At 40.2% G+C, this 57,386-nt stretch carries 59 protein-coding genes and 3 pseudogenes (1 of these 62 running past the window's edge); 21 read left to right on the top strand and 41 right to left on the bottom strand.

What is annotated here, in order from left to right:
- The 11 genes from FNK51_RS21305 to modA form a co-directional block, all read right to left on the bottom strand.
- Positions 1–68, bottom strand: partial view of a hypothetical protein gene (locus FNK51_RS21305; RefSeq protein ID WP_141994599.1) — the 5' end (the start) only. It extends 1,141 nt beyond the left edge of the window; the window shows 68 of its 1,209 coding nt (coding positions 1–68); its start codon is at positions 66–68; its stop codon lies off the left edge, out of view.
- 28 nt (positions 69–96) lie between these two features.
- Positions 97–930, bottom strand: coding sequence for a hypothetical protein (locus FNK51_RS21300; protein ID WP_181762312.1), 834 nt, complete (start codon positions 928–930; stop codon positions 97–99).
- The gene (locus FNK51_RS21295; protein ID WP_098373004.1) at positions 927–1,613 is read right to left on the bottom strand and encodes an ABC transporter ATP-binding protein; all 687 of its coding nucleotides are present in this window, start codon (positions 1,611–1,613) and stop codon (positions 927–929) included. Before FNK51_RS21295 ends, FNK51_RS21300 begins: the two co-directional genes overlap by 4 nt.
- A complete protein-coding gene (locus FNK51_RS21290) occupies positions 1,610–1,990 on the bottom strand; it encodes a GntR family transcriptional regulator (RefSeq protein WP_076370154.1) in 381 nt (126 codons plus the stop codon). The genes FNK51_RS21295 and FNK51_RS21290 overlap by 4 nt, the downstream gene beginning before the upstream one ends.
- A gap of 189 nt (positions 1,991–2,179) precedes the next feature.
- Positions 2,180–2,935, bottom strand: a complete 756-nt coding sequence (locus FNK51_RS21285) for an AAA family ATPase (protein WP_141994598.1) — start codon at positions 2,933–2,935, stop codon at positions 2,180–2,182.
- A gap of 109 nt (positions 2,936–3,044) precedes the next feature.
- Complete coding sequence (locus FNK51_RS21280) at positions 3,045–3,644, bottom strand: YdbC family protein (RefSeq protein ID WP_141994597.1); 600 nt, start codon at positions 3,642–3,644, stop codon at positions 3,045–3,047.
- Complete coding sequence (locus FNK51_RS21275; protein WP_141994596.1) at positions 3,625–4,164, bottom strand: GrpB family protein; 540 nt, start codon at positions 4,162–4,164, stop codon at positions 3,625–3,627. Before FNK51_RS21275 ends, FNK51_RS21280 begins: the two co-directional genes overlap by 20 nt.
- Positions 4,136–4,717, bottom strand: a complete 582-nt coding sequence (locus tag FNK51_RS21270) for a GrpB family protein (RefSeq protein WP_141994595.1) — start codon at positions 4,715–4,717, stop codon at positions 4,136–4,138. The genes FNK51_RS21275 and FNK51_RS21270 overlap by 29 nt, the downstream gene beginning before the upstream one ends.
- A 40-nt stretch (positions 4,718–4,757) precedes the next feature.
- Entirely contained in the window at positions 4,758–5,258 is a 501-nt protein-coding gene (locus tag FNK51_RS21265; protein ID WP_141994594.1) for a hypothetical protein, read from the bottom strand.
- On the bottom strand, positions 5,255–5,626 hold the full coding sequence (locus tag FNK51_RS21260; protein ID WP_141994593.1) for a hypothetical protein: 372 nt from the start codon (positions 5,624–5,626) through the stop codon (positions 5,255–5,257). The genes FNK51_RS21265 and FNK51_RS21260 overlap by 4 nt, the downstream gene beginning before the upstream one ends.
- 542 nt (positions 5,627–6,168) lie before the next feature.
- On the bottom strand, positions 6,169–6,972 hold the full coding sequence (modA, locus tag FNK51_RS21255) for a molybdate ABC transporter substrate-binding protein (protein ID WP_141994592.1): 804 nt from the start codon (positions 6,970–6,972) through the stop codon (positions 6,169–6,171).
- 148 nt (positions 6,973–7,120) lie between these two features.
- Here modA and FNK51_RS21250 point away from each other — a divergent pair, with 148 nt between their 5' ends.
- Positions 7,121–8,047 carry a helix-turn-helix transcriptional regulator gene (locus FNK51_RS21250; protein WP_141994591.1) on the top strand — a complete coding sequence of 309 codons (927 nt, stop codon included), beginning with the start codon at positions 7,121–7,123 and terminating at the stop codon, positions 8,045–8,047.
- 191 nt (positions 8,048–8,238) lie between these two features.
- Here the strand turns inward: FNK51_RS21250 and FNK51_RS21245 are convergent, their stop codons facing one another.
- The 4 genes from FNK51_RS21245 to bioB form a co-directional block, all read right to left on the bottom strand.
- The gene (locus FNK51_RS21245; RefSeq protein ID WP_141994590.1) at positions 8,239–9,405 is read right to left on the bottom strand and encodes an MGDG synthase family glycosyltransferase; all 1,167 of its coding nucleotides are present in this window, start codon (positions 9,403–9,405) and stop codon (positions 8,239–8,241) included.
- A 123-nt stretch (positions 9,406–9,528) separates the two neighbouring features.
- Complete coding sequence (locus tag FNK51_RS21240) at positions 9,529–10,128, bottom strand: DedA family protein (protein ID WP_098372989.1); 600 nt, start codon at positions 10,126–10,128, stop codon at positions 9,529–9,531.
- A gap of 17 nt (positions 10,129–10,145) precedes the next feature.
- A complete protein-coding gene (locus FNK51_RS21235; RefSeq protein WP_141994614.1) occupies positions 10,146–10,844 on the bottom strand; it encodes a polysaccharide deacetylase family protein in 699 nt (232 codons plus the stop codon).
- 670 nt (positions 10,845–11,514) lie between these two features.
- The gene (bioB, locus tag FNK51_RS21230; protein WP_220126999.1) at positions 11,515–12,480 is read right to left on the bottom strand and encodes a biotin synthase BioB; all 966 of its coding nucleotides are present in this window, start codon (positions 12,478–12,480) and stop codon (positions 11,515–11,517) included.
- A 381-nt stretch (positions 12,481–12,861) separates the two neighbouring features.
- On the opposite strand from bioB, the gene FNK51_RS21225 reads away from it, so the two are divergent.
- From FNK51_RS21225 to FNK51_RS21210, 4 genes are all read left to right on the top strand, one after another.
- Positions 12,862–13,446 carry a biotin transporter BioY gene (locus FNK51_RS21225; protein WP_141994588.1) on the top strand — a complete coding sequence of 195 codons (585 nt, stop codon included), beginning with the start codon at positions 12,862–12,864 and terminating at the stop codon, positions 13,444–13,446.
- Positions 13,425–14,132, top strand: a complete 708-nt coding sequence (bioD, locus tag FNK51_RS21220; RefSeq protein ID WP_098372984.1) for a dethiobiotin synthase — start codon at positions 13,425–13,427, stop codon at positions 14,130–14,132. Before FNK51_RS21225 ends, bioD begins: the two co-directional genes overlap by 22 nt.
- Positions 14,129–15,511: an adenosylmethionine--8-amino-7-oxononanoate transaminase gene (gene bioA / locus FNK51_RS21215; protein WP_141994587.1), complete on the top strand. Its 1,383-nt coding sequence runs from the start codon at positions 14,129–14,131 to the stop codon at positions 15,509–15,511. The genes bioD and bioA overlap by 4 nt, the downstream gene beginning before the upstream one ends.
- A 509-nt stretch (positions 15,512–16,020) precedes the next feature.
- The gene (locus FNK51_RS21210) at positions 16,021–16,293 is read left to right on the top strand and encodes a YesK family protein (protein WP_141994586.1); all 273 of its coding nucleotides are present in this window, start codon (positions 16,021–16,023) and stop codon (positions 16,291–16,293) included.
- A 266-nt stretch (positions 16,294–16,559) separates the two neighbouring features.
- Here the strand turns inward: FNK51_RS21210 and FNK51_RS21205 are convergent, their stop codons facing one another.
- Positions 16,560–18,053, bottom strand: coding sequence for a peptide MFS transporter (locus tag FNK51_RS21205; RefSeq protein ID WP_141994585.1), 1,494 nt, complete (start codon positions 18,051–18,053; stop codon positions 16,560–16,562).
- Positions 18,054–18,389: 336 nt separating this feature from the next.
- Between FNK51_RS21205 and FNK51_RS21200 the strand changes: the two genes are divergently transcribed.
- On the top strand, positions 18,390–18,614 hold the full coding sequence (locus FNK51_RS21200; protein WP_063234929.1) for a hypothetical protein: 225 nt from the start codon (positions 18,390–18,392) through the stop codon (positions 18,612–18,614).
- Between the two features lie 93 nt (positions 18,615–18,707).
- On the opposite strand, the gene rsiV is transcribed toward FNK51_RS21200, so the two are convergent.
- Together rsiV and FNK51_RS21190 are read right to left on the bottom strand one after the other, a co-directional pair.
- The gene (rsiV, locus tag FNK51_RS21195; RefSeq protein ID WP_141994584.1) at positions 18,708–19,577 is read right to left on the bottom strand and encodes an anti-sigma-V factor RsiV; all 870 of its coding nucleotides are present in this window, start codon (positions 19,575–19,577) and stop codon (positions 18,708–18,710) included.
- The gene (locus tag FNK51_RS21190; RefSeq protein ID WP_141994583.1) at positions 19,562–20,077 is read right to left on the bottom strand and encodes an RNA polymerase sigma factor SigV; all 516 of its coding nucleotides are present in this window, start codon (positions 20,075–20,077) and stop codon (positions 19,562–19,564) included. The genes rsiV and FNK51_RS21190 overlap by 16 nt, the downstream gene beginning before the upstream one ends.
- Positions 20,078–20,262: 185 nt before the next feature.
- Between FNK51_RS21190 and FNK51_RS21185 the strand changes: the two genes are divergently transcribed.
- Positions 20,263–21,669: a polysaccharide deacetylase family protein gene (locus tag FNK51_RS21185; RefSeq protein ID WP_181762311.1), complete on the top strand. Its 1,407-nt coding sequence runs from the start codon at positions 20,263–20,265 to the stop codon at positions 21,667–21,669.
- Between the two features lie 100 nt (positions 21,670–21,769).
- On the opposite strand, the gene FNK51_RS21180 is transcribed toward FNK51_RS21185, so the two are convergent.
- Complete coding sequence (locus FNK51_RS21180; RefSeq protein WP_053536610.1) at positions 21,770–22,489, bottom strand: YebC/PmpR family DNA-binding transcriptional regulator; 720 nt, start codon at positions 22,487–22,489, stop codon at positions 21,770–21,772.
- A 260-nt stretch (positions 22,490–22,749) separates the two neighbouring features.
- On the opposite strand from FNK51_RS21180, the gene FNK51_RS21175 reads away from it, so the two are divergent.
- Positions 22,750–23,475, top strand: coding sequence for a DUF4261 domain-containing protein (locus FNK51_RS21175; protein ID WP_098372977.1), 726 nt, complete (start codon positions 22,750–22,752; stop codon positions 23,473–23,475).
- A 252-nt stretch (positions 23,476–23,727) separates the two neighbouring features.
- A complete protein-coding gene (locus FNK51_RS21170; protein ID WP_141994581.1) occupies positions 23,728–23,994 on the top strand; it encodes a hypothetical protein in 267 nt (88 codons plus the stop codon).
- 33 nt (positions 23,995–24,027) lie between these two features.
- Here FNK51_RS21170 and FNK51_RS26715 read toward each other — a convergent pair whose 3' ends face one another.
- The 4 genes from FNK51_RS26715 to FNK51_RS21150 form a co-directional block, all read right to left on the bottom strand.
- On the bottom strand, positions 24,028–24,177 hold the full coding sequence (locus FNK51_RS26715; RefSeq protein ID WP_048680414.1) for a hypothetical protein: 150 nt from the start codon (positions 24,175–24,177) through the stop codon (positions 24,028–24,030).
- Positions 24,178–24,417: 240 nt separating this feature from the next.
- A complete protein-coding gene (locus FNK51_RS21165) occupies positions 24,418–24,633 on the bottom strand; it encodes a hypothetical protein (RefSeq protein WP_053348812.1) in 216 nt (71 codons plus the stop codon).
- Between the two features lie 784 nt (positions 24,634–25,417).
- Positions 25,418–25,612, bottom strand: coding sequence for a DUF6366 family protein (locus tag FNK51_RS21155; protein WP_098372972.1), 195 nt, complete (start codon positions 25,610–25,612; stop codon positions 25,418–25,420).
- Positions 25,613–26,023: 411 nt separating this feature from the next.
- Positions 26,024–26,770 (bottom strand): YqjF family protein, encoded by a 747-nt coding sequence (locus FNK51_RS21150; RefSeq protein ID WP_141994580.1) that lies wholly within the window; start codon positions 26,768–26,770, stop codon positions 26,024–26,026.
- A gap of 212 nt (positions 26,771–26,982) precedes the next feature.
- Between FNK51_RS21150 and FNK51_RS21145 the strand changes: the two genes are divergently transcribed.
- Entirely contained in the window at positions 26,983–28,395 is a 1,413-nt protein-coding gene (locus tag FNK51_RS21145; RefSeq protein ID WP_141994579.1) for an FMN-binding glutamate synthase family protein, read from the top strand.
- Between the two features lie 362 nt (positions 28,396–28,757).
- On the opposite strand, the gene FNK51_RS21140 is transcribed toward FNK51_RS21145, so the two are convergent.
- From FNK51_RS21140 to FNK51_RS21090, 11 genes and pseudogenes are all read right to left on the bottom strand, one after another.
- Positions 28,758–28,964, bottom strand: a complete 207-nt coding sequence (locus tag FNK51_RS21140; RefSeq protein WP_286178809.1) for a hypothetical protein — start codon at positions 28,962–28,964, stop codon at positions 28,758–28,760.
- Positions 28,965–29,261: 297 nt separating this feature from the next.
- Positions 29,262–29,531, bottom strand: a complete 270-nt coding sequence (locus FNK51_RS21135) for a hypothetical protein (RefSeq protein ID WP_098369293.1) — start codon at positions 29,529–29,531, stop codon at positions 29,262–29,264.
- A gap of 251 nt (positions 29,532–29,782) precedes the next feature.
- Positions 29,783–30,223 (bottom strand): cell wall hydrolase, encoded by a 441-nt coding sequence (locus FNK51_RS21130; RefSeq protein ID WP_098369292.1) that lies wholly within the window; start codon positions 30,221–30,223, stop codon positions 29,783–29,785.
- 802 nt (positions 30,224–31,025) lie between these two features.
- Positions 31,026–31,751 (bottom strand): annotated as a pseudogene (gene eutC / locus FNK51_RS21125) (ethanolamine ammonia-lyase subunit EutC); the annotation flags it as partial.
- Positions 31,752–31,783: 32 nt separating this feature from the next.
- Positions 31,784–33,148 (bottom strand): ethanolamine ammonia-lyase subunit EutB, encoded by a 1,365-nt coding sequence (locus FNK51_RS21120; RefSeq protein WP_141994577.1) that lies wholly within the window; start codon positions 33,146–33,148, stop codon positions 31,784–31,786.
- A gap of 18 nt (positions 33,149–33,166) precedes the next feature.
- Positions 33,167–34,573 carry an ethanolamine ammonia-lyase reactivating factor EutA gene (locus FNK51_RS21115; protein ID WP_141994576.1) on the bottom strand — a complete coding sequence of 469 codons (1,407 nt, stop codon included), beginning with the start codon at positions 34,571–34,573 and terminating at the stop codon, positions 33,167–33,169.
- Positions 34,574–34,591: 18 nt separating this feature from the next.
- Positions 34,592–35,862: pseudogene (eutH, locus tag FNK51_RS21110) on the bottom strand (ethanolamine utilization protein EutH).
- A 144-nt stretch (positions 35,863–36,006) separates the two neighbouring features.
- The gene (locus FNK51_RS21105) at positions 36,007–36,591 is read right to left on the bottom strand and encodes an ANTAR domain-containing response regulator (RefSeq protein ID WP_141994575.1); all 585 of its coding nucleotides are present in this window, start codon (positions 36,589–36,591) and stop codon (positions 36,007–36,009) included.
- Positions 36,592–36,600: 9 nt separating this feature from the next.
- Positions 36,601–37,977: a sensor histidine kinase gene (locus FNK51_RS21100; RefSeq protein ID WP_141994574.1), complete on the bottom strand. Its 1,377-nt coding sequence runs from the start codon at positions 37,975–37,977 to the stop codon at positions 36,601–36,603.
- 258 nt (positions 37,978–38,235) lie between these two features.
- The gene (locus FNK51_RS21095; RefSeq protein ID WP_141994573.1) at positions 38,236–38,706 is read right to left on the bottom strand and encodes a hypothetical protein; all 471 of its coding nucleotides are present in this window, start codon (positions 38,704–38,706) and stop codon (positions 38,236–38,238) included.
- 15 nt (positions 38,707–38,721) lie between these two features.
- Positions 38,722–39,045: a protease inhibitor I9 family protein gene (locus tag FNK51_RS21090; protein WP_141994572.1), complete on the bottom strand. Its 324-nt coding sequence runs from the start codon at positions 39,043–39,045 to the stop codon at positions 38,722–38,724.
- A 575-nt stretch (positions 39,046–39,620) separates the two neighbouring features.
- Between FNK51_RS21090 and FNK51_RS21085 the strand changes: the two genes are divergently transcribed.
- Complete coding sequence (locus tag FNK51_RS21085) at positions 39,621–39,740, top strand: DUF4023 family protein (protein WP_061465287.1); 120 nt, start codon at positions 39,621–39,623, stop codon at positions 39,738–39,740.
- A gap of 52 nt (positions 39,741–39,792) precedes the next feature.
- Here the strand turns inward: FNK51_RS21085 and FNK51_RS21080 are convergent, their stop codons facing one another.
- The 4 genes from FNK51_RS21080 to brnQ form a co-directional block, all read right to left on the bottom strand.
- Positions 39,793–40,488: a hypothetical protein gene (locus FNK51_RS21080; protein WP_141994613.1), complete on the bottom strand. Its 696-nt coding sequence runs from the start codon at positions 40,486–40,488 to the stop codon at positions 39,793–39,795.
- 214 nt (positions 40,489–40,702) lie between these two features.
- Positions 40,703–42,619: a vWA domain-containing protein gene (locus tag FNK51_RS21075; protein ID WP_141994571.1), complete on the bottom strand. Its 1,917-nt coding sequence runs from the start codon at positions 42,617–42,619 to the stop codon at positions 40,703–40,705.
- A gap of 15 nt (positions 42,620–42,634) precedes the next feature.
- On the bottom strand, positions 42,635–43,501 hold the full coding sequence (locus tag FNK51_RS21070) for an ATP-binding protein (protein ID WP_141994570.1): 867 nt from the start codon (positions 43,499–43,501) through the stop codon (positions 42,635–42,637).
- Positions 43,502–44,022: 521 nt separating this feature from the next.
- Positions 44,023–45,354, bottom strand: coding sequence for a branched-chain amino acid transport system II carrier protein (gene brnQ, locus FNK51_RS21065; protein ID WP_141994569.1), 1,332 nt, complete (start codon positions 45,352–45,354; stop codon positions 44,023–44,025).
- Positions 45,355–45,719: 365 nt separating this feature from the next.
- Here brnQ and FNK51_RS21060 point away from each other — a divergent pair, with 365 nt between their 5' ends.
- Positions 45,720–46,286, top strand: a complete 567-nt coding sequence (locus tag FNK51_RS21060; protein WP_098369280.1) for a sugar O-acetyltransferase — start codon at positions 45,720–45,722, stop codon at positions 46,284–46,286.
- Between the two features lie 44 nt (positions 46,287–46,330).
- Here the strand turns inward: FNK51_RS21060 and FNK51_RS21055 are convergent, their stop codons facing one another.
- On the bottom strand, positions 46,331–46,975 hold the full coding sequence (locus FNK51_RS21055) for an SDR family oxidoreductase (RefSeq protein ID WP_141994568.1): 645 nt from the start codon (positions 46,973–46,975) through the stop codon (positions 46,331–46,333).
- A gap of 359 nt (positions 46,976–47,334) precedes the next feature.
- On the opposite strand from FNK51_RS21055, the gene FNK51_RS21050 reads away from it, so the two are divergent.
- The 3 genes from FNK51_RS21050 to FNK51_RS21040 all read left to right on the top strand — a co-directional run bounded on the left by FNK51_RS21050 (position 47,335) and on the right by FNK51_RS21040 (position 49,101).
- Positions 47,335–47,598, top strand: coding sequence for a CD3324 family protein (locus FNK51_RS21050; protein ID WP_076370080.1), 264 nt, complete (start codon positions 47,335–47,337; stop codon positions 47,596–47,598).
- Positions 47,599–47,750: 152 nt separating this feature from the next.
- Positions 47,751–48,386 carry a FusB/FusC family EF-G-binding protein gene (locus FNK51_RS21045; protein ID WP_098369278.1) on the top strand — a complete coding sequence of 212 codons (636 nt, stop codon included), beginning with the start codon at positions 47,751–47,753 and terminating at the stop codon, positions 48,384–48,386.
- A gap of 145 nt (positions 48,387–48,531) precedes the next feature.
- Complete coding sequence (locus FNK51_RS21040) at positions 48,532–49,101, top strand: MEDS domain-containing protein (RefSeq protein ID WP_141994567.1); 570 nt, start codon at positions 48,532–48,534, stop codon at positions 49,099–49,101.
- Positions 49,102–49,153: 52 nt separating this feature from the next.
- Here FNK51_RS21040 and FNK51_RS21035 read toward each other — a convergent pair.
- Positions 49,154–49,581 (bottom strand): annotated as a pseudogene (locus tag FNK51_RS21035) (cytidine deaminase).
- A 25-nt stretch (positions 49,582–49,606) separates the two neighbouring features.
- The gene (locus FNK51_RS21030; protein WP_220126998.1) at positions 49,607–50,749 is read right to left on the bottom strand and encodes an amidohydrolase; all 1,143 of its coding nucleotides are present in this window, start codon (positions 50,747–50,749) and stop codon (positions 49,607–49,609) included.
- Between the two features lie 444 nt (positions 50,750–51,193).
- Here FNK51_RS21030 and FNK51_RS21025 point away from each other — a divergent pair, with 444 nt between their 5' ends.
- From FNK51_RS21025 to FNK51_RS21000, 6 genes are all read left to right on the top strand, one after another.
- Entirely contained in the window at positions 51,194–52,522 is a 1,329-nt protein-coding gene (locus FNK51_RS21025) for an LLM class flavin-dependent oxidoreductase (RefSeq protein ID WP_098369275.1), read from the top strand.
- Positions 52,523–52,603: 81 nt separating this feature from the next.
- Positions 52,604–53,137, top strand: coding sequence for a GNAT family N-acetyltransferase (locus FNK51_RS21020; protein ID WP_141994566.1), 534 nt, complete (start codon positions 52,604–52,606; stop codon positions 53,135–53,137).
- 19 nt (positions 53,138–53,156) lie between these two features.
- On the top strand, positions 53,157–53,957 hold the full coding sequence (locus tag FNK51_RS21015; RefSeq protein WP_098369273.1) for an amino acid ABC transporter substrate-binding protein: 801 nt from the start codon (positions 53,157–53,159) through the stop codon (positions 53,955–53,957).
- A 24-nt stretch (positions 53,958–53,981) separates the two neighbouring features.
- A complete protein-coding gene (locus FNK51_RS21010; protein ID WP_141994565.1) occupies positions 53,982–54,653 on the top strand; it encodes an amino acid ABC transporter permease in 672 nt (223 codons plus the stop codon).
- A 4-nt stretch (positions 54,654–54,657) separates the two neighbouring features.
- A complete protein-coding gene (locus FNK51_RS21005; RefSeq protein WP_133352680.1) occupies positions 54,658–55,425 on the top strand; it encodes an amino acid ABC transporter ATP-binding protein in 768 nt (255 codons plus the stop codon).
- 5 nt (positions 55,426–55,430) lie between these two features.
- The gene (locus tag FNK51_RS21000) at positions 55,431–56,771 is read left to right on the top strand and encodes an MmgE/PrpD family protein (protein WP_098369271.1); all 1,341 of its coding nucleotides are present in this window, start codon (positions 55,431–55,433) and stop codon (positions 56,769–56,771) included.
- Positions 56,772–57,386: the final 615 nt, after the last annotated feature.

The raw sequence follows: 57,386 nt of genomic DNA, 5'->3' as shown, positions 1-57,386 counted from the left end.
ACATAATAGGTCCCGATGCTTAAGATGACAACCATTCCAATAATGATGCTGCATAAATAACGTTTCACCTTGTTCACTCTCCTTTAATAGTTGTTGTTATACGGTAACGCGATTTTTCAATAACCAAGAACCAAGCCAAACCGATGATCCCGTCACGATGATTCCCAATGCAAGCAGCAGGCCAAATAATTCATTAGGGTAAAAATAGAAATCCCCAAACTCCATTACGAAAACTGGAGCTAAAAACAACACAGCAGCGATTCCGCAATACACCAAGCCCAAAATGATCCCTTTTATACGGAAACTCCTTTCAAACATGATCGCCGTGAATAATATCGACATGATCATAAGACCGATGCCATAGGAAATCAGGAATTGCGTGAAGGTACTCGGGATGATCAATGCCAAAATCGGACTGAATTTCGTGATGGTGGAAGTTGACATTTCCATATTCAAGAACGCTTCCGGTACGTTTGAATTAAATAGCGCATTTTCCATTGGTAAAATGATGATCTGGAAAGCAATCATTCCTAACACCATTAGGAAGATGGCCGTAGCTTTGGAAAGGAAGATCGAAAACCTGGATGTCGGTAACATCAATAAGCGATAAATGAATGTATTTTTTCCAAACCAATCACGGTACCAAATAAGGAAAATGTAAAAAATAAGGGCAACCGCACTAAGCGCAATCGGTCCTACAAACAAGAGGGTATTGGCGATATGGGTAAAATCAATGCCTCCATACTTGGCAATATAAGCGGCTTCCGATAGTTTTTCATTTGAAATAATCTCCCTGGCATCATTAAGAAGGCTCTTCGTTATGAAGATCACTCCTGCAAATTGCGAAACCAAGGTGATCAACAATAAGCTAATATAGATTTTACTGAATCGATTGATTTCAAAGTTCACTAGTTTTATATATCGCATCATGATTGATACACCTCTCTCATTACATCGACTACGGATTTTCCTTCCTCTTCCCGCATTTCTTCTGTATTGAACTCTTTAAGCACTGTACCGTTATCCAATAAAATGACCTTGTCGATTAAATGTTCAATATCACCGATTTCATGGGTCGTGATGATGACTCCCCTATCTTCAATAAGGTGGCTCGCAAAGACATCGGCAATTTGCTCGCGGCTAAACATATCGATTCCCGAAAATGGTTCGTCCATCAGTACATAATCCACGTCAAGTGACAGACCTAGCATCAGGTTGAGCTTGGCTGTATTCCCTTTTGACAATTCCGAAATGCGATTTTCCCCTTTAAGCTTGAAAAACCCCATCAGTTGGTTAGCTCTTTCCGGATTCCAGGACGTATAGAAATCCGACATGAAAACCATGGCCTGTTTAATGGTCATTTGCGGAAGCATGGTCGGTGCGTCCGGAATGAAGGTGATTTTTTCATAACTGTCCTTAGTCATCTTTTGATCATCGATCAGGATTTCACCTTTATATGGCGTCAATCCCATGATCGCTTTGAGTGTTGTCGTTTTACCGACACCATTTATCCCGATCAGGCAGGTGACTTCCCCTTTATTGGCTGTAAATGAAACACTATCCAAGATCTTTTTCCGGCCATAATTCTTGGAGATCTTTTTTACCTCTATCATTTTTCTTCCTCCTCCCTTATTTCTTCCGAGTATTTTTCTTTAACCACACGAAGCAGTTCATCAACTGGTACATTAATCGGACGAATCGCATCGACAAACGTATCGACGGCTGCCAAAATCAATTCCTGCCTTACAGCCTGTAAAATCGTTTCATTCGTCGTGATCTGACTGGGAAAATTTCGTTCAGTATGAATCAAGCCCTGTTCCTCCATTTCTTTATACGCTTTTTGAGCAGTATTAGGATTTATGTTCAATGTAGCCGCCAGTTCTCTTCGGGAGGGAATTTCCTGTCCGGCCACGAATTTACCAATGGCTATTTGTTCTTTAAAATGCCTAACGACTTGCAGATATACCGGTTCCCGGGTATTTACGTTCATTAAAACCACCCCCTATTTATTAAAAAAAGATATGCATAGTGTCTTACGTGTATGTACTAAGTGGTTCATACACCTTATAGATGTACTATACCCGTAATACACTTAAACTGTCAATAATGAATTTCAACAAAATGAAAACCCCGAATGCGCAGTGCAATCGGGGTTTTTTTAAAGGAGATTCTAAAAATCTCATTCGAATAGATGATGCAGCAGCCGATCTTTATCTTCAAAAAACTGTTTCATTAGCAAATAGTGATTGGACTCCTCTAAAGTCACCTCACTCATACCCTCATCTGAAATTTGGAGGATTTTAGCATCCGGGTAGGCCATGATGATCGGGGAATGGGTGGAAATGATGAATTGGGAGCCTTGTTGAACAAGCTCATTTATCCTGGCCAGCATCGATATTTGTCTCAATGGCGACAAAGCAGCTTCAGGCTCATCGAGGATATACAATCCATTGCCTTGAAATCGTTCTACAAAAGCTGAAAAAAACGATTCCCCATGAGATTGCTGATGAAGTGATTTTCCACCGAAGGAATCGATGATTTTCGACCCGAACGATGCCTCCCTGTCCAATTCCTCTATATTCGTAGCTAAATTATAAAAGGTTTCCGCCCTAAAGAAAAAATTATCCTTCGGTTTGTACACGCCTTTTTTCAAACGGAGGTATTCGTCCAAATTGGAATGTGAATCATAATTGGAAAAATTGAAATTCAACGTTCCGCCTTCCGGATTGAAGCCATACGCAATCGCAATGCCTTCCAGCAAAGTGGACTTTCCCATTCCATTTTCCCCGATAACATATGTAACACTGGGATGAAAATCCACTTCTTGAAGGTGCTTGATAACCGGCAGGTCAAGGGGGAAATGGTCATACGAAGATATTCGGTCTCTATTCAGGTAAATGCCCCTGATGTACTGTGAATCATAATCTAGTTTCATTTGTTATCACCTTCTGTAAAATATATTTGGAGCGCTGAAATGTCCAACATTCTTACATTCCACTGGACGCCATTGATTATCCAAATTGATAGATTGATAATATTTGATTCTAAATGACCGCCCACTTTGGATGCAATTCAAATAAACTTCCTGTATTCACTCCCGATTCCTTTATCGGGGCAGCTAACTCCTTATCCACATACCGTTGATGTGAATATTCATTGTCCCATAATGAGGCGGCCAGGTATCTCCCGGATTGCCTTTTTCCAATGGCACCAGACAGCATGCCCGGTGCCATCCCTTTGTTCCATATGTCCTTTTGCACCTGCTCAAATCCGGCTTGTTTATCATTTTCAACAGAACAGTCAGCCACTCGAAGTAATTTCCCCTTGCCAAAAAATTCCGTAATGTCTGTTGTTCCTATATTGAATATTTTCTCGTATATATCGACAGAAATATTTGTATATGTACTTCCTTGGTCACTCTTTCCGAATATTTCATCATGCTGATGCTGCATGAAACTATGATAAGAATAAAGATCTTTCCAAACGGAGAGAATGCCTGCTTCATAGGGTTCATTTTTACTCCACCCTCCGATTTGTCCCATGAAACCAGAACAATGGCGTAATTCCCCCCATCCCTGTTGTGCTTTTGAGAATGAAAGCTTGTTTTCCTCATTCACTTGGCATTTAATCCACTTCATTAACATGATGATCACCACGCTTCGCCCAATGTTTCGCTTTTTCGTCCACCTTTTTTATAAAATCATTTTTCCCGTTTACATATCCTTTGATATCATCTGGGAATTCCGCTGCCAAGCACTGCTTCAGCCTGCTATACTTTTGTGCTTCCTCAGGGTGTGTCAGCAAATAATCCCGAAAAGCGAGGTGTCTGGCTATTTCTTCATGTCCTTTTTGAAACATGTGAATATGGTGCGTCCTCTCATCCCCGCCTTTACGAAAAAACCGCCGTCCAGAGATTCCGTTCTCCCCCATGGCATCATACCCTATCTCTTCCATCTCTTTATTAAAATCAGCCACACATTCCACATCTTTTACCACTGCCAAAATATCTATTACTGGCTTGGCATGGATTGCCGGGATGGCTGTACTGCCAATATGGTATAACTTTATCAATTCTGGCCCGAAAGTATCCTGTAATTTTTGGCATTCATCATGAAATAGCTTGGACCATTCTTCCTTATATAGTACGACCTCGACCTTTCTCATGAAAGCCTCCTTTTAGACGTTCCTGCCAGTTATAATTTATGGCGCTTTCTTCGTTCGCTTTTTTTATGACATTTAATATAAATGGCGCTTTCGCTTTCGTGTACCCCACTATATCTGCAGGATGCTTTTGAGCTAAGGATAATTTTAATTCCTGGTATTGTCTTCGTACGTCAGGATAGCTTCTTAGATAGTCCCTGAATGAAAGTTGATTCTTCCACTGTTCACTTCCGTATTTATAGATATGCAAATGATGTGTTCCCGCTCTCCATTGACCTTTTCTAAAAAAACGCCTTTCGGGAAACTCCTTATGCAGGACAAATTCATACCCAATCGATTTCAAGGGTTCAATGAACATGTCAGCTTCATCTAAATGTTGGACGCCAGCCATGATGTCCAAAATCGATTTTGCTCCCAAGCCTTTGACGGACGTACTTCCAATGTGCTCAACACAAAGGGAATAGTTCTTTAAAACCTCCACTATCCTCGCTTTTTCCTGTTGAAATTCCCTAACCCAATCAGGATTATAATCCTCGATCTTCACTTTCCCCCCCATATAATCACTCAACTTTTCATGTAAAAGATATTGTCAGCCATCATTTTTCATCACGTGACCATTCGACGATATGATCTTGCTCGCTCGGCTCATGATAGGCTCCGACATACACTTTTTCTTTTCCAGTTATTTTATTCGTTCGGATGACTGTATATCTTCCTTTATCATAATTTTTGGTAAGATAATATTTCCGGTATGAAAACTCTTTTTCCGGACCGGTTAATTTTTCTTTAAATTTATAATCTTGCGGCTTGTTCAAGCTCTCTTTCACTACACTTTTTATATTCAGCGGAGTGTCCTCAAGCTTAACGTCACTTCGGATATCGACGCTCCTTGTCTCGGTTTTCCCTGAAGGCACGGATGCGATTTCGATCGTATCTTGGGTTTGTTCCGAGAATGTTTTTGTGACACTGTATGAATAAAGGATATTCATGGAACTTATATTATCTTTCATTTTGCCAGCAAATTCAGGCATGGCAAAATTCAATAAAAAGGTGATCGATATACATACGATTAATAAGGTAAGCGGAATTTTCTTCATATTTCCTCTTTCTCAACTATGTATTCTTGTAATTCAACTTGTTCATTTTCCTTTGGAATAATCCCAAATTTAGCGATTAATAGAATGGCAAGAAAACTGAAACAGCAAAAACTAGTATTATCACTTGTAATAAATGAAGCCGGTATAATACGGGATGCCAATAATGAATTCAAAATATAAGAAAAAAGAAAACCTGAATAAGATAGGCAAATCAGATAGTTTCCAATCAGTATCCGCTTATAATGTGCATACTCCGATTTATTTCCCTTCCTGATACTGACACATTGTCTAAATTGCCTTATGAGACCGTATGTGAAACCAATAATTAATATGACTGCAATGAGAAAATCAATTATTGCTTCCTCCACTTTTTACTCCTCCTTGGTAAATTTGCTCTAACTAACTTGTAAAATATTACATTAAACTCATCATATACCATTTATAATAAAATGATAAATATTTCCTACTTTTATATTGGAGTTGTATCATGAAAATTTTTGCAAAAATTGTATGATCGTTATTTATGGTTACTTCTCTTGTAGGTCGAATCATTCCCGCGTAGGTCGAATTATCCGCTTATGTTGAAAGATGAATACAACTATGTTCTTATTCTTACGTTTAAAGTGAGAATAGGTTTCAATATAAAGGAAAATATACCTAATATTACTTAAGTTACATAAAAAAATACCACCAGATTGGTGGTTACAGTTTGTAGACAAAATGGGTTCTATCAAAATTTTAAAACAAAGTTGATTGGAACGAAAGGTGCGAGACTCCTGCGGAAAAAGCGCGTCGAGGGGAGACCCTGCAGGCGCAAAGAGCGCCGAGGAGGCTCCCGGACCGCCCGCGGAAAGCGAGTGCCTGTAGTGGAAATCGACGTTCTTTTATAAACCTTTATAAAAACTGGTGGTTATTTCAAATCTTTAAATCCGTATTTTTCAAAGATTTTCATGGAGGCTTCCGTTTGGAGATAGTCATAGAATAGCTTGGCTTCCTTAGCATGATCCAGGTCATTGATCATTCCGACGGGATATATGATCGGATCATGTAAATCTGCCTGCGCTGTTGCAATGATTTCAACTTTTGATGAATTGAGCGCATCCGTTTTATAGACGAGGCCTGCGTCCACGTTCCCCGTTTCCACATATGTAAGCACCTGCCGGACATCCTTGGCATATACCAATCGATCTTCAACCTCTTTAAAGAGGTTCATGTTTTCCAAAGTTTGTTTCGCATACTGCCCTGCCGGTACAGACTCTGGAGTGCCAATCGAAATTTTAGCGGCCTTAGTGAGGTCTTCCAGTGATCCGATTCCCTTTTTGGAATCCTTTGGCACCACCAGTACCAGATCATTGCCGACTAAATCGATTCCGTTTTTCTCTTCAATAAGATCTTCCTCTACTAATTTATCAAATTTATCTTCTGCAGCTGAGAAAAACAGGTCAACAGGTGCTCCTTGGGATATCTGCTGCTGAAGCGCTCCAGAGGCTCCAAAGTTATAATGAACTTTCACATTTGCATTCTCTTTTTCAAAAGACTTCTTTATATCATTTAAGGAATCTTGCAAACTTGCTGCTGCCGAAATCGTCAGTTCCACTTTCTCGTCAGCTTGTTGCGTCTGCTTTTCTGCGCTTTTTTCTTCATCACTTGAACACCCTGCCCCCACTATCACAAGCATCATAACCGAAAAAATCATAAGGTATATTTTTTTCAAAGTCCCTCTTCCTTCCTTACTAGTTATAATTAGTTATATCTAATTATAACTAGTATAAGTCGTATAAAAGGTTTTAATCAATGCCCTTTTTGCTGTGAATTTACTTTTTTAAGGACTCTAAGATACAATAAAGAACGGAGGGATGCACATGTCAAAAGAGCTTTCCTATACGATCGAGGAAGTGGCACAGCTTTTAAAGGTATCTAAATTGACAATTTATGATCTTGTTAAAAAAGGGGAACTCCCAGTATTCCGTGTGGGAAGGCAGATGAGAATGGATGCAAAAGACTTGGAGTTGTATATTAATAACCATAAATCCAGTACATCCCCTGCTCCTGTTGCCGAACTCCCTGGAAACGAAGTGAAGGATTCCCTTAACCTTGTCATAAGCGGGCAAGACATGGTGTTAGATATACTAGGTCAGCACATTCAAAAGCACTCCAGCTATAAAACATTACGATCTAACACAGGAAGTCTAAGCGGTCTTATATCCATGTACAATGGGGATGCCGACATCGTTAGTTTGCATATGTTTGATGGAGATACTGGGGAATATAATCTTCCTTATATAAAAAAGATTCTGGTCGGTTATCCTTATATTTTACTTAATCTTGTTTCAAGGAAAGCCGGTTTATATGTTAAAAAGGGAAATCCCTTTGGCCTCACAAATTGGACTGATTTAAAACATAAAGACTTGGCCATCATCAATCGGGAAAGAGGATCGGGAGCACGAATTCTTCTTGATGAGCAGCTAAGGATTCACAGAATATCTTCTAAAGATCTTAAGGGATATGAAAACGAAGAGACCAACCACTTAAGTGTGGCTTCAGCGGTTTCTGCGGGGAAAGCGGATGTGGGTGTGGGAATTGAAAAAGCTGCAAAAATCGTTGGAGTTGACTTTGTCCCATTAATTACAGAACGTTATGACCTTGTTATTTTAAAATCTCCGAAAAACGAAGAGCTCATAAACGTTGTTAAGCGGATTTTATCATCGAATCCATTTCAAGCTGAAATCCAAGCTTTAGGCGATTATGATATTTCTCAGACAGGCTCTATCATATACGAGACATATTAAACAGGAAGGCTACTGATTCAGCAGCCTTCCTGTTACGTATGCATCAAGCCATGGTCAATGATTTCAAACGGTTCTATTTGAAATCACCCCCTTTGAATGCCTTTTTTCGGGTTCTTCTGTTCATATATCTTTGGCAATTCCAAATAGAAGACTAGCATAAGAAGCCTTTTCTTACGGGGAACACAATAACCTCAGCTATAAAGGAGTTTGGGCTGTCGGGCTAGATAGGAAGGCGTACCATTTTGATTAAGGTTAAGGATCAATTTCATGACCTCCACTATTCCCTCAGGTTTCTCCAACTCTATTTCCTTATGATAGGATTCTATGGATGTGCTCCACTTTTTCATTTTTTTCTGATCTTTCAATATACTCAGCAATTGTTTTTCAAAAGGCGTTTTCTGATTAAGTTTAAATACAAGTCCTTGTTGTTTTAAATACTGCAGATTAATTTCCTCCTGCCCCGGAAGCCTGGAGTGAACAAAAATGGGAAGCCTTTTTCGCAATGCTTCGCTAATCGTGACACCGCCTGGTTTCGTAACGATTGCGTCAACTTCTTCATAAAGCCTATTCATTTCAGACCTTGAGGAGATATAAGGCAATGGCTTGATATGAGGTAAGTTCCATGTATCGAGTTCTTCATACAGCTTGTTGTTATTTCCGCAAAGAACTAAATAATCAAAGTCGGTTGAAGTCTTTAACTCATCACCTAAGTTCAAAATCCCTCCCAGACCGCTATTTCCTCCGGATATCAATATTTTGGGCCGTTCTGTGTTTTTTTGAACAGAAGCATTTTTAGTGATTTCCTCGTGCACGGGTATGCCAGTGACCATCATCGTTTGTTTTGGTATTTGACGCATGCTCATCAGCTTTTCTTTTACTTCTTGACTAGGAAGAAAATGGGCGTCTATCCCTTCGCTTCCCCACACATTATTAATGAAGAAGTCCGTGTACACGTTTATTACCGGTGTGCTGCACTTCCCTTTTATCTTTAGCTGACTCAAAAGGTAGGAAGGGAAACCGTGTGTACACACAATTAAATCAGGCTCTTCCTCAGCTATCAATTGTTCCAGTTTATTCATGAATAATTGCTGATACCATTTAAATATCCGTTCCTTTGGCGAGTGCACATAAAACAGATTCTTATAGGCAAGATTATAGGTTGCCGGCGCATAACGGATCCATGTTAGATAACTGCTTGCAATGATTTTTTCTAAAGAAGTATTGGTATAACTGATTAGATCGATTTTTTTATAAGTAATCCCATTTGAATGCTTTTTTAACATATCCATTAATGCCTCTGCAACTTGATGATGTCCCGACTGCATTCGAAAGAGAGGTAAAAACAAAACCTTCTTCATATGTGTCATCTCCTAAGAAATCATTCTGAAAACACGAAAATATATAGCTCATGATATCTTCCTCCTAAAATATCGTTGAACAAATCCTTTTTCATTTCCAACGGTTTATAATAAGGAGCCGACTCAACTTTTGGACATTTGTTTTCTCTTTTTCATGTATTTGATAGTAACATATAGTACGAAAATAATTAAAAATACAACACCTAAATATGGAACATATTTAGGATTAACATCAAAAGCATCACCCACAAAATAACCGGCCACTATAAAAGGAACGGTCCAGAGTAAAGTGCCTAATAGGGAAAATAGGAAGTATTTCCGAAAGGGTATAGATGAGATCCCTGCAAAATATGGACTAATTTGTCTTATACCCGGAATATAAAATCCCAATACTAAGGTTTTTTGTGCATTATCCGTATAGTTTTTCTTTGCTTTCTCCCAGCGTTCACTCGTAATCCCAATGAATCTTCCATATTTATTTATAAATGGATACCCCACATATTTTCCGCATGCATAAGCTGCAAGCATTCCGATAAAGGCGCCGAGAATTGCACACAGCATTGCCAAACCTAGTGAGAGCTTACCTTGGACAGCCAACACCCCAATTAGGAATAGAAGTGATTCTTCTGGAGCAGGCACTCCCACAATGCCGAAGAATAAAAAAAGAAAAATGATCAGGTATCCATATGAATCAATAAAATGTAAAAGCGTATCTATATTCATAATACCCCCAGAATTAGTTATAAGTCTTTTAAAGTAATGAAGCGTGTTCCCTTTTCCTTACTCTCCTGCAGGTAAATTTTTAACATTTCGATCATATAGCCTGGTGCCTCTTTATCCGCCCCCAAGGTTTCACCACAGTCATGAAGCAACAGGATGGAACCTTCCGTCGAAGTGCTTCGCAGTTGATCAAGCAGAGTATTTTTGCAATTTTCGGCCTTCCAATCCCCAAAGATGCCGGACCACATTATCACTCTATATTTCTTACTGAAAATTGGGGTGAATAGATTAAAATGGCCCCATGGCGGTCTATAAAAAACAACCTTTTCATTCGTAACTTCATTTATCGCCTTTTCAGTCATTTCCAACTGTTTCCGTAGATGGATTGGTGATAGCACCCAACTTGAAACATGATGAAAATGATGGATACCGATAGTATGTCCCTCTTCATTCATTCTTTTAATAATCTCAGGATTACTTTTCACTTTATTGCCAACAACAAAAAATGTGGCCTTTATCTCAAACTCTTTTAAAAGATCAAGTAATTTTATTGTATATTCAGGGTTTGGGCCATCATCGAAAGTTAGCGCAATCCCATTATTCGAATTGATTTTTTTTGTTATTCCCAGACTGCTTACACGAATAACCACCGTTGGGATAATCGTATAAAAGATTAATAGCAATAATAAAATAATAAAACTAATCAGCCATATATGCATCACACAAAACTATCCTCTCATTATTGATATTACCAATACTGATCCTTTCCCTTTATCATAATCATTTACCACAATGCAGCAAATGTTATTGTATTCAGGTAATTCATTAAAAAACCTCCCCTTACAATTTAGCATTTTTTTTTCATTACTTTCACTTATCAATTATTTTTTTATTTTTGTAAAGATTGACAGACCAATAGCCCGCTTACAGTAAAATCATAAAACACCCAGACTATAGACAACTTCGAAGAAAACGAAAAGTGTTCAGTTGATTTCAGAAATCCAATAAGGGTTACAGAAAAAAAACATTAAGTATAATCTGGTCTTGTTTTATTATCATGGTTCGGGGTGAGATCAATCCGAACCTTCTTTTGTCGAAAAATGGGTTTCTATCTGAATTTTTTAAACAAAGTTGATTGGAACGAAGGGTACGAGACTCCTGCGGGAAAAGCGTGTCCAAGGGAGACCCCACAGGCGCAAAGAGCGCCGAGGAGGCTCCCGGACCGCCCGCGGAAAGCGAGTGCCTGGAGTGGAAATCAACGTTCTATTTTAACAAACCCTCCAAAAAACATTCAGTTCATTTCAGAAATCGAGTAAGGGTCTCATAAGACAGTATTTTATCGACAAACTGAAAAAAACACCCTAAGGGTGTTTTTTTAAAAAAATCCAATTAAAGAGCACATTCTTCAATTTCAAATCCCAGGTCTTCGATGATTCCCCAATCGGCTGTGGGTTCTTGACCGGCTGTCGTTAAATAATCGCCGACGAATATGGAATTGGCTGCATAAAGTGCCATAGGCTGCATGGAACGGAGATTGACCTCACGACCGCCGGCCAGACGAATTTCTTTACTCGGATTAACGAATCTCATCATCGAAATCAATTTCAGGCATTTAGTGGGGGTCAACTCGGAAGTTCCCTCAAGCGGCGTTCCGTCAATTGCATTGAGAAAATTACAAGGAATGGAATCTGCATCAAGGCTTCGTAAGGATAGGGCGATTTCCACCGCTTCCGCCACAGATTCCCCCATACCGAAAATGGCACCAGAACATGGGGACATTCCGGCATCCTTCACAGCTTCAACTGTATCTACCCGGTCTTCATATGTATGTGTCGATGTAATTTTGCTGTAGTTCTCCTGTGATGTATTCAAGTTGTGGTTGTAGCGATGAACGCCTGCTTCCGCCAGTTTGCCGGCATGTTCCTCATTCAGGAAACCTAAACAGCAGCAGATTTTAAGATCCGTCGTTTCGCGTATTTCTTTTACCGCTTCAATGACATGATCGATTTCCCTGTTGGTAGGACGTCTGCCGGACGCAACGATGCAATAAGTACCCGCTTTGCGACGAATTGATTCTTGCGCTCCCTCGACAATCTTTTCTTTAGTCAGCCAAGCATATTTATCGATTGGGGCTTCCGAAACGATCGACTGCGAGCAGTAGCCGCAATCTTCCGGACATAATCCTGACTTTGTATTGATGATCATATTCAATTTAACCTTTTTCCCATAATGGTGCTTACGTATGAGATAGGCTGCATTCAGAATTTCCAAAACCTCTTCGTCTGGGGCTTGTACGATGGATAATGCCTCTTCCTTCGTCACTTTATATCCTTTGATAACGTTCTCCGCCAACATCTTCCAATCCCTAACCAATGTTTCCAAACCTAATCCCTCTTTTCTTTTAATGTTCTATATTCCTTCCCATGAATCTTCCGCAATTAATTACCTGAATCCTTGGAACGGATTGGATCATTTTGCACACTCAATACAAAATAAAACTTTTAATATGTTAACCTTAAATATTTTAAGTTAACATATCGATTGAATAATAACATACATACAAAATATTATTCAATGGTCTTTTTTCAATATTTTCCTAGTCTGTCCTTTAAATCCTAGGAAAGCTGGCATTTTATATGTTAACTAAATATATAAATTAGTTGACATATAAAATGAGAATCAGGCAAACTAATAGTGGGCATTCTGCCAGCCATTTCTAAAAAGGAGGTTGAAAACTTGAAAGCAAGGACGATTTCTTATGTAGCCCTTTTTACCGCGTTAACTGCCATTGGCGCCTTTATTAAGATACCTATCCCTTACATACCATTCACACTGCAAATTCTGGCAGTCTATTTGGCAGGCGCATTATTGGGGCCCCGGCTTGGGATGCTCAGTCAGTTATGCTACCTCTTGATCGGACTTATCGGGGTGCCCGTGTTTGCTGAAGGCGGGGGATTCGGCTACATATTCAAACCCACTTTCGGCTATTTGCTCGGATATATACTGGGAGCCTATGTAAATGGATGGCTGATCAACCGGTTTTCCCTCTCCACGATTCGTTCCATATTCTTTGCTAATGCCGCCTCTTTGCTGACAGTTTACTTTTTCGGCTGCATCTGGCTGTATGGTGCGATGAAGTGGATTGTGGAAACGCCGCTTTCAATCAACCAAACGATTCTTTACGGCTTCTTATTACCTGTACCCGGTGATTTAATGCTATGCATTCTATGTGCTGCCATCATTCAACAAGTACGTCCGCGCATTGAAAAATATATAAACGTAAAGGAGCTGAATCATCCATGGGCCAAGCCTACTTTATAACCGGAACTGGCACGGATATTGGAAAGACCATCGTCACGAGTGCGCTCTATCTGTCGCTTCAAACATTGGGAAAAAGCGTCACGATCTTCAAGCCATTTCAAACTGGAATCAATGAGGAAAATAATACATACCCGGATATATCTTGGTTTGAGCAGGAGCTCGGTGTAAAGGAATCAGGGTTCTACACACTGGAGCCCGAAACCTCCCCACATTTGGCGATTAAATTAACTGGTAGTCAAATCGATGAGAAGAAAGTCGTGGAAAGGGTTCATGAACTTGAGGAAATGTATGACATCGTATTAGTCGAGGGCGCTGGCGGATTGGCTGTGCCGCTCATTGAACGGACGGAAGGTTTCTATATGACGGCGGATTTCATAAGGGATTGCGGCATGCCTGTCCTCTTCGTATCCACAAGCGGTTTAGGGGCGATTCATGATGTCGTGACAACCCATTCTTATGCCCAAGTCCATGATATAAACGTGAAAACCATTTTGTATAATCATTACCGGCCAGAAGATCGGATTCATCAAGACAATATCGAAACCATTGAAAAGCTGACTGGGCTGAATGGTCTCGCCTGCATCCCAACAATGGCCGATGTCAGAAAAGACTTGAGGAAATGCATCCTTAATTTGCTTGGTGATCAAAATTATACCCAACAACTGAAAGAGGTGTTCAAAGCATGAACAGTCAGGATTTAGAACAATGGGATAAGGAATATGTATGGCATCCGTTCACGCAAATGAAAACGTATCGGGAAAGTAAACCGCTGATCATCGAGCGCGGCGAAGGCAGCTACCTGATTGATGTGGATGGCAAACGCTACCTCGACGGCTATGCTTCATTATGGGTGAATGTGCACGGGCATAACGAGCCGGAATTAAACGGCGCCCTTATTGAACAAGTGAATAAAGTCGCGCACTCCACGCTGCTTGGATCTGCGAATGTACCATCGATCTTACTGGCAAAAAAACTGGCAGAGATCACTCCTGGTTCTTTATCGAAAGTATTCTACTCCGACACGGGATCTGCCGCTGTGGAAATCGCTCTTAAAGTCGCTTATCAATATTGGCAGAATATCGATCCCGTCAAACATCAGAATAAAAACAAATTCGTCTCACTTGACGAAGCATACCACGGCGATACTGTCGGAGCTGTGAGTGTGGGCGGCATGGATCTATACCATAGAATCTTTAAGCCCCTCTTATTTCAACGGATCTCCGCCCCTTCACCATATGCCTATCACATGACTGAGTACGGGGATCAAGAAGCCGTGAAAAACCATTGCTTGAAGGAACTGGAGAAGTTACTGCAAGAACAATCAGAGGAAATTGCAGGATTGATCATTGAACCGCTGGTACAGGGAGCAGCAGGCATCATAACCCATCCCCAGGGCTTTTTGAAAGAGGTCGAACAATTATGCAAAAAGTACAATATCCTCTTAATTTGTGACGAGGTTGCCGTAGGATTCGGTCGCACCGGTACAATGTTTGCCTGCGAACAGGAAGATGTCATCCCCGATATCATGTGTATGGGCAAAGGGATCACTGGGGGATATATGCCACTCGCAGCCACCATCATGAACGAGCAGATCTTTCAATCCTTCTTGGGAGAACGGGAAGAGCATAAAACCTTCTATCACGGCCACACCTATACAGGAAACCAGCTAGCCTGTGCACTGGCCCTGAAGAATATCGAGCTGATGGAAAGCCGCAATCTCATTAAAGACATCCAGAAAAAATCTAAATATCTATCACAAAGACTGCAAGCGCTATACGAACTTCCGATCGTCGGCGATATCCGCCAGCGCGGCTTCATGATTGGATTGGAAATCGTTAAAGACCGTGAAACAAAAGAAACGTTCACCCTCCAAGAGAACGTCGTTTCCGGGATCATCCATACAGCACGGGAAAATGGCCTGATCATCCGGGAACTTGGTCCAGTCATCACGATGATGCCAATCCTTTCCATGTCAGAAAAAGAACTCGATTTCATGGTCGAAACCGTCTACCGTGCCATCCAGGAAGTCTCCATTCATAAAGGATTGATTCCAGCAGCAAACTGATTCAAAAAGAAACCGGAAGAGCAGGGCTCATCCGGTTTCTTCTTTTCCCTTTCTGTAGGCCAAGCCTCATCAAAGCAAATTGCCTGCGGGGTCTCGTCTCGTCTCGTCTAGCCAGTTATTCGGCATGAGTATCGCAACGTTGATTTCCACTCCAGGCACTCGCTTTCCGCGGGCGGTCCGGGAGCCTCCTCGGCGCTCTACGCGCCTGTGGGGTCTCCCTTGGACGCGCTTTTCCCGCAGGAGTCTCGAACACCCGCTCCAATCAACTTTGTTTTAAAATTTTGATAGAAACCCTTTTGTTGACAAAGCGAACTTCGGAATGGTTTAATCCCGAACCGTGTTTTTAAAACAGGACTAGGTTATACTTCATGGTTTTTTCCTATTTTATAAAGCCACATTAAATTGAAGAAGGCAGCTACCCCCTGCTGTCTCTTTCATTATTTAAATAAAAAAGAAAAGACTTCCTTATTATGGTATTATTTACATAAGATATTTGAGGAGGTTACAAAATGATGTTGGGAGTTCCACTCCTGGTTGCTTGTGTCCCTGGAATGTTAGTAGTATTTTTGGCGTGGTGGTTTAGGAAATTACATTTATCTTTATTTATAAGGCTTTTACCAGGCATATTAACCGTAATAACTTCAATTATTTTGTTTTACATTGGTTTTGTGAACATTAGAGGGTTTGAAGGAGCTGGATATGGAATACTGGCTTTCTTTTTACTTCCCTTTGCTATTGCGGCTTCAATTATTGCGATTAAAAACAGAGGTGTGCAAAGATAGAGTTAAATTCAAATGACTATGAAAATAGGAATATATACAAAGACTAAAACGAATAAAAGACCAATTGCCGAAATGAAAAATAGCCGGATATGTTGGGCGTTTGCCCCCTCCACCCGTGATATTAAATAGATACATTACATGCAATAATGCAATTGAAAAAAAGGCTAAGCAGGACCAGCTCGTTCTATAGCTAGAAGGAATGAAATAATAAAAAAGATGACCCCGTTTAATTCGGAGGTCATCTTTCTTTTACTGCTTGCTAAGTGTTAGCGAATGCCTTTCATGTAACCTTGAATCTTTGGTGATAAGGCCATCAGGGCCAGTCCAAGGACTATTGAAGCAATACCGATCACTCCAAAATAAGCCATTTCGGTTTGAGGAGTGTAGAATCTGACGATTTGTGCGTTCAGTGCTTGTGCTGCTGCACTTGCCAGGAACCAAAGGCTCATCGTTTGTGCCGAGAATGCGGCAGGAGCCAATTTTGTAGTTGCTGAAAGTCCAACAGGAGATAAACAAAGTTCTCCAAGTACTACAAGGAAATAGCTAAGTACAAGCCATAGCGGATTGACTAACGCGTCCGATCCACCGAAATAAACAGGAAGCAGGATCACCAGGAATGATAAACCGGCGAACAATAAGCCTATTGAGAATTTTTGAGGAATGGTCGGCTGACGCTTTCCTAGTTTAATCCATAACCATGCGAATACTGGTGCAAGGGTAATGATGAACAAAGGGTTCAAAGATTGGAACCATGCCGGGTTTATTTCTATTCCAGCAAAATTCAACTGTGTCCGTTTGTCTGCATAGCTTGCCAATATTGTTGCACCTTGCTCTTGAATCGCCCAGAACATGACAGCTGCTATAAACAAAGGAATATAGGCAATCAAGCGTGAACGTTCAACAGAAGTTGTTTTAGGGCTGCGATACATGAAAATGAAATAAAGGGTCGGAATAACGATCCCTAGGATACCTACAAGATTAATAAAGGTTTGAATCGTTAAGATGCCTTTAGCGGCAGTGATGCCGATGATGGCAGCTATGATAAGTGCAGCTATCCCCAATTTAGTGAATACGCTTTTCTTTTCATTCTGTGATAATGGGTTCGCAGGAAGAGTTCCAGCAAGGCCCAGGTTCTTTTTCTTTGTTGCAACAAAGACGATGAGTCCAATTAACATACCAATTGCCGCAAGTCCAAAACCAAGATGGAAGCTGTAGTCCATTCCGACTGTACCGACAACAAAAGGTGAAAGGAATGCACCCATGTTGATACCCATATAGAATATACTGAAACCGGAATCCCGGCGTCCGTCATTTTCCGCGTAAATTTCACCGACAATGCTTGAAACATTCGGTTTTAATAAACCAGTACCAAGAACAATGAGTACCATGGAAACAAAGAACATGGAGAGACTGCCTGGTACAGCAAGGACAATATGCCCGAGCATGATCAAGATACCACCGTAAAATACGGCTTTGGAAGTCCCGAAGATCCTATCGGCAAGCCATCCGCCAATTATACCTGACATATATACTAAAGATCCGTAAATTGATACAAGGGCAAGGGCTGTGGGTTCATCAAGACCTAGTCCCCCTTTAGAAACTTCGTAATACATATAGTAAACAAGAATTGCCTTCATGCCATAATAGGAGAAACGCTCCCAGAACTCAGTAAAGAAAAGGGTGAATAATCCTTTAGGGTTTCCAAAAAAACCTTTTTGAGGTACACTATCCACAATTTTCTGTTTATTTATCGTTGCCATACCTAGCCCTCCTTTTATTATTGTATAATAACTTTTATTTTCTCTGTTGTAAATAAATATTTAGTATATTTAAATAATTAATTTCAAAATAAATAGAAGAGGGTTGCCACCATGCAAGCCAAAGTCCGGATTTCGCAGTTAAAAACACCCCATATAGTCTAATAGGGAGCTGCCATCAAAGATATATTGCCCTAACTTCAACAATGGTATTACGTTTCATATCATGCACATATAATGAGATTGGAAAAATAGAGAGAATCATTTTGAAAAAAAACCCAACCAAAACCGTTATATACACCGTATAATAGATATAACAAAAAATGAGGAGGCACCATAATGTTCGGGATCATAACTGTTGTGCTGATTTTTTCCATTCCTATAATCGGCATACTGACAAGCCATTTCGAAAAACAGTCAAAAATCAAACACAATATGCTCAAAGTTGAATTGGAACTTGAAAAACTTAAACATGAAAACTTTCTTATGGAGACGGAAAAAATGAGGCTGGAGCTGGATCAGATGAAATTCGATCAAAAAAGAGACGAGCCAAGGTTACTGTGATCAAGTAACGTTGGTTCGTCTTTTTAATGGGTATTGTGAGGACCTCGTTTTAAAAAACTCCCGTCCGTCATAAGAATTACAAATAAGGACGTTTTAATGGATATATTGATCGCCCACAAGAAGGTCTGACAGCACCTTTGTCGGGATGATGAACTCGACGGCCCCCATATATCCCGGCGCAGCTTCATAGCTGTTAAAGGCGATGACTAGCTTGCCATCTTCGTTTATATAAAAGTTTTGGTTTTCATCGATGCCTTTAAATGCAGTAAGGTCATCATCTTCGACCCAATATACCTTTTCCGGATCTTCTGCCATCTGCCTCTTCATCTGTTCCTTGATGTTCTCACTGATCACCTGAAGATAACGATCATCTTTAAATAAGCTATTTAATGTTAATAGCACTTCGTTTTTCTTGTCGACTGTATCGAATTGACTTTCTGTAGAACTGGAAGCAGAAATCTTATCCGTATAACGCTGTACGGATAAGATCGTTTCATTATCCGTCAATATCACATATCCGCTTTCCACGGACATATTGCCCTTTTCCCCTTCCTTCAGTTTTGACATGGAGTCCGTGAATTCCTTATAAAGCTGCTTGCTTTCCGATAAGTATTTCTCATTCAAGCTATCTTCGAGCTGTTTATTCTCCAGACCGGATATGGCAGGTGTTTTGATTACTGCCGAGGAATTATTCGCTTCTTCTTTCCATTCGACGAAGGTAATCACTTTGATGACCTTATCGACTATCGGAATTTCACTCATGGCTTTCGCCGCTGCCGGACTGATGTTTACGGAAGCTGTCACGATCAGAAGCGCTGCAGCCGCTGACATGAGGATATTCCTGCCAACTCTTGGCTTCTTCCTGGGCTTCTCATTCAAGGCCGCTTGAACGACATCATTCAATTCCTTTGGTATCGGTGTTTTAAGATATTCTTCCCGCAGATCTTTTAGTTTTTTTTCCATCTTTTCGTTTCCTCCCGTTCAGTCATGTTGATCCGCAATAGTTGCAATGCCTTATATAATCTCGTTTTAATCGTGCTTACGTTCTCTTCCATCACTTCCGCTATCTCTTCCAGCTTCAGGTCCTCGAAGAAACGGAGAACGACTACCGTTTTGTACTTGACCGAAAGTCCTTCAAGGGCTTTTTGCAAATCCAGGTCAGGATAGTGATCTTCCTCACCGCTGCGTAAGTATTCTATTGTTTCGTCATCGGCGACAGTCAGTTTCTTTTTCTTCCGCAAAACATCCAGTGCCGTTCGGACGATGATCTTATATAACCAGCTATCTATAGAAGCAGCGTCTTTGATTTTGCTGCTGGAGGCCAGCGCTTTCCTGATTGATTCCTGTACAATATCAAGCGCATCCTCTTGGTTTTTAACATAGTAAAAAGCAAGTCTGTACAAATTTTCTTGCCGTTCGGTTATCCGGGCCGCGATTAATTGATTCATATCTAGATTTTTCATTGCATGAAAGAGCTCCTTACATTTAAATTACGTATCCTGGGTACTAAGGATAGACGTTTATGCAGCCATAAAAGTTTGAAAATGAACAAGGAAATATATAAATATAAAAAAATGAAATTTTTTACAAACTTTTAAGGCTTTTGGCGCGTCTATATAGTAGAATGATTATCGAGGTGGAGTGCATCATGAGTAAATTAAATTATAAAAAAGTCTTTATTTTTCTATTTTGTCTAACAGCTACTGTGGGAACGTTGGGGTTAGCCATCAAAAGCCTTGCTTTTGATAAGAAAAGAACCGTTTCGGCCTATACAACTGATAAAAATTACCCAGAAGCCGATATTCAAACGTATGTGAAAGATAATACGAAAGGCGGGTATTCAGCCAGCAGGCCCGTTCTGCATTTAGAAAATATCGACAAGCAGCTAGAAGCCTACATAAAGAAAGAAATTAAGGATTATGAAAAGAAATGGAAAGCATCCGATGGAAAAGCTTCCGAGCTTAACCTCACTTATACGATCCTCCATTTCAGCAAACAGACCATTACGATTTCCTTCGATAAATATGAGCAAGTGGAAGGAAAAAAGCAGTCTGGATCCCAGATCTTCACTTATGATATTCCATCTCAGCAAAAGCTCTCCATAGAAGACATCTTTGCCACGGATACTGATTATTTATCCGTTTTATCCGATATTGTTTTTGAAGAGTTAACGGAGAAGGAAGAAGAAGGCATTTCAAACAGTCTCATTAAAAAGGAAAACAAACTGAAGGCAGCCAACTTCAATTCTTTTTCAGTCTTGAAAAATACGCTTGTATTCTACGTTAAGACTGATGATTCAACTAAGACCCATACAATAGCCATCAAGAAGGAACTTTTTAAAGATAGTTTGCTAGATTCATATCAAAGTCAAGATTTGAATGCGGATCGTGTAAAGGAATGGCAGCCGAAACATATCGTCGCCAAACTGCCCGTGCAAAATGAATGGATCGACCCTTCAAAAAAGGTCATTGCCTTGACGTTCGATGACGGGCCGCATCCAAGTTATACCACGTCCATTCTTAAAGACCTGAACAAGTATGATGGACACGCGACGTTTTTCGTGCTTGGAAGCCGCGTACAGCACTATCCGGAAGTTCTGCAAAAAATGCTGCAGCAAGGAAATGAGATCGGCAACCATTCATGGGATCATCCGCAGCTGACGCGCTTAAGCAAGAACAAAATCAAAAGTCAAATCGAAAAGACCCAAGACGCTGTAGAAAAAGCTACAGGTGCTGAGCCAAATCTCGTCCGTCCCCCATATGGAGCGATTAACAATAATGTGCGTGAATTCATGGAGGATATGAAAGTCACACTTTGGGATGTAGATCCCGAAGATTGGAAAGAGCGGAATGAAAAGAAAATCGTAAACAAAGTGATGAGCAAAGCCAAAGATGGCAGTATCATATTAATGCATGATATCTATCAAACTAGCGCCCAGGCTGCAGGAAAAATCATCAAGCAACTGCATGACCAAGGATATCAACTGGTCACAATTTCAGAATTGGAAAAGGTACAGAAAGACCGTGAACTTTCCGGAATCACCATAAAAGAATAATCAAAAGGAAAGAGCCTGTTTCGTGATTCGTAAACAGGCTCTTTCCTTTCAAATAAAATAAGCAGACCTTTGATCATATAGCAAAGGTCTGCTCATTTTATCATTCACCAAGATCTACATTATGATAAACTTGTTGAACATCTTCCAAATCTTCCAATGCATCAATCATTTTTTCGAATTGTGCTTGAGCATCTTCTGGAAGGGTTAGGTCATTTTGGGCAAGCATCGTCAGCTCGGCCACTGTAAAATCGCTGATTCCTGCATCCTTGAATGCTTGTTGTACAGCATGGAATTGTTCAGGTTCGGCATAAACGATGACACTTTCTTCTTCTTCAATGATGTCTCGTACATCAACATCCGCTTCCATTAACAGTTCAAGAACATCATCAGCCGTCTTACCTTCAATCCCGATGACAGCCGTTGCATCGAACATATAAGCAACAGATCCGCTGACTCCCATATTCCCGCCATTTTTCCCAAATGCGGCACGCACATCAGATGCCGTCCGGTTCACGTTGTTTGTCAATGCATCCACGATGACCATTGAACCATTCGGACCGAATCCTTCATAACGAAGTTCGTCATAGTTTTCTTCCGAACCGCCTTTGGCTTTTTCAATAGCACGGTCAATGATCGCTCTTGGAACATTGTACGTTTTCGCACGCTCAAGTACGACCCTTAATGCCTGATTGGACTCTGGATCTGGTTCACCTTGTTTTGCCACTACATATATTTCCCGTCCGAACTTAGCATAAATCCGACTAGTATTAGCATCTTTTGACGCTTTTTTTTCTTTAATGTTATTCCACTTACGACCCATTATATTCCACTCTCTTTCATCATTGATATATACGAATAGATTATTAAGATACGGCCCTATGAGAAAACCCAACAGGGGAATTCCTTTGAAGATAGGCTATACGTTTACTAGATTATATTATACATCAATTGTATAATTTTGAAAAAGTCCTGCACATCCATCACTGGCATTTATCGGAGCCTTGCGCTATTTTATATGAATTACTTTGGAAAACATCAGCATTGGTATAGTATGAAGTGAACGGAAAGGAGAGATGATCCATGAAGGACAACCAAATCATCATCGGGATACCCGGTAAATGGAAGGACCGGACAGAATTGATTCAAACGGTCGCTTCCCAAAGCGAAGGGTATCTGTTAACCGGGAATGTTTTTCATAACAGCGATAAGAACATTACTTTTCAGGCTGAGATCCATGATTATGAACCCACTTTGAAAGAAAGCTTTTCCTACGCCAGTAAAGACGCCTTTTCGGAAAATGCATTAGAGGAGATCAATGACCATACCTTTACCGTTTATATAATAGCCGATGTATCCGATACCGGAACTGTTATCGATTTGATCGATGCCGGGGCAGCGATCCTAAGGGCAGGCGGAATGGCAGTGAAAATAGAAACGGCTGGAATTGCCCATTCAAAGGAAGATTGGCAGCATCTTCATCATAGCCCCGATATTCTCTCGGTATATGCCCATTTTGTCACGATCATCGGAGAGGAAGATTATTATTGTTCATTCGGAATGAAAGCTTTTGGTCTTCCGGATGCCGTGACACTTAACACGATGAGTCCGAAAGAGGCGGCTGCCCTGCTTAACACATTTAATTATTACCATTTAGGTGAACGTCCTCTCTTTAAGAATGGCGAAACCTTTAGCATTCAACAAGATGCACCCGACTTTATATTGACGGGCCTTCAGGACTTTAGATATGAAGAAGACCATCCCTTCTACAACCCGTTAGGATTATGGAATTTAGGGACAAGTAAATAGAGGAGCGATTCGCTCCCCCCAGACTGTAGATAAATTCGCATAAAGCGAGTTTGCCTGCAGTTTTTTTATTTAAAGGCTTTGTTAAAAGATTAATGTTGATTTTTGAACAAATAAAAGAGACCACCTTTTGGTGGTCTTCTTAAGTGCATCCTATGGAACTAACGCACCTGTTAGTTCATTAAGAAAAGGTTGCTTCAACAACCTCCCTTATTGATGTAAAGCACGTATTCCCTGACTTTCTTTGAGTGTGGGGTGTTAAGAAAGTATCTTGCTGAAAAGATCGAGACTTATCTTTTTATTCAGCTACCTAAGCCAAGTGAGTATCCAAATGTTTTAAAAATTTCTGCTGCAGATTACTGGTGTATCCAAAATAACGGCTGGTCTATTGATTCTGCTACTGAAATTTTTAGTGAGGAATGGATATCTGATGACGAGTTTTTTGTCACCGAATCTGAAATTTATGGGAATAATAAACTCTATCATCAATTGAAAAAAGAACTTCGAATAAGAAAAACATAGGGAGATTTTAGTCTTCCTATGTTTTCATTCATATTATTTATCTGTTTGTTTTTGCTTCTTTTTCAAATACTCCGCACGTATTTTTTCAAGTTGCTGCTTTTTATCAAATTTGGCAGGCTTCTGTTTTTCATGAAACTTTGTCACAGCTACCTTACCTTTGGTATCCAATTGATATTTTCCCACTTTTTTCACCTACTTTTCTTGTCTTTAAAGAGAATCTATTCAACAAATATAATATACCTTATTTTACTGAAGTAAACCTTATTACTTTATTAGTGTACTGCTAACTTTGCATATATCAGTAAAAACATTAAAAACTTAGTAAAATAATTCATCGCCAAATGGTATTCATTTCATTGCTATAATCAAAATAAAATGCCTTGACACTCTGCATAAGCCTCAATAATTCTATTTCTTGTTTGTTCAGCTCTCTTCTAAAGGTCCAATTGTTCGGTAAATAAGGTTTAAAATATTAAAACAATCTAAGTCTACTCCATCTTTTAAATGGTTCTTAATGCTAATAACCATTACGTTCTCGATGATTTCAAATTTAGGTTTCTGAGGGGAAATATTGTTTTTTTTGCAAAGTCTTTTTACTACTTGTTTAAAAAAATCTACATCCCCAATATTTTTCTCCAAAAAATCACCCCTTGTTATTAACTTTTCTACTTATATCTATCTTAATCCAAATATTACCTTATTCAACTAACCTGCCCCGTTAGTTGCATAAAGAAAAAGCTGCCTCAAAGACAGCTCCAATCTTCAGCTAACGCACCCTTTAGTTCATTAAGAAAAGCGATTCTGAAAACAGTTCATGCTAATGAGTAACTTCATTTTTACTTTACATAAAGATTTTGCATTTGGGCAAAATTATAGAAACAAATTCAATTGGAGAACAACATTTATGATTTTCCTTGCCCTTTTATTAATGTTAGGCGGTTTATTAATTATTAATACTATTTACGCTTATCACACCAAGCACATTGACTCGAATTTTTTATCCACTTTATGGTACTACATAAAGCTTTTACCTCTTTTCCTGTCCGCGAGTATTATGATTGGATACGGAGTGAAGTTTTTAACAAAAATTGTAGATAACTTAACCTTCTCACTTATTGTCTCTAAAGGAATGGAGATACTAGTTAGTGTCGCAATTGGATATATATTTCTAAAAGAAATTCCCAATTGGCGAACAGGGATTGGCATCACAATTATATTAATTGGTTTTTGGTTATTAAAAGGAAAATAGAAAGAGTTTACCTTGATAGGCTCTTTCTTATGACAAGTGTACTGTCGATAGTTATTCAAGAATATGGCCCAATTGTTGAACAAAGATCAACAGCACTCTTGAACTATTCTGCCCCGTTAGTGCCATAAGAAAAAGGCTGCCACAGCAACCCCTGTTATTGAATTAAAGCATCCGTTACTTTAAGAAGAGTGATACAAAAATAAAGCCAATTATGATTACAAGAATAAGAATTCCCGTACCTTTCCAACCTAAGCTACCAACTAAATCAGCAAGACCTCCACCGTGAATACTGCTAGAAGGATTTCTTTTTAATTCTTTTTGTCTTAATTTTTCTCTTCTTCTTTCAGGAGTTTCTTTATCTTCACTCATTTGAACACCCCCTGTAAATTAAACAATCATTCCTTTTACACTTTACCATAAATAACCATTATCCTTGTTGAACTATCCTGCCCAGTTAGTGCCATAAGAAAAAGCTGCCTTAAAGACAGCTCCGATCTTAAGCTAAGTGTTGAATTCAAATAAAGTTTGATTAAAAATACCTCAGACAATATTTAATGATTTTTATGTATTTTGCGGGGAGGTTCAAAATTACTTACACGCTAAGGGTTATTTTATAATATCAAAACGACCATTAGGGATTACTAATTAAATAAAATGGATTCTTCATTATTTGCGTTACATTTAAGTTTTAGATGTGAGGGATATTGAGTATTGAAATTAAGTGAAGTTTCTTAATCCTCGAATTCGAAAGAAATGAATAGTTCAAGGAATCTTTTTACACTAGAACCGTGTTTTCTTAATATTCCATATAAGTGTATCAACACCTTTAGAGAAATGAAAAAGCGGATTGACTTCAGTAAGGTCAAAATTAAAGGGAGTAAAAAGTGTATTCGTACATATCTCTGCCTCTACTTTTTGTAGCGGCCAAGGACGATGGTGTATTTCTCCGCAATAGATATTGACTCCATTATCCGTACTATACAAGCAATATCTCTCTGTGAGCCAATGATCTAAAGTTCCTTTTTTAGGAAAATAAACTTCTGGTATTGGAGCGTACTTTGCATTAAATCTAATTGGAGTATTTGTTTTTCCATTACGGATACTTTGACAATGAAAGGTTTGTCCTTTTTTTTCTAAAGAAATTTGTGCAGAATGATAGGGCAAACGAAACCATTTCTTGGCTATTATATAGGAGGCCCAGTCCTCAACGTCAAGAGACATGAAAAAGATACCGGGTTTACCATCACATTGAACATATGTCCTTACATTGATTTCTGAAAATTTAGGGGTTAGTGATACAGATGACAATCCACGAGGATAAATTCCCTCCATAACGAAGAGAATAACTCCCAACCAGGCATATCCATCAAAGGTGTCAATTTCTAAATGAAGAGGAATATGCGGTCTTAGTGTTTCAGCTGGAATAGGCCAATGGGTAAACAAGAGATTTCTCCAAGGTTGTCGCATAATCCATTTTTTTGAAGGTATTGGCCAAGGACGGTGAGCGTTATCATCTAGTAGGTTCATGAAAAGTATCTCCTTTATATCTACTTAGTTAAGGGGTGAAAAAAAACTCAGAAAATCATTTGATGTTGCTTGTATTTTTCAATTGCTCTCTGTATTGACTTTCACCCTATAAAGTTGTGACTGATATCTTTATAAAATAACACAATTATACTTTTTCTGGAAATAACAACAATATTGAGCTGTTAAATTAATTTGATAGTGGAGAAGTGAATATGTCGAACATTCTATCCTATTTATCTTTTGTGATGGTTGCAATAATATTTGTCCTATTTTTATTCATGCTTGTTGGTTGGCGTTGGATTATGAAACGTATAGTTAAGAAAATGGGAAAAATCATTTTAACCGACAGCTATCAAGAAAATATTATGGAGTTGATGCCAGGACTAAGGCATATGGGCGTTCAAAATATGCTTGAAAATAGCTTGCGTGCAGAAACAGGCGACGTCCTGCATCGACCACTTGGCTCTTCAAAAAAATGGCCGCATTTGGATCCAATTACCTTTATCCCTGCACAAACGACACCATTTCCTATTGATGGTGAAGAAGACGTTGATGTTAAGGTAACCATTGGACCAAAAGCAAAAAAACCAATGAAAATAAAAATTCCTCTTATGATTACAGGGATGGCCTATGGTATCGCACTTAGTGAACAAACAAGGCTTTCTTTGGCGGAAGCAGCAAAAAATGTAGGAACCGCGATTAATTCCGGAGAAGGCGGAGTAATACCTGAAGAATTAGATAAAGCAGGAAAATATATTTTACAGTTTTCAAAAACAGAATGGTCAAAGGAAGAAGATCTTATTAAGCGTGCCGACATGATTGAAATTAAGTTCGGACAAGGCGCACTAGCTGGGATGGGGGGGAAAATTTCACCCACAAATTTAACAGGTCGGGCTCGTGAAGTGATGGGGCTTAAAGAAAATGAGGATGGAGTCATTTTTGAACATTTTTTTAAAAATCAAACATTGAAAGATATTAAAAAACTTGTTAATGAACTTCGGAGCATAACTGGTGGTGTTCCCATTGGTGTAAAAATGGGGGCAGGTGGAAAAATCGAAGAAGATATAGATCATTTAATTGAACTCGGTGTTGATTTCATTACGATTGACGGCGGCCAAGCAGCCACACACGGTGCCCCCCCCATTTTATCCGATGACATGGGAATACCAACATTGCATGCAGTTGTCCGGGCTGTTAATCATTTAGAAAAGAGAAAAATGAAGGGGCAAATTAGTTTAATTGTCTCAGGAGGGCTATTAGTACCTGGGCACTTTTTAAAAGTACTTGCACTCGGTGCTGATGCTGTTTATGTAGGATCTGCCATATTATTTGCTGTCTCACATAGTCAAGCATTGAATGCTCTTCCCTTTGAACCACCTACACAAGTTGTTTGGAATCAAGGTAAATTCAAGGATCAATTTAAGATAGAAGATGGAGTAAAAGCAGCAGAGAAATTCTTTACAGCAAGTATAGAAGAAATGAAAATGGCATTAAGAGCGATGGGGAAACATTCCTTAAAGGAGTTGTCAAAAAAAGATTTAGTTTCCTATGATGAATTGACTGCTAAAATGATTGGAATTCCCTTTTCGTTTGAACCTTGGGAAGACATACAAAAAGAGAAATAATTGAATGTGTATAGAAAGCAAATTCAAAATATCCAGATTGGCAAACGATCACATGTTATATTTAGTAAGGTAAGTTTAACCTTTGATATTAAAAGGACCACACATTTTTGATATGTCTAATATGTGTGGTCCTTTTACCTATTCGTTAGTTGATCAGCAAGAATAAAGAGCTGCCATCGCAACTCCATCTTCAACTAATGCGTCCGATTGCGGAAGAACAAAATAATAATTATAATTGCTGCCTTTAGCTTCTTGAACTATAGCACCTGTTAGTTCATTAAGAAAAAGGTTGCTTCAGCAACCTCCCTTATTGAAGTATTTAATCCATCAATCTATAAAACAAAAAAAAGATTAGCCATGAGCTAATCTTTTTTATTATTAATAATAACATCTCCTAATTTCCCTAATAAATGTAATGTGTAAATAATCATTAAGGCTCTGGCTACTACAAAACCATCTACAGCTAATTCATATCCACCCCTTAATAAGCCTTCCGAAAAGCAAAAATAAATTGATATTGCCAGAGATATTAAGAGCAAAATTAAAGATAACTGAGTTTTATCATTCATAAGCATCCCGCCTCATATTATGTATTTAACAAATAATAACACTTTTTCTGGAATAAAAAACTGAAAAGTGGAAATGTTTTACCACTTAAATGGCTCTGTAAGGCATTTTAGTGAGAGGTAATATAAATACGTCAGAGGATATAATTCTGCCCACCAATGCACATCGTTTTTGGCATTTTACGATAGGTCTTATAATAGCACTCCTTATGGAACTAACCTGCCCCGATAGTTCCATAAGGAAAAGAGCTGCCGAAGCAACTCTCTTATTGAAGTAAAGCACCTAGATGAATAAACAATTTAAAATCCATTACCCTGGAATACTAATCTCATTAATTCGAAGGCTATAAAGTAAAATAAACCAACAAATATACTGAGACCTAGAGCTAATTTTCTCCAAATCCCTTTCTCACTGAGAAAAGAGAAAGAGAGAGATATAATGATTCCGCATATCATTAATACACGAAAAGTTGTTACTCCAGTTTCAATTACTCGAGTTATATCTGCAGCCAAGAAACAAATAACCAAGATAATAAAAGCAAACGAAATAACCCCTAAATATTTTTTCATGATTCCCCCCCTTCTCCTTTAATCTATTTTACCAAATATAGTAAATTTGTATATTTTTATTGGATTATCTTGCCCCTTTAGTTTCATAAAGAAAAGCTGCCTTAAAAGACAGCTTCGATCTTCAGCTAACGCACCCGTTAGCTTAAGTACAATAATTCACAATCTTACTTTTTTAGATAAAAACTATTACTAAAAGTTTTATATTGTATAAATATTTTAAATATGTAAAAAAGCTTACTCAAAGAGTAAGCTTAACCTCTATAAACACTATCACATGTTCCAGGTTTTGGTTCATAAAAACAATGGTCTTTAAATTGACCAGTATGAGGTTGATCATACCATGTTGGAGGGCATGGAGCATATGGATTAAAATACCAAAGAGCATATCTAGCCGGATGCTGTCTCCAGTGCTTCAAATTCTGTTCTGCTAATCTTCTTTCAATACCTCTCGCTCTTTGATAAAATACATTCCCTTTTTGAACAGCTTCAAAAGAATAATTTCCTCCTTGTACTTGATAAATGACTTGTGGAATTGTTCTTAAACCTTTAAAGTCTAAACAATTAGCTACAAGACGATTCACAATTACATTTCCAACATATAACATTCCTTGTTGTCCTTCACCTTCGGCTTCAGCTCTCATCATCCTTGCCATTAAGTCAACGTCTGAACTTCGGTAACTCGCTCTTGCCATTTTTTCACCCCAAAAATATTGTATGAAAAATAGCCTACAGTCATGTCATTATTTATGTAATATAAATGCTTAGTTATAATAACTTACAGCTTTTAAGTAAAATGAAAACTATTGCATTCTTTTTTCCCTTTATGCAACTAGCCTGCCCCGTTAGTTCCATAAGAAAAAGCTGCCTTATAGACAGCTCCGATCTTCAGCTAACGCACCCGTTAGCTTAATAATTATATTTTCTTTTTTTGATAGTAATTACCGATAAAATAGCTACAAATTATCCCGATAATAAAAGGAAGTACTGAACCTCCAAGTTCGAACCCTGTTGAAGTTTCTTCGTAAAAACTAAACATTAACAATTTAAAATCAAACAAATATCCGATCGATAAAAATATTATGCTTACACAGATAAATGATAATAAACCTACAAATACAGTTTTTATCAAAACTAACCCTTCTTTTCATAATTTCATTTTCTTTATTTTAACATATAAGGAAAAAATTAGACATGGGTATTCTTTAATTCCTTGATGAACTAACCTGCCCCGTTAGTTCATCAAGGAAATCAACAACATCCTTTAACAGAGCCTATTAAAAAAATGTTCCAGTTGATTTCAGTAAAAAAACATGAAGGATAATCTAGTCATGTATTAAAATAATGGTTCGAGATGTGAGCGTTCCGGACCGTCCGCGAAAAGCGAGTTCCTGCAGAGGAAACCAACGACCTAGTCTTAATCATCATCCGGAACCATCCCGAACCCCCTTTTTCCTACAAACTGAGTGGAGTAATGCGCACCTCCATCTTTATTTCTCAGCCGAGTTTTTCACGCTTTTCTTCTTCATGTTCCTTCTTCACAAGGGACATGCCGCTCGCTTGGTATTTGAGGATCTTTTGAATGACCGTGCCAAGATGCGCTCCAGCTTCAACCGGGGGAATCCCTCCTTTATGGATGTTGGAAATGACCATCCTCTCTGCTTCAATCGTGCCCAAACGTGGTTTATAGCAAATATAAGCGCTCAATGATTCAGCACTGACTAGACCAGGCCGTTCACCGATCAACAGGACAATGACCTCAGGTCCAAGGATTTCACCGATATCATCCATCACGGCAACCCGGCCCTTTTCAATATAAAAAGGTGTACCCGTATTCAGACCTGCCAGTGCCAAAGATTGTTTGAAAGATAAATAGACATCCTCCACATTTTCTTCGATCGCCTTGGCACTTAAACCATCGGAAATGATGATTTGAACCGTTGGGGCCTTTATGCATTTGGCTTCTATCAACCGCTTTGCTTCATCCGAAAGCTTCCTGCCATAATCCGGACGCCGTAAATAGACTTCCTTATCAGCGGCCTTCGTTTTCACCTTGAATAAATCCAAGCGTTTCAAAAGAATATCACTGACTTCACCATATACAGCATCGACGGCCGCCGCATGATCAAAACGGAATTTTAGCCAAGAATCCGTTTTCGGCCGGGTCCCTGCCCTTCCCACACCTATCCGCGCAGGGGTTTTCGCCATCAAGGCATCCAATTCTTCCTTATTATTCATTCCCATATCATCCACTCCTAATGGTTAAATATAGTTGGATCACCGGCACGCTTCGTTAATTTTCCATTCTCCATAATCCCCATCTTCTCCAGCCAGGCTTCATATAATGGGGCAGGCCGCTTATCCATCGTTTGCCTTAAAGTCGCTATATCGTGATAACTCAAAGACTGATAGTTTAGCATGCAGTCATCCCCCATCGGAGTTGCGATGATGAAATTCACGCCAGCCGCCGCTAAAAGTACACCCAAGTCCTCGATATCATTTTGATCCGCCTTCATATGATTCGTATAGCAAATATCCACACCCATCGGCAGTCCATGCATTTTTCCCATGAAATGATCTTCTAACCCGGCGCGGATGACCTGCTTGCTGTTATATAGATATTCAGGTCCGATGAATCCGACGACCGTATTGACAATGTACGGATCAAAATAGCGGGCAAATCCATAGTTCCTGGCTTCAAGCGTCACCTGATCGATTCCGAAATGCGCTTCAGCCGATAACTCGGAGCCTTGCCCCGTTTCAAAATAAAGATGCTGCGGGCCTGTGCCGGTCCCATAGGCCTTCGCGACCTCATTAGCTTCTTCGAGCAATTGTACGTTGATTCCAAAAGAGCGATTGGCCGTTTCCGTTCCGGCGATGCTTTGAAAAATCATATCGGCAGGCGCACCCTGCTGTACGGCCTTAATTTGCGTGGTCACGTGCGCAAGCACACAATTTTGGGTCGGGATGTTCCACTTCTGGATGACATCCTGTGTCGCATGAAGCAGCCGCTTTACGCTTTCGACCGAATCATCGACAGGGTTGATTCCAATGAGTGCATCCCCAACTCCATAGGAGAGGCCTTCTTTTAAAGAAGCCAGCATGCCATCGACATTGTCGGTAGGGTGGTTAGGCTGAAGGCGCGAAGCAAGCGTTCCTTTGTATCCGATTGTGCTATTATTCTTGGTGAGCACTTCAATTTTATTGGCTGCATGGATAAGGTCGAGGTTCGACATTAATTTGGCTGCCGCAGCAATCATTTCACTATTCAATCCCCTGCTTAATCGCTTTAAATCCTCGCCCGTCGTTTCGTCACTCAAAATATATTCACGCAGCTCGGCAACGCTCCAGTTCTTCACGGATAGATAGATGGTTCCATTGATGAGACCATCTATAATCCGCGACACCTCATCCTCTTCCGGGGAGAGCAGGGGATAGTTCCTGATGTCCGCCAAGGTCAATTCGCTAAGCACCGCTTTCGCCGCAATCCGTTCTTGGACCGAATCTGCTGCAATTCCCGCAAGCCTATCTCCTGATTTCTCTTCATTCGCTTTGGCCATGACTTCTTTCAACGATTTGAATTGATGGATTTCCCCAAAGTATTGAGTGGATAATTTCATCGTATAATCCTCCTTTTCCTAACTGTGAAAGGTTAGCGTTTTTACTACAACCGGAACGACCCCTGTCCGCAGCAGCCTTCCTATATCTAAATAATCACCATGTTCCACTTCTGTCTGATCAATGCAGATGACCGGCAGATCCGGTTGGTTCGCTAGAATGGTTTGACCAAGTGCCTTCCCATAATCACTATCCATGACAATGATCAGAGGCTGCTGCCGATTCGGTTTTTGCATCAAAGCCTCGGTAAAAGCAACTGCGAGCTGGTGAATATCCCGAAATGATTGATAAGGTAAATTCGTTAAATAAAAGGCAAAATTCAGGCCCTCCTGCAAGGCGTCGTATATCGTGATTGCATCCTGAACAGCATGTGCCATTCTCGCGGTTACATCATCAATCACGCCTTGAAAATCGACGCGATAGACCGGGATATTGCGAACGGGCAGATGAGAATCATTCACCTCAATGGTCGCACCGCTTATTTCAGTCGTATGTGCGCCTGCTCCAAGGACAGTCGCCCGAACCGTTTCAACGGGCTGTTCCCACTCCCATGCAGCCAATTCTTTATTTTCCTTAATAGAGGCGGCAAGCATCATGCCGATATCCCGGAAGCTTTTGTCCTCCCGTTCTTGATGATAGATGCAATCACTGACACCTCCCGAGAACATCAACACATCGATTCGTCCTTCCCATGATGGCTCCTTCCCCACTAAAAGGAGTTCATCTTCTTTTGTGAATGAACCAGCCAAAAACCTCGAAAGCACCTTCGCCATTTCATTTGTAATGATTGCCCCATCACCATTCATAGGAGAGTGCCCCTTTGATTTCAGCCATTTCCCTATTGAAGGAGCAACCTTCACCTTCGCTCCCTCCCACTCCACCAAACGGCCTCCTATATGCAGTGTGCAAGTTCCGCAAAGCATGCCGGAACGGTATACGGCAATATTCGCCGTTCCCCCGCCAATGTCTATGTTCGCTACAGTCTTTCTTGTCTTTATGGAATGTTGATGGGCACCCGATCCCTTGGCGGCAATGATTCCCTCCAAGTCCGGACCGGCTGCCGCTACAAGGAATTCCCCCGCCGCTTTAGATAACCGGTAAACCATTTCTTCTGCATTTTGTTTCGTTGCCGTTTCCCCGGTAATGATGACAGCCCCTGTTTGTATGTTATCGATCGTGATCCCGGCTTGATGGTATTCACTTTCCACAATTCTTTGAACAGCAGGTATATCAATTACCGTATCGGATAAAAGCGGGGTCCTGAAAATGGGACTTCGATACAGAATTTTCTTTTCGGTAATTTCAATTTTTGGCACCTGTCCGCCACCCGCCACATTCCTAAGCGAAAGCTCGCTGATGACAAGTTTCGTCGTACTGGTGCCAATATCAATTCCTGCACTGATGATTCGTTCCACCTGTTCATTCATTAAAATCACACCCCAGTTTTACACCACTTGGATTTCATTGCTGTTTTCTTCCTCGTTTTTCGTTTTATATTCATTTACACCGATAACTCCTGCTTCACGATCCTTTTCCTCCAATTCCAAAGCTTTCGGAACGGACAGCCAGTAAGCAAGACCGATTCCAATCGCTCCGGCAGATAGCTTGCCGACAATGATCGGCAATATCAAGGAGGGCTGAAAGTTGGCTGTGAATGATAATGATCCCCTAATAGGAAGGCCGCACACACGGCGAAGGAAATGTTTATGACCTTATCCTTCGGCGGCATATCTTTAACAAGTTTGAACATCGCTAATATATTGGCTACCGTGGCTAATATCCCTGCACTCCCCGCTTTGCTCAGCCCGATTTTGCCGCCCATCGCTTCAAGCGGTTTGCCTGCGTATTTTTGAATCAGGTAAATCATTGGAAAAGCACCTGCCAGCATTATCCCGATATACCCCGCCGTTTCCAGGGCACGGAACTGGTCTGCCTTATCAGCCATGATCGGATGGAAACCCCAAGCACCAAGTACATTGGAAAACAGTCCGGTGAAAATTTCCACGATTGAAAACACGAGTACAAGTTTGATAGCGGCATCCAATATTTTTCCAAACCACATGAAACCTTTGATCATCAAATCCGGCAGGAAATAAAGACCTAGCGCGAGCAAGACCACAAAAATAAGAAGAGGGGAAAGATTCAGGGCAATTTTCAAATAGCTCAACGCGAATTCATATGTAGAATCCGCATTCGTGGAAATCACTTCTCGGATTTTCGAATTCGTTGCCACCACCAGCACGCTTGATATAAAAGCGCCAATCGGAATCGTCAGGATTCCTGACATGACACCAAGTGCCATGTATTTATGATCACGCTTCTCCAGCATCGCAAGTCCCATTGGAATCGAGAATACAATCGTTGCCCCTGACATGAATCCGACAATCATCGCCATGATCCAGCCTTCATATGATTGCTGCAGCTCGGCCGCTAATTGGTAACCCCCCATATCCGTTGCCAAAATCGTTGTTGCGGCAAGGGCGGGATCTGCACCGATCGCAGCGAAAATCGGGCCGCATACTTTATCGATGAACCATGATAAATAAGGGATCGAGGCCATGATTCCAGCTGCCGGGATAAATATATGGCCAACAGTATGCAAACCTTCCATGAACTGTTTGCCCAAGCCTTGCTCACTGTCTTTAATCGATGCAATAGCACCGACAACGGCACACACCATAATGATATAAATAACGAACTTACCAACCATCTCCATACATATTCCCCCTGAATTCCGATTTATTTTGGCCTATCGACTTAAAAAAAGGGTATTAAAAAGACGCCTCTTATAGCCCAAACTTAGGTTGCTCGGCAGAAATGCCTGCCTTCAACCATTTTGGTCCATCAAAGCGCCATTGCTTCATCTATTTACTTGTTTTTGATCATTTGCAATGATTCGACGTGCCACCGTCTCCATGGAAAGCTGCTTATCCATACTTAGCCTTCTCAGCTTATTGTAAGCGGTTTCTTCCGTTACATTCTTCCTTTTCATGATAATTCCTTTTGCCTTTTCAATGACTTTACGATTTGTGAGCGTTTCATCCAATTGAGCATTTCGTTCCTGATGCTTCTTTGTATTGGCTGCTTGCAGCAAAGCTATCTCCACCGCCGGAATCAAATTCGCCTCCGTAATTGGCTTTACAAGATATCCGACGATATTCGCGCGCTTCGCCTCGTCAATGTATTCACGCTGGCTGAATGCAGTTAAAAGCAGGACCGGAATCTGAAAGGTATTGGATATCACATCACTAGCCTTAAGCCCATTCATTTTTGGCATTTTGATATCCATCAAAACGAGATCCGGCTGTAGTGCATGTGCCAATTCAATCGCCTTCTCGCCGTTACGGGCATGTCCTACCACATCGAAGCCTGCATCCTTGAGCATGATCGTTATATCAAGCAGAACAATCGATTCATCCTCCACGACCAAAATCCTCTTGACCACTTCTCCCACCTACCTCTTGTATGGAAATCTTACAGAAGCCAGGGTACCTTCTTTAATCCGATGAATCGAAAACTCCCCATCCAAATCATTTTCCACCGTCATGCGGATGATATCCAGCCCTAAAGTTGATTTCACTGCCGGTGAATATCCGATGCCATCATCTTTTACTTGAATTTCCAATTCAGGACCATCCTTTTGAAAGCATACGGCAATCTTCCCTTCCGTCCCTTCCTTGAAAGCATGCTTCACACAATTATGAATGAGCTCATTCACAACCAGCGCGACAGAAACGCCAATGTCGGAATCAATGGAATGAAGCTCATCACCACTATATTCAATGCTCAGGCTTTGACGGGCATGACCCTCCGTATGAACGATCATATCGCCAATTTTCCTAATAAGCTCCAGCAGGTCCACATGATCGACCTGACTGCTTGCCAAAATGATTTCATAAACCGACGATATGCTTAACACCCGGTTCAAACTGACCAATAAATGGGGCTTGCTTTCTTCAGGGGCTCCTATCCTCATTTGCAGCCGAAGTAAACTGGCGACTGTCTGCAAATTATTCTTCACCCTATGATGAATTTCACGAATGGCCACTGACTTGCTAATCAGCTCTCTCTCTTTATCCCGCAGTTCTGTCAGGTCCCGGATGATGATGAACGTTTCATCGGAATTCTTGTTGCCCAAATGGAATTTCTTTATTTGAAAAATCTTTTTACCAATGTTCATTTCCTTCATTAAAATGTCCTCTTTTGAAGCAAGAACATCGGCAAAGCCAGGAAAATAATCGAAAATGGATTCACCTAAAACACAGTCCGTCATACATATATCCGATACTAGATTAATGGCAGCAGGATTCGTATAGACAAGCCGGTTTTGGTTATTAATCAGGAAAATGGACTCCTCGATAAATTCAGGAACTAAGGAATTTTGTTGATCTTGCCTATCAAACTGTTTTGAAGTTTCAGGTTCTTCATTAATCACCTTTTCCATGATCAAAACGGCGATGACCCGATTGCATTCCCCCTTGATTGGAACGACACTTTGCTGGACCATTGCTCCCTCTTGAGTCAATGCCCGATTCACGAACATGTCCTTACCGGTCCGCAATACATAAAATACTGCCGGTTCAAAAGCCTCATAGGCAAATTTCCCGACAACCGGATGATCATAAACCGATTTCACTGAATGTCCGCATGCCTCTGCGACGACAATGGCATGCTTCCCTTCAAGCACCGGACAATCGATAAACACATTCGCTTTATTCAAATTCGCTATTAACGATAAATTCGTTGATAGATTTTCAAGAATCTGAATATCCTTGTCCAGTAAATGAGTATGCATCTCACATAATTCTCGGACAGTCATTGTCCGTTCCATAGGCAAAACTCCAATAAATGTTTATTCATGGATATTATTATAGATTTCGCCTTTATTTTTGTCAATATTCAAAATATTCTAATGTAATGTATTCTAACATTAGATGGAGATATTTAAAGGGATATTTCCCAAACGTAAAAAGACCGAATTTCCCCGAATTTGGAGCAATTCCGTCTTTTTATTGTTTGTCCCTTTTTGATTGTAAACATTACTAGTGGATACTTAGTAGCATATTTGTGAAGTTTGTTTTTATATTTGTTAAGGTTGAGTTATTATTTGCTCAACTTTATTATGAGATATAGCATTACTTGGAGTAAATTGGGCAGTTAATTGATAGTCACCTTTTGTAAGCAACTTTGAATTAATTCTTATCGTATACTCCAATGTTTCTCCTTTACTAAATTCCTTGTAGTGTTCTTCAGTTGGTTGAGGTTCAACAGTAATGATAGTACCCTCTTTAATTGGACTGTCCGTTAAAGTATGGATTTCTACGTCTATTTCATTACCTGTAGCAAATCGTAGATTAACATTTTTATTTGTATGATTGGTAATTTTATAAATAAAACTCTCATAGTCGTCTGTTGTCAATTGATGTTCAAGTGATTGTTCGACGTTAAGTTCAATTGCATTGGTTTTTTTATCCATTTGAGCTATGTAGTAGTAATATCCATATACTATTAATGAAATTGACACAATACCAATAATAGTACCAATAATTAACTTTCGCACGCTCCCCCCTCCCCCTTAACTATACCCATTTTCAAGATATGTTTCCCCATTTAAAGGAGTCGATTGTACTGTTACATCTTCTTCAATCAGTTTTACAGTTGAATTTTTCTTTATTTTATATAATTCATCAGCTGTTAATGATACTTTTACTGCCTTAAAATTCTTGTATTTCCCTTTAATTTTCCCTCCCTCTTTTTCAATTGATTTAGTATCCAATTTCGTATTAAACTCTATTAAATAGTTCTTTTCGCTATGATCCTTTGCTTTACTTACTCGAGGTTGTGAAAAAAATGAAAATATTAGAATAAAAACAGCAATAAATGAAATTATTTTTTTCAACTAATTCATCTCCTAGTTTAAAATTCCAAAAAAAGTTTTTGTTTGATAGTACGTTACATAAGTTGTGCTTATTAGTTTTCCAGCTCCCGTCTATGATTTCATTCGAAATTTGGTAGCAAATGAATCTCCATAGATAGCAGGTCTACTCCATTTTTTGGGGTTCGCTTTAATGGAGTACCTGTTTTTATAATTCAATTAAATCATCTGAATCGCATCATGGTGTTTCATTTTTGAAATTTAATTCCCAAAATTTGAGACAAGTATCTGGCGTTTTAGCATAAGGTTGTTTGTTCATGTTAGAAATGGCAGGATATTTTTATAATAGTAATCGTTGTTGGTTTAATTTCCGGGTTAAACGTAACAGGAATTCACGAAGGATATTAAGGAAGGGTTTAAAGAAGTCTCGTTTGGTGCTATGCTAGTAGGTCGGGGTGGTTTCATTTCATAAAAAATATTTTAATTCCACACATTACCATCTATCCTATTTATAAGAAAGTCAACATTTCTTCCATACTCATGAATTTCACCTCTTCTGGTTATAGTAAAGAAGAAAATAAACGGAGGAGGTACATTCAATGAAAAGTTCTAAGGAATTTGTTGAAAGCATTCAAGAGCAGCAAAAAAAGGAAGAAGGCAATTTCCGCCGTCAAGGCAATGGGAATCCCGCTCAGAAATTACCGAATAAAAAACATTAATGAGGCCCATCTTCAAAAGAATCCCAGCCTTAATATAAGGCCGGGATTCTTTTCACTCCGATGTACTTTTTCTCTTCTTCATCTCTTCGATTTCTTTTGAGAATGTTTCTTCTATCTCTTTTTTATTTCCATATAAAAAGAGGTTATCACCTAATTTGATTTTATAATCATATAACTCTTTCCTGATTTTCACTTCTCCGCTTTCAATAAACAACATATTGATGTCCGCTACTTCTGGGATGACATCAAACGCTTTGACATCTATGAATTCAGAGTCCTCATAAATATCGATCTCCATGACCACGTCTTCATCTTCTAAAAATAGGACCTCCTCTATCGGGTGTTCCCATAATTCATAATGATTGTACATTTCACTTTTCATCTTATTCGATATTCTATTATGCAGGAATGGAGATTTCACTAATACGACTAGAACCACCAGTATTCCTATAATGATGCTTAACTCCATCAAGCGCAGATCATCCGTAAGCAATGTACTGATCGATGAAATGATGACAGCAAGTGAGAAAGCACCAAATAAAATTAAAAACATGCTTATTTTCCTTCGAACGGGATGATCAATGATGGATTTTGACTCGTCAGTTGTAAAACCAGTACCCGTCAGCATGGAGATAACCTGAAATCTGGCCACTGTGCTTTTTAATCCAGTCAATTTCAGCAAGGTAACCGATATTTCAATAACAAGAACGATGATTATAAAATAAAGCAACATAAAAAGTAAATTCATCAAAACGATCACTTCCTCATTTATGGTTTACCCTAATCCCGCCAAATGAATCGCATTCGTTCTTTCAAGTTTCCATCAATATATTCACTTACTTCAAATAACTTCCATTACAAAAAAACGCAGTAAGATCCATTGAATCCTATTGCGTTTTTTACTAATATTCTAATCAAATGCATTTGCCCGTTTTAAATGATGAGTGGGGGAACTTCGTATCTCATATGGTTTTCAGCAACAGTTTTTTTAACAGCGGTGTAAATTGCTCTGGCAATTCAGCTACACTCGGAATCATTAGGCGCTCTTTTCCATAGATGTTTTTCATCGTCAGTTCTTCACTTTCCTCGATGCCTCCATCCGCTAAAAACAGGCCGATGATTTCTATGCCCTTTTTCCTGGCTTCCGAAACAGCAAGATGTGTATCGACAATGCCATTTTGATCATAATCGCTTGCTGCCGGCTCACCATCGGAAAACACGAGCAAGAACCGGTTCTTTTCCCGCCTTTTTTCCAATTCCTTTGCGGCAACCCTGATACTGTATCCGTCCCTGTTGTCTTCCTCTGGTTCAAGCTGCATGATTTTAGCTCCTGAGTTTAGATAAAGAGAATCGGAATGGGACTGGATCACATGGAAGTAGTTCGGCTGATATCCTTCTCTCACTTCATTTGCATCTTCCCAAAATCCAACGATTGAGTGGGGGATCTTTAATTTTTTCAGTACTTCATGAAACAGGACGACCCCTCGTTTCGTTTCATCCATTTTGTTATGCATGGAAGCGGAGCAATCGATCAGCAATGTGAATACGGCATCCATTTCATTTGAATCCTGGTTCTTTTTATAAAAGACCCGAGGATTTTCTTCAAAAACAAGCGGCAGTAATTTCTTCGATAAGCGGCCAAAAACCAAATCTTTTCTTGGTGCGTTCTTTTTATTTTCCAGTGTCTTTTCAATTGTACTGGAGAGTTTTCTCTTGAACGGTTCGATATCCGCAACAAATTCACGGTAGCGTTTCTCTTCCGTAAGTGTTGGTATTTTCGCTTCCTTAATTACCTGAACGACGTCTTTGTTTTCTTCACCAAATGGATGTTCACCACTTTTGCCCATATTCGTTTGTTTCTTCTCCAGCGTTTCCTGCTGATTGTATTCCTTTTGTTTACTTTCCCCTGATGAACCCTGGATGGAAGCCAGTGCTTGGTCGGCATCTTCCGCTTCCCGTGCACCTCCGCCCATCAGACTTGTTTTCGTTCCCTGCTCCAATTCAAATTGAAGAAAAGTCGAATTACTCTCGTCGTTCTTATTCTCCCGGTGCCATGTCGAGAATTTTTCATCAATGAACTCACTTTTTTCTTCATCTGCATCTTCTGTATCATCGTTCAACAGTTCATCATTTCTAGTCAGTTCATCAAATAAGGTATTTGCCTTATACTTTTCCACATTTGCAATGGGAAAGATGAAATATTCATTCATCGTATCCTCGTATCCATCGTTCACACGGAAAACGATTTGCTCACAAATCCTCGTGATGTCACTGGTTTTAGTGGCTTCAAAGACAGAATGGATAAACGGCTTGAGTTTCTCCAGTTCTTCCAGCTGCCTTACATTGGCTCTTGGGAAAATCGGGTCCGGCCTGTCAGATTGAAGCAGTAAATATATGAGGCAGTATAACTCATCCAGTGCAAAACTTCTTGTTACATTCGTCGTCAATTGGCTTTCGAAATATTGTTTAAGGTAAGCCCCTCTTACCGAAAACCATTTTTTCGTGCCTGGCCTTTCCTTCTTCACCAATTCTTCCAATCGCAAGTCTTCCAGTAAAGCGAATAATTGGGCTGCAAACTTCGGAAGCGAACTTTCCCCGATGATATCCTGGTAATCCTTCATGCTCTGGATTGTTGAATGATGCAGCGTACCTATCGTCCTAAGGAGCACGTCCGTTTTCAGTCCCGCTTCCTTCACTTCCTTATTGCCATTTTCCCAAAAATGGCTGGCTGTGACCTTATTCTCGATAAGATCAATGAAGGAACCATAATTGTATTCGAATTCCAGCTCAGGAATGCCGGATAAAACAGTCGAGAGATCCTGCAGCTGTAAAAAAAGAGCCGTATCTATTATTGAATCATTGAAACGGATATACTTCATGAGGCATTCTCCTAGTTAGAATAATGTGTCAGCCAAGTTCTTCACAAACTCACGCTCCCGTTCCTCGTCCAACTTATCCACTATGGAACGAAGAATCGCCCGTTTCGGCGGGATCAACACACTCAGATCGCAAGCATCAAGCAAAGCCCTGATCGATGCCGCATCTTCAGCCACCTTCCCTTGATTCACGGCATTTATCAAATCACTCGACAGTTTAACGAACAATTCAATGCTTCTTGGATCCTTCAACTTTGTATTGGTTTCTATCAATTGCTTTAACTGCTCCCCTTCGATATAAGGAACTTCAATTACGACAAACCTATTTTTTAGCGCTTCATTCAGCGGCACTGTACCGACATACCCTTCGTTGATTGCAGCAATCACATTAAAGCCATCTTTTGCCGTTATGACTTCATTCGTGAACGGATTCGTTATCGTCCTTCTGTAATCAAGCACACCATTGATAAGCGGCAGAGTTTCCGGTTTTGCCATGTTGATTTCATCTATATATAGGAAGTGACCGTGATTCATCGAATTGGTCACTGGTCCAGGTACGAATTCTATCACTTGTTTTTCCTCTTTATAAGCCAATGTCTTGAAGCCCAATAAGCTTTCGGCATCCAAGTCGACTGAGCAGTTGACACTGAACATCGGCTGGTTGAATAAATTCGATAATGTCTCGGCAAACTTTGTCTTTCCAGCCCCTGTCGGACCCTTCAAAAGGATATTCTTCCCCATGCTTAAGGCCGTGATGGCATCCACCATCAGCTCCATCTCGGGAGGCAGATATCCGCCGCTCCTGATCAATTCCTCGAATTGAGCAGGATTTTTTTTGCTTGCTTGTAATATATTTGCGATTTCTATTGGTAATCGATTGATCATTGTGTTCCTACACCCCTTTCTGAACATTTTAAGGCTCTTTCCCATTAAAAACAAACACTAAGAAAAGGAGCTGCATCAAGACAGCTCCCAGACTGCAGGCAAACTAGAAGAAAAGCTAGTTTGCCTACAGTTTTTTATTTAAAGGACATTCCAGTTGATTTCAGAAATCCGCTCCCTTTCCGCCGACTGTCTGCCAAGCCTCGTCAAAGCAAGCGCCTGTGGGGTCTCGGCTAACCAGTTATTCGGCAAGAGTGTCGCAAATTACTTCAATCCAATAAGGGTTATAAAATAATAAAAAAACAAAAGTGTAACCTTGTCTTAATCAAGGTTCGAGATGAAACCAGACTACAGTTTTTTAAAAAAACAATCCAGTTGATTGAAGCGGGTGTTCGAGACTCCTGCGGGAAAAGCGCGTCCAAGGGAGACCCCACAGGCGCAAAGAGCGCCGAGGAGGCTCCCGGACCGCCCGCGGAAAGCGAGTGCCTGGAGGCAACGTTATTCGAAGTTCATTCTGATGACCCTTAATAGGCTTCCTTAGGGTCACCTTTCATTAGGTATATCATATAGCCCAATACACCGCCGATGATGGCTGGAATCACCCATCCTACCCCTACACTATATAGTGGAAGGTATTGAGTGAAAAGGTCCGAAACAGATTCCATTTTAATGCCTGATGCCACTATTCCATCCATTATGCTGATGATGGCCGTTAATAATAAGCTTCCTAAATACACCTCCGATTTCCCTTTAAAAAAGGAATGGAAGAATGTTAGAACAATCAAAACGATCGCTACGGGATAAAGAGCCGTTAACACAGGCACTGTAATGGAAATGAGCTTGGTCAAACCTACATTGGCAACAGCCGCACTAAAAACAGAAAAGATGACAACATATGATTTATACGATACAGCAGGCAGTATTTTATTGAAATACGTAGCACAAGCCGTTATCAAACCGATGCTTGTCGTTAGACATGCAGCGATCACAATCAACCCTAACAACACAGCACCAGCCGATCCGAAAAAATGATTCGAGGCTTGAGCCAAAACGTCTCCTCCATTACCCAGCTGACCGAGCTTTTCCACACTTGTTGCCCCGATATAAGTTATAGAAGCATAAACGATCACCAACAAAGTGGCAGCTATTAAGCCGGCTTTCATACAAAATCCTAACACTTCTTTTCTTGATGTTATCCCTTTATCTTTGATTGCGTTGATGACTATGATCCCAAATGCAAATCCGGCCAGCGTATCCATAGTCAAATATCCTTCTTTGAATCCCTTGAAGAAAGAATTATCTGAATAATCAGCTACTGGTGACTGGATTTCACCCATTGGGTTAATGATGGCGACCACAATGAGGATCCCGATGAAAATCAATAATAATGGTGTTAATATTTTCCCGACGATATCCAGCATTTTTGATGGATTGATGGATAATAAACAGGCAATTCCAAAGTATATGATCGTGAATATCAGCAATGGTAAAAAGCCGACATCATTAGAAAGGAAAGGTTTAATCCCTATTTCATAGGATACACTCCCCGTTCTAGGAAGTGCGAAAAGCGGTCCCAAAGACAAATAAAGAACGACTGTGAAGATGATGCCGAATAACGGGTGTGCCCTGCTTGCAAGCGATTGAACATCATTTTTTCCCGAAAAACCAAATGCCAATATTGTAATGAATGGCAAACCCACCCCAGTAATGATGAATCCTAAACTGGCCGACCATAAATTAGTCCCCGCGGATTGCCCGAGCATGGCAGGAAAAATTAAGTTTCCTGCACCAAAAAATAAAGCAAAAAGCATTAACCCTGTTACAATGATAAAAGAAAGTGGTGCTTTCTGTGTCATATAGAGCCCTCCATTGTGTTGATTATCTTAACGAAGAAAAGAGTTGTCCATCAATTTCCCGTAAAAAAAGTGACAAGAACTGCGAACGTATTCTACCTATCTGTTAAAATGTACCTTTATGAAACTATCAATCATCCATAACTCTCCTTACTATAAAATCAGGCAGAAAGTTTGTCAAAGTTATTTCATTAATTATTCGGAAAAATCTTTCTTTTCTTACTTCTTTTTAAGAAAATGAGCGAGGCATTCAGATTCAAAGGAAAAGTTGAGTAAAAAGTACTGCAATTTATTTTGCAGAAAAAATATTTTAATATTCAGATATTCATTAAAACTATCTAAAAAACAAGAAAATAGGAGGAATTAACATGAATACTGAAAAAGAAAAAATGGTGAGCGGGGAACCTTACATGGCCGCTGATCCGGAATTAGTAAGAGATAGGGAAAATGCCAGAAAGTTGACCCGGTTATACAACCAGACAACGGAAAGCGAAGGGGATGAACGAACTGCCCTGCTGAAACAGCTTTTAGGTTCCACTGGGCTAAATGTATATATTGAACCCACTTTCCGTTGTGACTATGGTTACAACATTTCTGTCGGGGAAAACTTTTATGCTAATTTCGATTGTGTCATTTTGGATGTTTGTGAAGTGAAAATTGGCAGGGACTGCATGTTGGCTCCCGGAGTGCATATCTATACAGCCACACATCCGCTGGATCCCTTTGAACGCAGTTCTGGAGTGGAATACGGAAAACCGGTTACGATCGGGGATCATGTATGGATTGGCGGAGGGGCCATCATCAATCCTGGCGTAACTATAGGGAATCATTCCGTTGTCGCTTCAGGGGCAGTCGTAACAAAGGATGTTCCTGAAGGCGTTGTTGTCGGCGGAAACCCAGCGAAGGTCATCAAGCATATTGAAGGAATTAAATAAGGCAGGGCTCACTCCCCCTGAGTGACCCTGCCTCCTTTTTTTCGTTAAATTTTCCTTAATGCTTCCGCGATTGCAGTATCACCAGAGATTAAATCAAATGAACGCTTGTAGGTATTTTCTTCAGTTAAAGAAGCAAAAATCGTTCGAGCCACATCTTCACGGGCAATCGAACCTCTTTCCAATTCTTCGGCGGCGGCCACTTTGCCCGTCCCCGGTTCATTCACCAGACCGCCTGGCCTAATGATGGAATAATTTAAATCGCTTTGTAACAATGCCCTATCCGCATAATGCTTGGCCACATAATACGGTTTGATGGCTTCATTCCAGTTTTCGCGATTATTGGCCTGAAAAGCACTCACCATGATGAATCGGTCGATTCCCAAGTTTTCTGCCGCTTCGATCGTTTTAACAGCACCATCCAAATCAATCAACAGCGTTTGATCAGCACCAGTGCTTCCTCCGGATCCTGCTGTAAATACGATGGCATCGCAGCCTTTTGCCGCATTCGTAATCTCTTCCACCGATCCGGTTAAGCTCACGACGACAGATTCAATTCCATTTTTCTCTAAATGCCTACTTTGTTCTTCTTTACGAACCATTGCCCGTACACTATGTTCCGGGCTATCTTTTAATAAATCTACAAGATATTTACCGATCTGCCCATTTGCCCCAACTACGAATACTTTCATAAAGGTCAGCTCCCATAATGGTTAGTTTGGTTTCCATTCAAATTATTTCATGGACTCAGAACATTATCAAACAATCAGCCCGCAGATTCATCTTTAACATTGGAAATAGTTTGGCAACCACCCTTATATATTTTATAATAAGAACAATACGTGTTCTTCAGGGACATAACGGGGAGGTGTAAAGATGGCAATAAGAATGTTAATGCCACCTTCTGCAGCATCTCATGCAAAGCCTAGTATTGGAGGCGATACTTTGCATGGGGTTGAATTAAGCTAAACTTAATCGCCCGCCTTATCATTTCTAATATTCGGCTTTGCACCTTATTTCATTCTTAAAAAAGAATAAGGGGCTGGCAGAAATGAAATATGTAAAAGCGACGGCCGTTTTGCCTGAAAAGCTGATCGTTGAAATTCAAAAGTATGTGCAAGGTGAAACCATATATATCCCTAAACCTGAAAAGGCCCATCACAAATGGGGAACCCGTTCGGGCTCAAGGGAATTGATCGATGACCGAAATGCCTCTATAAAATACGCATTCAAAGACGGTCATACCATCCATCAATTAGCAGAGGAATATTTTCTCTCCGCGGAAACCATCAAGAAAATCGTTTATTCCAAATAGGATTACATGAGTAGCACTGATAATGATATCAGTGCTATTTGTATGCCGAGTATGTTTCTTAGTCGTTTTCCCCCTTTTAATGAGGATGCATTTTCTGTAAAGTAAATAAAAACGTAATATGTATCGCAGCAACAGAAACAGGAGTGAAGAAAATGGAACCTTTTATCAGGAGCGTGCAGTATAACTTCATAAAATCCCAAACACAGATTCTCATAAATGGACACGCGACGGCCAACGATAAGGATGTAATCAACACCCTGAAGACAGTCGCCAAAGAACGAGTATTAAGCTTATTCAGTGCCTTGAGCGAAGAGCAAAAACAACTGCTGGATCCAGTAGATACCATTAAAGATCCCGCACAAGCCGAAGTCTTTCTCTTACAGGTAAAGCCATTTGTAATCCCATTTAAAGAAGTAACCGAAAAAACGATAAAAAAATTATTTCCTAAAGCAAAGAAATTAAAAGCCCCTTTGTTGGAAAACATTGATTTGAGAGAGATTTCATACTTGGGATGGGATGATGTCGGTTCCGGAAAGAAATTCATCATTGCACCCCATCATAATAAACTCACCGGATTGCATGGAACCATTAAACCTGCCAACAAAAAAGGGATCTGTGCCATATGCAGCCGCTTTGAAGAAGTAGGGATGTTCATGTCTGAAACAAAAGGAACCGTCCAAGGGACATTCATAAAAAAAGGTAATTATATTTGTCTGGACAGTATGAAATGCAACCAGAACGTAACGACTTTGGATAAAATGACCGACCTAATCGAGCGGCTGAAATAATTAGGAAAAGCAATCCTTCAATGGCGAAGGATTGCTTTTTTGTTTTTGTCAAGCACCGAAGCCGTCAGTTAAAAAAATTCTCATTTTGTCCTGCTTATGGAATTCAAGTATAATTGAAGCGATACATGAAAGAAGGAATGATATATTGAAAAGCAAAATGAATCAGTTGTTTGAAGACAAAAAAAACGTTCATGTGCTGTATTCCTATAATGAAATGGAAAATTATATTAAACAAGTTTTGAATTTTATCCAAGAGGGCATCGCAGCGGGAGATTATGTCATTCTTATTGAAAATGACCGTATTTACCCCATCATTCATAAAGAACTGAGCACTCGGTTTACGAAAGATCAAATGGAGTTCATTCACTTTGTGAACAACTTCGATTTCTATTGTTCAAGCGGCAGTTATCATCCTCCTGCAATCGAAGAATACTTTAATAAAACGGTACAGCACTATGTGGAAAATAAAATTTCTTTCCGATCATGGGCACATGTTGAATGGGCAACCATGGAAGAACCGCTGCATATCATAGAGGATTTTGAGAGAACAGTAGATGAAGCTGTAAATCTGCTGTCGTTTCCATTAATTTGTGCTTACAAAGGTGAGAGGATGCCAGACTACCTGAAAACCATATTGTTGGAAACACATCCTTATGTTCTAAAAGACGATGATATCATCATCTGTGAACAATACTTGCCATCTAGTTTGAAATAATAAACAACACGCTTATGAATTCTCCTAAGCGTGTTGTTTTCCGTTGCATTTATCATGAATCCCTCGTGTATTTATACGGCAGCAGTTCACCGATTTTCGTCTTTACCGTTTCCCCATTAACATTCAGTATGACAAAGCACTCTTTTGCATAATCCGAGATTAATTCCCGACACATCCCACACGGGCTAACCACTTTTAAAGCTCTGTCTTCATCATCGGAATAGGGATGCTTAACCGCCACGATTGTATCGAATCCCTTTTCCCCGTCCGATATCGCCTTGCCGATCGCAATGGCTTCTGCACATACGGTAACCCGGCCAATATATGCTTCAATATGTACGGCAGCAACGGTTTTTCCTGAACTGTTTTTAATGCAGCGCCAACATGATGCCTATTTTCCTCGTAAAGATCCCTAATTTTTGCACTTGCAGCTTCTATTAAATCACGATCCGACTCGTTCAATGGATAAGTTTTGATGATTGGACCTCCTTCTCTTCTAATATTTTCATTCAGGGATTTTTTTTAACGCTTCTAAAGCCAATAAGCGGAAATAAGACGCAGCTGGAAAAAGTGCCGTTTCATTTACTATAAACTTAGGATGATGCAGGTCATATGGACCGCCCGACCCTATCATTACAAAAGCACCTGGTATTTTTTCTTGGTAAAAAGCGAAGTCTTCCCCTATTGAGCTAGCTTCCAAGGTTTTAGTCGTGTAACCTGCTGTGTCTCCAACCTGAAGCGCCAAATCTGCCCATTCAGGCGTATTATCAACTGATGGCGGGCCAGGATGCCATGATAGTTCAACATTTGCATCGAAAGTTTCACTTATACCGTGCAGGACTTGTTTCATACGTTTCTGGATGAACTCTCGTTGAGTTTTACTGAAGGTGCGGACGGTTCCTTCCAAATATGCACTATCCGGGATAACATTCCACGTTGAACCGCTATGAATTTGAGTGATGCTCAAAACCGCGGACTCTTTTGGTGCCACATTGCGGCTGATGATGGTTTGCAACGTTGAGATAATATGTCCTGTTATGATAATAGGATCATTTCCCTCTTCCGGTTTGGCCGCGTGTGAGCCAGTTGCTTTAACATGCACTTCAAAGCGATCGACTCCCGCTGTCAGTGCGCCATGTTTTGTCCCTAACTCCCCAACTTGCAATGTCGGATCATTATGAAGGCCAAAAATCACATCCACATCTTCCAGCACACCGGTTTCCATTAAAGCACTTGCTCCATGTCCCGTTTCCTCCGCAGGTTGAAAAATCAAACGAATCGTTCCGGAAAGATCTCTTTCTTCTTTTTTTAATAAAAAAGCAGTCCCTAAAATGACGGAAGTGTGAAAATCATGACCACATGCATGCATCACGCCGATGTGCCTTGAAGGAAAATCCACCTCAGATTGCTCTAAAATTGGTAAAGCATCAATATCGGAGCGAAGTGCTATCGTAGGACCCGGCTTACTCCCTTTTATCTCAGCTACGACACCAGTTTTCAATGGGAAATCAAGTATCTTAATATCTTGAGATTGAAGCGCTTCTTTAATTTTTTTAGTCGTTTCAAATTCTTGGTTTGATAATTCAGGTGTCATATGAAGATCGCGTCTGAATTCCAATAAATAATTTTCCAATTCTACATTGCTTATGATCAACGGTTGTCCATCTCCTTAAAAATCCGAATAGTAAAGAACGAAAGCTAATAGCCAAGGAATATCAAGTGAAGCAGCTATCAAATAAGCTATTTGATAAACGTGTAAAGAACGAGTTCTAATTTAGGTCGCATCCTGAGCATCATAACAATGAATTCCCGGAAATGATAAGTGTGTATATTCCGAATATTTAACATTGACAATTTATTATATAAGATGCTACCATTTGATTTAATTTCTATATTATATTAACGTATCAATCCAAAAAAGGATTCAATTTCTATAGTAGAAAACAAGTAAGGATATATATAGTCGGAAGGAACCCTCTTCTAAACTGGAAGCGGGTTTTATTTCAGCATTAATTCATAGTAAACCAGTAAGGATATTTATATTATAAATCCCCTGCGTTTAAAAGTGAAGACATAAAGGAGCAATTGACGCATGAAAAAGAAAACAGTAAAGCTTGGTGTATTTTTGGCCGGAACAGGACATCACGTTGCTTCCTGGAGACATCCTAACGCCAATCCGAAAGCTAATATGAGCATCGATTATTTTAAAGGGTTGGCCCAGACTGCCGAAAAAGGTTTATTTGATTTATTATTTTTGGCAGATAGTTTGTCAGTTGCAAAGGACTCGCACCCTAATATTCTGACTCGATTCGAGCCATTGACCTTGTTATCTTATCTAGCCTCGGCGACTTCCAATATTGGTTTGGTTTCAACGGCCTCCACCACTTACGAAGAACCCTTTAATGTGGCTAGGAAATTTGCTTCTTTAGACCATATTACCTCCGGCCGCGCTGGCTGGAACGTAGTCACAACGTCCCTTGCCTCTACTGCAGTAAACTTCAATAAATCAGAACATTTAGAACATGGTCTCCGTTATAAAAGGGCGACTGAATTTGTTGAAGTTACCAAGAAATTGTGGGACTCATGGGAAGACGATACATTGGTCATCGATAAAGAAACAGGCCAATTCATTGATGAAAGCAAGTTTCATGAAATCAATCATCAAGGTGAGTTTTTCAATGTAAAAGGACCATTAAATATTTCCCGCTCCCCTCAGGGGCATCCGGTCATTGTACAAGCAGGCTCTTCTGGCGCTGGGCAATTGCTTGCAGCAAAGCACGCAGAGATTGTCTTTACTGCCCAGGAGAACAAGGAGGACGCGATCTCATTTTACCATGAGTTAAAAGGTCAATTGGCCGCTTTTAATCGGGAGAAAAGCAGCTTGAGCATCATGCCAGGTTTGTTCCCGATTGTGGGACAGACCGAGAAGGAAGCCCAAGAAAAGTACGAGGCATTGCAGGAGCTGATCATTCCCGAAATAGGATTGGCTGTTATGGGAAGGTATTTTGGAAATGTGGATTTTTCGAACATCCCTTTGGATACTCCGTTTGCTGATATTTCGCTACCAGAACATGTAGATGGCATCCAAAGTAAATATGATTTGATCGTTAAACGGGCGATCAATGAAAATTTGACGTTACGTCAGACATATCAGTGGGTTGCCGGATCACGTGGACATCATATAGCAATTGGAACACCAACGCAGATTGCGGATAAGATTGAAGATTGGGTGAATGGAGATGCGGCTGACGGCTTTAATATCATGCCAGCCCTCTTGCCTGATTCTTTAACGGATTTTGTAGAACTTGTTGTCCCTGAACTGCAATCGAAAGGAATTTTCCGTACTAAATATGAAAGTAACACATTACGAGGGAATCTTGGCCTGGATAAACCGGCCAACCAATATTCCCATAAGCTTTAAACACCTTACACCTGGCTGATCTCATAGACAGAATCACCGAACCGAAGAGGAATTAACTAGATAGAGTATAGGAGGCGCAAGATGAGTCAAATATTTCGTGAAGTACGTGTAGAAGATGTGGATAAATTCCTCCAGTTAACATTGGATGCTTATGCGAGTATAAGAGAGTTGGATATTCACTTCTCTGCAGCAACCGCCACGAGAGAGGAAGCGATTAAGCATATATCAGAAAATAAGGTATATGTTCTGGAGGAAAATGGGACATTTATTTCGACCGTTTCGATTCGGTTACCTTGGGGCCCTAATCCTGGCCCGCTCGTATTGCCACACATAGGCTGGTTCGCTACAAACCCTGCATATAAGCGTCAAGGCATAGGGAAAAAAGTTCTGTCATGGCTCGAAGAAGAAATTTTGAAGAAGCAACTGAGAGCCCCCGCGGTTACGCTCGGAACCGCGGATAATCATCCATGGCTAAAGGAAATGTACGAAAAAAGTGGATTTGAAGAGATCGGGCAAAAAGATTTAGGCAAAGGTCATCTCACAATATATTTAAGGAAAATCTTGCAGCCGGGACAATATCAAGCTTGGACTGAAAAACATAATCAAACCATTTAATAATAGGAGGAAAATAACGATGAAAAAAATTCTTTCCCTTGGAATCTCTTTACTTTTCATATTAGTACTTGCGGCATGTGGCAATTCAAAACAAGAGAATGCTGCCAATGATTCCGAACAAAAAACAATTAAAGTGGGGTCCACTGGCCAAAGCTATCCAAATGGTTATCAAGAGGATGGTAAATTAATAGGTTTTGACGTAGAACTTACAGAACTCATCGCCAAGAATTTAGGATACAAGGTAGAGTGGGTCACTTCTGATTTCAGTGGGATAATGGGGCAATTGGGATCAGGTAAATTGGACACCGTTGCGAATGCCGTTGCTATAACACCAGAACGCCAAGAGCAATTTAATTTTACAGAGCCATATAGCTATTATGGTGCACAAATTGTATCAAGCACAAAAAACGATGATATTAAAAGTTTGGCTGATCTTAAAGGCAAAACCGTTTCCGGTGTGCTAGGGTCTAATAACGTCACAAACCTAGAAAAGTATGATAAAAATGGCGATATCAAAATACGAACCTATGAAACCCGGGATGGCGCGATGCAAGATGCCATTAACAACCGTGTAGATGGATATATCAATTCCCGCCCAATCCTGGTTGCAGAAATAAAGAAAAATGATCTTCCGTTAAAACTAGTCGGTGATCCAGTGGCCTATGAAAATGTAGGGTATCCATTTACCAAAACAGAAAAAGGCAAAAAATTAAATGATGAATTCACGACAGAAATCAAAAAACTTAAAGAAGATGGTACATTAGCGAAGCTGTCCAATAAATATTTTGGTGAAGACATCACCAAGAATTCCGGCGAATAAGCATAGCGGAGGTTTTAAAGCATTATGAATTTTGATTTACAATATATGTTGGAAATTTCCCTGCAAATCGCAAAATTTATTCCAATCACTCTGGTTTTAGCCATCATTTCGATGGCTATAGCCATTATTATCGGACTTGTAGTAGCCTTAATAAGAAATAGCAATATTTTTGGAATCACACAATTGGCAGGCTTATATATCTCTTTATTCCGAGGAATGCCAACATTGGTACAATTATTCATCATTTATTACGGTTTACCACAGTTATTCCCGTCGTTGTCAACGATGGAAGCAATGACGGCGGCAATCATTGGATTTAGTTTGAAAGAATCCTCTTATTTAGCAGAAATTTTCCGAGCTGGATTGAATTCCGTGGACAAAGGGCAGATGGAAGCGGGCCTTGCAACTGGCATGAAAAGAGTGCAGATTTACTCGCGAATCATATTACCACAGGCTGCTTTAAATGCATTGCCAGCAACAGGGAATACATTTATATCTTTGATTAAAGAAACGTCCCTTGCCTTTACATTAGGAATTACGGAACTATTTGCAGAGGGAAAAATTATTGCATCCGCTAACATGCGCTTTTTCGAGACGTATTTGGTGGTTGGCTTGATTTACTGGCTATTGGTTATTCTTTATTCTTGGATACAAAAATACCTGGAAATTTGGCTCAGCAAACCACTTAGAAGGTGATCATATGATAAAAGTAAGAAACTTATCTAAATATTTTGATGATAAACAAGTATTGAACGATATTGACTTGGATATAAGAACCGGGGAAGTTGTCGCCATTATTGGCCCTTCAGGTTCTGGAAAATCAACGTTATTACGCTGTCTGAACTTGTTGGAAAAGCCCAACAGCGGCACCATCGAAATTAAGGATGTAAAATTGGATACCCAAAAATATAAAGAGAAAGACGCGTACCAATTAAGACAGCAAACAGCGATGGTATTTCAACACTATAACCTTTTTAAAAATAAAACGGCCTTAAAAAACGTGATTGAAGCTTTGCTTGTCAGCAAAAAGGTGAAAAAAGAGGAAGCCATTCAAATCGGCGTGGATTTATTGAAACGGGTTGGCTTGGAAAAACAAGCTAAACAATACCCCGCTACCTTATCCGGCGGACAACAGCAGCGTGTCAGCATCGCTAGAGCATTAGCAGTGAAACCACATGCCATTTTATTCGATGAACCTACCTCCGCTCTGGATCCCGAATTGGTTAATGAGGTTTTACAAGTAATACGGGAGTTAGCTAAAGAGGATACCACAATGGTGATCGTGACGCATGAAATGCAATTTGCGAAGGAAGTTGCTGACCATGTCATATTCATGGCAGACGGACATATTATCGAACAAGGCACCCCAGAACAAGTGATTGAGCATTCTCTTAATCCGCGAACTCAGCGTTTTTTACGGCAAATGGGAGACGAAACGGACGGATCTGCCAGGCAAAAAAGGAAGTGAAGTGCATGAACACGGAAAGGTTATCTGAAATGATTTATCATTCCAATCCGTTGGTAAATGAAGTAGTATTGCAGGCTGCAATCGAAGGACTTCTTGATTATCTTGCTGTTTCCTATCAAACGAAATCCGAAAAGGAAATTACGATTTTAAAGCAAATCATTTTGGAAGAAGGCGGAAATGGGACAAGTTACTTGATTGGAAGTCACATACATGCAACAAGATCCCAGGCCGCACTCTTCAATGGCTTTCAAGCTCATTTACTAGATTATGATGATGTACATTCAGATGTACGAGGTCATCCAAGCGCAGTCATTTTGTCTGCTTTGTTAGCAGTTGGAGAACCTGAAATGACCGGGAAACGTTTTTTAGCTGCCTATGTGGTTGGTGTGGAAATCATGGCTCGGTTCGGAGAAGCAATGAACCCATATCATTATACAAAAGGTTGGCATAATACAGCTACACTTGGCGTAATAGCTGCAGCTGGTGCGGTTGCGTATTTACGGGAATACTCACCACGCTTAATAGCTGAAACCATGAGTCTTGCCGCTACCCAATCGGCGGGTTTACGACTCCAATTTGGCACTGTAGTAAAGCCGCTCCATGTAGGGATTGCTGCTAAAAACGCTGTGGATTCCGCAGATTGGATTCGGATGGGTTTACATAGCAACCCCGACTTTTTGAATGATAAGAATGGATTCTTTGAGGTATATGCAGAAAATGGAGTTCCCGATTTGACGGAAGATTGGGGAAAGACATGGCGGATCGTAACACCAGGATTATGGTTTAAACAGTACCCTTTTTGTTCTGCTGCGACACATGGCGCTGATGCAGCTGTCTTTTTACATAAGACGTACGATTTGTCGGAAGAAGATATTGAATCGGTGAGTGTTTGCTTTCCTCCAAATGGTGATTCCGCTTTGATTCACCATAACCCTTCCACCGGTGAAGAAGGAAGATTTTCGATTGAGTATATTGTATGGCTCGCGCTTACAGGCAAACCCCTGACCTTTGCTTCTTTTGAATCGAAACCTATTCCCCATTCATGGAGAAAATCTTTTCAAAAAGTAAATAGGGAGACGGATGCAAAGATCAAGCCTTCCAAAGCAGCACTCCCAGTGGGACGATTTACAATTGTGACCGTGACCACAACGAGTGGGGATGTACTATCGAAACGAATCGATACACCTAAAGGAAGTCCTGGAAACCCATTAACAAAACCCCAGCTAATAGAAAAATTGCATAAAGCCATAGGAGATGAAGTAGAGACAGAGAAAATAATAGCAGCTGTCCATGCACTGAATCACACATCACTTGGCGTTCTTCAAGAAGCTGACTATAGAAGCTGACTGAAAGTAAATTAGGCGAACAGTATTTATATACTGCTCGCCTAATTTGTATACCCATCAATACGGTATTTTTACACGTGGGTTTTGGCGTTTTACTCGTGAGTTGTGCACTTACTTGTGAGTTTCGGCGCTTTACTCGTGAATTCGGGGCATTTACTCGTGAGTTGTGCACTTACTCGTGAGTTTTGGCGTTTTACTCGTGAGTTTCGGCGTTTTACTCGTGAGTTGTGCACTTACTCGTGAATTTCGGCGCTTTACTCGTGAAAGTTGTGCACTTTCTTGTGGGTTTCGGCCATTTACTCGTGAGTTTTGGCGTTTTACTCGTGAGTTTCGACCATTTACTCGCGAGTTTTGGCGTTTTACTCGTGAGTTGTGCACTTACTCGTGAGTTTCGGCGCTTTACTCGTGAATTCGGGGCATTTACTTGTGAGTTTCGGCCATTTACTCGTAAGTTTCGGGCATTTACTCGTAAGTTTGGGCGTTTTACTCGTGAGTTGTGCACTTTCTTGTGAATTTCGGCGCTTTACTTGTGAGTTTCGGCCATTTACTCGTGAGTTTTGGCGTTTTACTCGTGAGTTGTGCACTTACTTGTGAGTTTCGGCGCTTTACTCGTGA

It is taken from the genome of Bacillus sp. B4EP4a, assembly GCF_006680105.1.
Taxonomy (GTDB): domain Bacteria; phylum Bacillota; class Bacilli; order Bacillales; family DSM-1321; genus Peribacillus; species Peribacillus simplex_E.
The sequence above is the reverse complement of the archived record's forward strand: the minus strand, read 5'-3'. Positions and strand labels throughout refer to the sequence as shown.

What these genes read in the sequence shown, in the direction of transcription:
- FNK51_RS21270 (WP_141994595.1), bottom strand. Translation starts at nt 4,717, where the DNA reads ATGGGGGGGAAAGTGAAGATCGAGGATTATAATCCTGATTGGGTTAGG.
- FNK51_RS21200 (WP_063234929.1), top strand. Translation starts at nt 18,390, where the DNA reads ATGTTCGGGATCATAACTGTTGTGCTGATTTTTTCCATTCCTATAATC.
- FNK51_RS21245 (WP_141994590.1), bottom strand. Translation starts at nt 9,405, where the DNA reads ATGAAGAAGGTTTTGTTTTTACCTCTCTTTCGAATGCAGTCGGGACAT.
- FNK51_RS21025 (WP_098369275.1), top strand. Translation starts at nt 51,194, where the DNA reads ATGAAAAAGAAAACAGTAAAGCTTGGTGTATTTTTGGCCGGAACAGGA.
- FNK51_RS21205 (WP_141994585.1), bottom strand. Translation starts at nt 18,053, where the DNA reads ATGGCAACGATAAATAAACAGAAAATTGTGGATAGTGTACCTCAAAAA.
- rsiV (WP_141994584.1), bottom strand. Translation starts at nt 19,577, where the DNA reads ATGGAAAAAAAACTAAAAGATCTGCGGGAAGAATATCTTAAAACACCG.
- FNK51_RS21000 (WP_098369271.1), top strand. Translation starts at nt 55,431, where the DNA reads ATGAACACGGAAAGGTTATCTGAAATGATTTATCATTCCAATCCGTTG.
- FNK51_RS21130 (WP_098369292.1), bottom strand. Translation starts at nt 30,223, where the DNA reads ATGGCAAGAGCGAGTTACCGAAGTTCAGACGTTGACTTAATGGCAAGG.
- FNK51_RS21005 (WP_133352680.1), top strand. Translation starts at nt 54,658, where the DNA reads ATGATAAAAGTAAGAAACTTATCTAAATATTTTGATGATAAACAAGTA.
- FNK51_RS21275 (WP_141994596.1), bottom strand. Translation starts at nt 4,164, where the DNA reads ATGAGAAAGGTCGAGGTCGTACTATATAAGGAAGAATGGTCCAAGCTA.
- FNK51_RS21120 (WP_141994577.1), bottom strand. Translation starts at nt 33,148, where the DNA reads ATGAAATTATCCACTCAATACTTTGGGGAAATCCATCAATTCAAATCG.
- FNK51_RS21210 (WP_141994586.1), top strand. Translation starts at nt 16,021, where the DNA reads ATGATGTTGGGAGTTCCACTCCTGGTTGCTTGTGTCCCTGGAATGTTA.
- FNK51_RS21140 (WP_286178809.1), bottom strand. Translation starts at nt 28,964, where the DNA reads ATGAATGATAAAACTCAGTTATCTTTAATTTTGCTCTTAATATCTCTG.
- FNK51_RS21055 (WP_141994568.1), bottom strand. Translation starts at nt 46,975, where the DNA reads ATGAAAGTATTCGTAGTTGGGGCAAATGGGCAGATCGGTAAATATCTT.
- FNK51_RS21265 (WP_141994594.1), bottom strand. Translation starts at nt 5,258, where the DNA reads ATGAAGAAAATTCCGCTTACCTTATTAATCGTATGTATATCGATCACC.
- FNK51_RS21155 (WP_098372972.1), bottom strand. Translation starts at nt 25,612, where the DNA reads ATGAGTGAAGATAAAGAAACTCCTGAAAGAAGAAGAGAAAAATTAAGA.
- FNK51_RS21075 (WP_141994571.1), bottom strand. Translation starts at nt 42,619, where the DNA reads ATGAAGTATATCCGTTTCAATGATTCAATAATAGATACGGCTCTTTTT.
- FNK51_RS21175 (WP_098372977.1), top strand. Translation starts at nt 22,750, where the DNA reads ATGAAGGACAACCAAATCATCATCGGGATACCCGGTAAATGGAAGGAC.
- FNK51_RS21300 (WP_181762312.1), bottom strand. Translation starts at nt 930, where the DNA reads ATGATGCGATATATAAAACTAGTGAACTTTGAAATCAATCGATTCAGT.
- FNK51_RS21240 (WP_098372989.1), bottom strand. Translation starts at nt 10,128, where the DNA reads ATGAATATAGATACGCTTTTACATTTTATTGATTCATATGGATACCTG.
- bioB (WP_220126999.1), bottom strand. Translation starts at nt 12,480, where the DNA reads ATGTTGGCGGAGAACGTTATCAAAGGATATAAAGTGACGAAGGAAGAG.
- FNK51_RS21045 (WP_098369278.1), top strand. Translation starts at nt 47,751, where the DNA reads ATGGAACCTTTTATCAGGAGCGTGCAGTATAACTTCATAAAATCCCAA.
- brnQ (WP_141994569.1), bottom strand. Translation starts at nt 45,354, where the DNA reads ATGACACAGAAAGCACCACTTTCTTTTATCATTGTAACAGGGTTAATG.
- FNK51_RS21115 (WP_141994576.1), bottom strand. Translation starts at nt 34,573, where the DNA reads ATGAATGAACAGGTGGAACGAATCATCAGTGCAGGAATTGATATTGGC.
- FNK51_RS21150 (WP_141994580.1), bottom strand. Translation starts at nt 26,770, where the DNA reads ATGAACCTACTAGATGATAACGCTCACCGTCCTTGGCCAATACCTTCA.
- FNK51_RS21015 (WP_098369273.1), top strand. Translation starts at nt 53,157, where the DNA reads ATGAAAAAAATTCTTTCCCTTGGAATCTCTTTACTTTTCATATTAGTA.
- FNK51_RS21285 (WP_141994598.1), bottom strand. Translation starts at nt 2,935, where the DNA reads ATGAAACTAGATTATGATTCACAGTACATCAGGGGCATTTACCTGAAT.
- FNK51_RS21100 (WP_141994574.1), bottom strand. Translation starts at nt 37,977, where the DNA reads ATGGAACGGACAATGACTGTCCGAGAATTATGTGAGATGCATACTCAT.
- FNK51_RS21070 (WP_141994570.1), bottom strand. Translation starts at nt 43,501, where the DNA reads ATGATCAATCGATTACCAATAGAAATCGCAAATATATTACAAGCAAGC.
- FNK51_RS21180 (WP_053536610.1), bottom strand. Translation starts at nt 22,489, where the DNA reads ATGGGTCGTAAGTGGAATAACATTAAAGAAAAAAAAGCGTCAAAAGAT.
- FNK51_RS21280 (WP_141994597.1), bottom strand. Translation starts at nt 3,644, where the DNA reads ATGTTAATGAAGTGGATTAAATGCCAAGTGAATGAGGAAAACAAGCTT.
- FNK51_RS21085 (WP_061465287.1), top strand. Translation starts at nt 39,621, where the DNA reads ATGAAAAGTTCTAAGGAATTTGTTGAAAGCATTCAAGAGCAGCAAAAA.
- FNK51_RS21290 (WP_076370154.1), bottom strand. Translation starts at nt 1,990, where the DNA reads ATGAACGTAAATACCCGGGAACCGGTATATCTGCAAGTCGTTAGGCAT.
- FNK51_RS21145 (WP_141994579.1), top strand. Translation starts at nt 26,983, where the DNA reads ATGTCGAACATTCTATCCTATTTATCTTTTGTGATGGTTGCAATAATA.
- FNK51_RS21190 (WP_141994583.1), bottom strand. Translation starts at nt 20,077, where the DNA reads ATGAAAAATCTAGATATGAATCAATTAATCGCGGCCCGGATAACCGAA.
- FNK51_RS21080 (WP_141994613.1), bottom strand. Translation starts at nt 40,488, where the DNA reads ATGAATTTACTTTTTATGTTGCTTTATTTTATAATCATCGTTCTTGTT.
- FNK51_RS21295 (WP_098373004.1), bottom strand. Translation starts at nt 1,613, where the DNA reads ATGATAGAGGTAAAAAAGATCTCCAAGAATTATGGCCGGAAAAAGATC.
- FNK51_RS21135 (WP_098369293.1), bottom strand. Translation starts at nt 29,531, where the DNA reads ATGAAAAAATATTTAGGGGTTATTTCGTTTGCTTTTATTATCTTGGTT.
- FNK51_RS21010 (WP_141994565.1), top strand. Translation starts at nt 53,982, where the DNA reads ATGAATTTTGATTTACAATATATGTTGGAAATTTCCCTGCAAATCGCA.
- bioA (WP_141994587.1), top strand. Translation starts at nt 14,129, where the DNA reads ATGAACAGTCAGGATTTAGAACAATGGGATAAGGAATATGTATGGCAT.
- FNK51_RS21235 (WP_141994614.1), bottom strand. Translation starts at nt 10,844, where the DNA reads ATGCATATATGGCTGATTAGTTTTATTATTTTATTATTGCTATTAATC.
- FNK51_RS21050 (WP_076370080.1), top strand. Translation starts at nt 47,335, where the DNA reads ATGAAATATGTAAAAGCGACGGCCGTTTTGCCTGAAAAGCTGATCGTT.
- FNK51_RS21185 (WP_181762311.1), top strand. Translation starts at nt 20,263, where the DNA reads ATGAGTAAATTAAATTATAAAAAAGTCTTTATTTTTCTATTTTGTCTA.
- FNK51_RS21020 (WP_141994566.1), top strand. Translation starts at nt 52,604, where the DNA reads ATGAGTCAAATATTTCGTGAAGTACGTGTAGAAGATGTGGATAAATTC.
- FNK51_RS21060 (WP_098369280.1), top strand. Translation starts at nt 45,720, where the DNA reads ATGAATACTGAAAAAGAAAAAATGGTGAGCGGGGAACCTTACATGGCC.
- FNK51_RS21250 (WP_141994591.1), top strand. Translation starts at nt 7,121, where the DNA reads ATGTCAAAAGAGCTTTCCTATACGATCGAGGAAGTGGCACAGCTTTTA.
- bioD (WP_098372984.1), top strand. Translation starts at nt 13,425, where the DNA reads ATGGGCCAAGCCTACTTTATAACCGGAACTGGCACGGATATTGGAAAG.